The following is a 56,166-nucleotide window of genomic DNA, read 5'->3' as shown; positions in this document are numbered from 1 at the left end:
GTTGGGCCGACCGGTCAAACTCATGGCCGGAGGCATCACCGGCTGGTTGGATGAAGGGTTTGCGTTGGTGTCGTTGGCCGCACCGTGAACGCCCATGCAGCGGCACAATCCCGTCACCATGCCCCAGTTCGCCGCCAACCTCACCCTGCTGTACACCGAGCTGCCGTTCCTGGACCGCTTTGCCGCCGCCGCCGCCGATGGGTTCCGGGCCGTGGAATGCCTGTTTCCCTACGAGCACCCGCCCGAGGCCATTGCCGCCCGGCTCCAGGCCCATGGCTTGACCCAGGCGCTGTTCAACCTGCCGCCGGGCGATTGGGCGGCGGGCGAGCGGGGCATGGCCTGCCACCCCGGGCGCGAGGCCGAATTTGCCGCCAGCGTGCAAACCGCCTTGCGGTACGCCCTGGCCACCGGCTGCCAGCGGCTGCACGCCATGGCCGGGCTGGCCCCGGCGGGGGTGGACGCCGACACCCGCCAGCGCACCTACGTGGCCAACCTGAAGGCCGCCGCCCGCGTGCTGGCGCCGCACGGCATCACGCTGCTGATCGAGCCCATCAACACCCGCGACATGCCGGGCTACTTCCTGAACCGGCAGCAGCAGGCCCATGACACGGTGGCCGCCGTGGGTGAACCCAATGTGCGGGTGCAGATGGACTTCTACCACTGCCAGATCATGGAAGGGGACCTGACCCGGCGGCTGGAACAGCACCTGCCCGGGGTGGGCCACATCCAGATCGCCAGCGTGCCCGACCGCCACGAGCCCGACGCGGGCGAGGTGGCCTACGCCCACCTGTTCGCCCGCCTGGACGCGCTGGGCTACAGGGGTTTTGTGGGCTGCGAATACCGCCCGCGAGCGTCGGGCCCCGGGGGCACCTCGGCGGGGCTGGGCTGGTTTGCGCCGTGGCGGGCCAGCCAGCGGTCTGCCGACCAGCGCCCCGGCCCGTAAACCGCCAGCCCGGCCAGCAGCGAGCCCCAGAACAGGTGCAGCTGGAAGGCCGCCTCGGGCATGTCGGGCAGGCTGAGCACGGCCATCACGTTCACCACCGACAGGCCCAAGGCCGCCACCCGTCCGCCCAGGCCCAGCACCAGCAGCACGGGCAACACCAGTTCACCCGCCGTGCCCAGCACCGCCGCCACCGGCGGGGGCAGCAGGGGCACCTGGTACTCGTAGGCAAACAGCTCCAGCGTGCTGGACCAGTCGCGCAGCTTGGTCAGCCCCGACAGCCAGAACACCTGGGCCACAAACAGGCGTGCGGCCAGCGCGGCCAGGGGCTGAAGCTGGTCCAGTCCCCAGGCCAATCCACGGTAGGCATGGCCCAGCCGGTGCCAGACACGGGCCCGAGCCCGCAAGGGCGGCTCCGAGGCGCTCGAAAACATGGGAAATGGCATGGTCAATGTCCTTGCAAGGGTGGGGGGTCATCGGCCACAGGGAGCGCCGCGATGCCCGTCACCAGCCCCTGTTGCAGGGCCTGCGGCAGCCAGCTGGCAAAACCAGGGTCGGCCTGCTCCAGGGCGGCCAGCAGGCTGTTGCCGTGCAGCAGGGCCTGCACAAAGCGGGCGGTGTCCGGGGGAATGAACTGGCAGTGCACGCCGAGGGCGGGCCGCCACAGCAGCACGTGGGTGGTGCGGGGCGCGGCCCAGTGGACGGCATCAGGCCCCAGCGCCAGCAAGGCTTGCGTGCGGGTGTGCGGGGCGGCGGCGATGGCGGTGTCGGCATCCGTGTCCTTGAGGGTGTGGGCGTGCCAGAGCGCGGCCACATCCCAGTCCAGCGTCAGCACCTGGGTGGCGGCAGCCCAGGCCAGGTGCAGGGTGGCGGGGTCGTCGGTGCTCAGGCGTTGCAGGCTGGCCAGCCCGTCGGCGGGCGGGGGCACATCAGGGGCTGTTTGGGCGGTGTGCAGGGCCCATTCCAGCCGGGCCAGGTCGGGCAACCAGGGCAGCGACGCCAGCTGCGGGCTGGCGGCCATGAAGGCGGGCAGCGCGTCGCCCCACCAGGCCAGGTCGCCCCGGGTGGGCGGGTGCGCATGCCACAGCGCCCGGGCCAGCTGGCCCATGCTGTCGGCGCTGATCACCTCGGTCACCACCGGGTGGGCGGCCACCAGCACGCGTTCGGCCAGCGCATGGCCGTTGGATTGATAGGCTTTTAGGCCTCTTGCGCTTTCATCAAAAGCGCAAGCAGCTACTGAATTTATAGCATTGCATGTTTTGCGGGTGGGCACGTTGCCGGACCAAATGGCGTCCAGCAGCGCCTGCTGCTGCGCCAGCAGACCCGTTGCGCCGTGGGGAGGGACCAGCCGGGTGAGCGCGTTCATGCCAGCACCCCTTGGACACTCGCCGCGGCTTGTGTGGCCTGGGGGTCAATGTCGGCGGCGGTGTCCGCCAGGGCCTGGCGGGCGTGCGCGTCGGCGCGGGCCACCTCGTCCAGCAGCACCGCCAGGTCGGGCACGTCGGTGTCCCATTCGATCAGGGTGGGCAGCGGCTGGTGGCGGCCCCAGCGCCGCACGGCGTGGCGGTAGACGGCCCACACCGCATCGCAAACGCGGCTGCCGTGGTCGTCGATGACGATGGCGCCCGCGTGCACATGCCCGGCCAGGTGGATTTCGGCCACGGTCACGTCAGTCCCCAGCGCGTCCAGCCAGGCGGTGCAGTCGGCCAGCAGGCGCTGGGCCAGGGCAGTGTCGCTTGCCACGGCCTGCGGTGTGGGCGCGCCGTGGGCATTGAGGGCGTTGACCATGAGGTTGTTCACGTCCACCAGCAGGTGGCAGCCGCTGCGGCGGGCCAGTTGGGTGAGGAAGTCGGGCTCGCTCCAGTCGCCCTGCGGCCATTGGATGTAGGCCGAGAGGTTCTCCACGGCGATGGGGCGGCGCAGCCGCTCCTGCACGCACTGCACGTTGGCCACCATGACGTGCAGGGCCTCGTGTGTCCAGGGCACGGGCAACAGGTCGGCGGCATGGATGAGTTGGGCGCCACCCGCGGGGCCTCCGGGCGCCCCGCGGGTCACGGTCAACGGGGCGCGGGCAAAGCTGGCGTGGTCGCTCACGCGGACCGGGTCGGTGCGCTCCACCAGCGCGGCCAGCTGGTCCAGGTGCCACGGGTCCAGCCCGGCGGCCGACCCCAACGACAGCCCCACGCCGTGCAGGCTGATGGGGTAGGCCGCGCGGCCCTGGCGCAGCACCTCGGCGCTGGCCCCGCCGGGGGCAAAGAAGTTTTCGCTGTGCACCTCCAGAAAGTCCAGGGCGGGCCGTTCGGCCAGCACCTGGGCAAAGTGGGGGTGACGCCAACCCAGCCCGGCCATGGCATCAGCCCTTTTTGGCCTTGGCCTTGGCTTCGTCCATGCTCAGGCCACCGGCCTGTTTGCAACTGCCCTTGGGCACAAACTTCCAGTCGCCCGCGTCCATGTCCATCTTGGCTTGGCCTGCGCAAGAGTGGGTCCCGGCGATGTTGGCGCAGTCGTTCTGCCCGGCCTTGGCAATGCCGAAGCACTTTTCCTTTTCCTTTTCCTGGGCGTGGGCGGGTGCAGCGGCCAGGCCCATGCCGATCACGGAGGCGGCGGTGAGGGCGATGAGGGCGCGTTTGTCGAGGTTCAAAGGGGTCATGAGGTGCATCTCCTGCGAGTGGTTGAAGGGATCAACCCAGATTGCTCATTGGGCGCACCTGCGGTGCTGCATGGGGCGTTGACGGTGTCTTTCGGGTCATTTCTGCCCTTCTTCGTCGCCCATGGCACCCGCCATGGGCTCCTCAGTCAGGACAGAACTGTTCCCGAAATCCATCCGTCATCACCCCATGCCCCAATGAACAATCTGGGTTCAACCCCCGCGCTGCCAGAGGTGGCAACACGCGGTGGTTGCTCTTGAGTCGGGCGGCGGGGCCGGTTTCTTACACCCGCAAAAAAATATTTTTCGAACCCGTCGGCCAGCCCAAAATCGCGGCACCGTTTGCCTGCCACCCCATGCCCGACACCCCACCACACCCCAGCCACAGCGACCTGGCCGATCAGCTCCAGCAGCACCGCCCCATGCTGCTGAAGTTCGCCATGCGCCAGCTGCGCAACCCCACCTGGGCGGAAGACGCAGTGTCCGACACCCTGCTGGCCGCCCTGGCCAAGCCCTCGGCCTTTGAGCAACGGGCGCAGCTGCGCACCTGGCTGGTGGGCATCCTCAAACACAAGGTGCTGGACCAGATGCGCGCCCACGCCCGCGAAGCCTGCGACCCCGGCACCACCCCCGACGACCTGGCCGACCCGCTGGACGACCTGCCGCTGGACGCCCGCGGCCACTTCAGCGAGCTGCCCGCCGACTGGGGCAACCCGGAGCAGGACCTGTCCCGCCGCCAGTTGGCCGAGGTGCTGGAGCTGTGCACCGACCGCCTGCCCGCCGCCCAGGGCCGCGCCTTCATGATGCGCGAGTGGCTGGAGATGTCGGTGGACGACATCTGCAAGGAACTGGGCGTGAGCTCGACCAACCTGTACGTGCTGCTGCACCGCGCCCGCCTGCGCCTGCGCACCTGCCTGGAACTGAACTGGCTGGGCCGCCAGCAGGCCGCCTGAGCAACGCCACCCGGACTGCCCGCCATGGACCTGATGATTCCCTGCAAACGCGCCGCCGAGCTGATGGTGGCCCGAGAAGACCGCCCCCTCAGCTGGGGCGAAGGGGCCGCCCTGCGCGTGCACCTGCTGATGTGCAAGGCCTGCCCCCGCTTCGAAAAGCAGCTGCTGACCATGCGCCAGGCCATGGGGGCCTGGCGGCGCTACAGCGAACAGCCGGACGACGAGAACGAAAACAATCAAAAACAGTAGCTGCTTTCGCTTATCAATAAAGCGCTACAGCCGTTTTTGATTGCAAGTTCACCCAATCGCCCCGCCCCCCAGGCACACCTCACCGTCGTACAGCACGGCGGACTGCCCGGGGGTGACGGCCCACTGGGCTTCGTCAAAGTGCAGGCGAATGGCGGCGGGGTCGCTGCCCGCTTGCAGCCAACAGGGCGCGTCGTCCTGGCGGTAGCGGGTCTTGGCGGACAGGCGGCGGGCGGGGGTGCCGTCGGGGCCGGTGGCGTTGAAGGCAGGCGCGGTGCCCGCGGTCCAGCTCAGGTCTTGGGCGGTCAGGCCCTCGCTCAGCAGCCAGGGGTGGTCGTGGCCTTGCACCACCCACAAGGTGTTGGTCTTCACGTCCTTGCGGGCCACAAACCAGGGGGCGTGTTCACCACCGCCTTTTTGCGCACCCTTTTCCTTCACCCCGCCAATGCCCAGCCCCTGGCGCTGGCCCAGGGTGTAGAAGCTCAGGCCCACGTGTTTCCCGATGGTGTGGCCACGGTCGTTCTTGATGGGGCCGGGTGCGTGGGCGATGTAGCGGTTGAGGAAGTCGCGGAAGGGCCGTTCGCCAATGAAGCAGATGCCGGTGCTGTCCTTCTTCTTGGCGTTGGGCAGGCCAATCTCAGTGGCAATGCGGCGCACCTCGGTCTTGTGCAGTTCACCCACGGGGAACAGGGTCTGCGCCAGCTGCGCCTGCGTGAGGCGGTGCAAAAAGTAGCTCTGGTCCTTGCTGGGGTCCAGGCCCTTGAGCAGTTCAAACCGGCCATCGCCCAGGCGGGAGGTGCCCACGGGCAGCAGGGTGCCATCGGCCCCCACGCAGCGCACGCGGGCGTAATGGCCGGTGGCGATCTTGTCGGCCCCCAGGCGCATGGCGTGGTCCAGGAAAGCCTTGAACTTGATTTCGGCGTTGCACAGGATGTCGGGGTTGGGCGTGCGCCCGGCTTGGTACTCGCGCAGGAACTCGGCAAACACCCGGTCCTTGTATTCGGCGGCGAAGTTGACGTGTTCGATGTCGATGCCCACCACGTCGGCCACGCTGGCGGCGTCCAGCCAGTCCTGGCGGCTGGAGCAGTATTCGCTGTCGTCGTCGTCTTCCCAGTTCTTCATGAAGATGCCGATGACCTCGTACCCCTGCTGCTTGAGCAGGTAGGCGCTCACCGACGAATCCACGCCCCCGGAGAGGCCCACAACCACTTTTTGCTTGACAGTCATGGGGCGGGATTATCCCGCCCGGGACTCAGGCCCGCAGGAAGAACACCACCGACATGGCCAGCCCCGTGGTCATCACCAGCCCCCGCACCCAGGCCGCAGGCAGGCGGCGGGCCACCCGGGCCCCCAGCACGCCACCCAGCGTGGCGCAGGCCATCATCCACAGGGCCTGGGGCCAGGCGATGGCCCCGGCCACGGCAAACGCTGCCACCGACAGCAGCGACAACACAAAGGAGTTGAAGTTTTTGAGCGCGTTGGCGGTGTTCACCCGCGGCTCGCCGGTCAGGGTGTAGAGCGCCATCAGCAAAATGCCCAGGCCGCCGTTGAAGTACCCGCCGTACACCGACACCAGCCACAGCCCGGGGGCCCGTGCCCGCGTCCAGCCGTGCCCCCCGGCCCAGCGGGTGAGCGCGGGGCCCAGCGCAAACAGCACCGTGGCAAACAGCAGCAACCAGGGCACCAGGCCCGAGAACACCTTGGCCGGGGTCACCAGCAGCAGCAAGGCCCCCACCACACCGCCGCTGGCCGACAGCAGGGCTTCGCGGTGCAGCAGGCGGCGGTCCAGGGCGTTCAGTTCGCCACGGAACCCCCACACGCTGCCCAGGTAACCCGGGCTGACCGCCACCGCGCTGGTGGCGTTGGCCGCAATGGGCGGCACCCCGGCCCACACCAGGGCAGGAAAGGTAAGAAAGCTGCCCCCACCGGCCACCGCGTTGAGCGTGCCCGCGCCCAGCGCCGCCAGCGCCAGCACGGCCCAGGAGGCCCCGTCCATCGGGCTCATGGGTGGCCGCCTTGCCAGACCGACGCCGCCGTGTGCACCACCCCCAGCGGGTGGCGTTGGCCGCGCAGGTGGTCTTCCATGCACTGCACCACCAGCGGGCTGCGATGGCGGTGGGCGCTGGCGCGGACTTCGTCGGGCGTCATCCACACGGTGCGCACGATGCCGTGGTCCAGCGCCCGGCCCGGCACCGCGTCGGCCACGGTGCCGCAGTAGGCAAAGCGCAGGTAGGTGGTGTCTGCGCGCCGCGCCAGGTACACCCCCACCAGCGCCTGCGGGGTGAAGGGGTGGGCGGTTTCCTCCAGCACTTCGCGCACCACGCCCTGCTCGGGGCTTTCGCCGGGCTCCAGGTGGCCCGCGGGGTTGTTGAGGCGCAAGCCTTCGGGGGTGTGCTCCTCGACCAGCAGGTAGCGGCCGTCGCGTTCGATCACGGCGGCCACCGTGACGCTGGGTTTCCATCGTTCGCTCATGGGGCCGATTATGGGGAGCGCTGCCGCGCCGACCTGTCGCACCCGACGCACCGGTCACGTTTGGGGACGGTATCGGTTTCCGTTAAGCTGCGAGTCAGCTTCAGCCCCCCATTCGGGGCGTCGTATTTCAGAGGAACTGTTCATGCCGTCAGGCGCACCCGCTCAGACTGTCTCCCGCGTTCACCCCCTCCGGCTGATGACCACGGCGCTGGTCTTGGCCACCCTGATGACGGGCTGCGCCCGCATCCCGCCCAGCGCCGAACCGGCGGGGCATGTGAGTTTGGCGCTGCCCGGATCGGGCTGGACCCCGCTGGGGCCGGTGGAGTCGGTCACCGTGCCGTCGGGCGCATCAGAGGCCCCCGCGCAGCGTCAGGTGATGGGCCTGCCCAACCCCCAAGGCGGTTGGCTGGCCACCGTGGTGCTGACGGCCACCCGCGCCCAGACCTGGCAAGCCCCGGACCAGCCGCCCCGCTGTGTGCCCGCACGGGCCGAGCAGGTGGAAAACCCGGAAGCCACCGGCCCCACCCGCATCGACTGCCTGCGGGGTCGGCTGTACGCCAGCCAGCAAGGGTGGATGCAAAAGCACCACCCGGACGCGGACGCCGTGCTCCAGGCCCACCAGGCCCTGCCCCCGGCACCGTACGCCTGGGCCAGCCACACCTACACCACCGACTCGGGCATCTACATCCGCCTGGACGTGGTGATGGACCAGCGCCTGGTGGAGCCCAAGACCCGCAGCAACGCCGAGTTCCTGGTGGCCGGGCGTCCGTTCGAAGCCTGGACTCACCAGCTGGGCCGGGCCGTGCGCACCGCTTCGGGCCTGGTGGACGGGCGCCTGCTCGTCCCCCCTTTCCCTTTTCCCGTGCCCTGACGACCGGGGCCATGCACCCTGGTCACCGATTTCGAGCCCTTCATTGAGGAGACACCATGCAGCCTGCTGTGCCCGACACCGCTTCCGTGAACCCCACGGCCCCGACGCCCCAGCGCATTGGGGTGCCCAAGGAGACCTTCCCCGGCGAAAAGCGGGTAGCCACCGTCCCAGAGGTGGTGGCCAAGCTGGTCAAGCTGGGCTTTTCGGTGGCGGTGGAGTCGGGCGCGGGTGAGGCCGCCTCGTTCAGCGACGACGCCTACCGCGCCGAAGGGGCCGTGGTGGTGCCCACCGCTGCCGAGCTGTGGGCCACGGCTGACATCGTGTTCAAGGTGCGCCCGCCCAGTGCCGACGAGGTGGCGCGGGTGCGCCCGGGCCAAACACTCATCGGCTTCATCTGGCCCGCGCAGAACCCCGAGCTGATGAACCAGCTGGCCGCGGCCCAGGCCACGGTGCTGGCCATTGACGCCCTGCCCCGCACGCTGAGCCGGGCGCAGAAGATGGACGCGCTCACCTCCATGGCCGGGGTCAGCGGCTACCGCGCGGTGGTGGAAGCCGCCAACGCCTTTGGCCGTTTCTTCAATGGCCAGATCACCGCGGCGGGCAAGGTGCCCCCGGCCAAGGTGTTCATTGCCGGGGCCGGTGTGGCCGGTCTGGCGGCCATTGGCACGGCGGCCAGCCTGGGCGCCATCGTCCGTGCCAACGACACCCGCGCCGAAGTGGCCGACCAGGTGGTGTCGCTGGGCGGCGAGTTCGTGAAGGTGGACTACGAGGAAGAGGGCTCGGGCGGTGGCGGTTACGCCAAGGTGATGAGCGAGGGCTTTCAAAAAGCGCAGCGCGACATGTATGCACAACAAGCGCGGGAGGTGGATATCATCATCACCACCGCGCTGATCCCGGGCAAGCCCGCGCCCAAGCTGATCACCGCAGAGATGGTGCAGACCATGAAGCCGGGCAGCGTGATCGTGGACATGGCCGCCGAACAAGGCGGCAACTGCGAACTGACCGAGCCCGGGCAGGCCGTGATCAAACACGGCGTGACCATCATCGGTTACACCGACCTGGCCTCGCGCCTGGCACGGCAGTCGTCCACGCTGTACGGCACCAACCTGTTCCGCCTGACCGAGGAGCTGTGCAAGGCCAAGAACGGCGTGGCCGTGGTCAACATGGAGGACGATGCCATCCGGGGCCTGACGGTCATCAAGGACGGCGCGGTCACCTGGCCCGCGCCGCCCATCAAACAAGCCCCGCCTCCACCCCCCAAACCCGCGGCCGCCGTGGCCGAGAAAAAGGGCGGCCACGGGCATGGCAGCACCGGGCCCTTGCCCGCCCAGACCCTGGCCATCCTTTTTGCGGTGGCCGCGGTGGCGTTCTGGTTCATCGGGGCCTATGCCCCTGCGGCCTTCCTGGGGCACTTCACGGTGTTTGTGCTGGCATGTTTCATCGGCTACATGGTGGTGTGGAACGTGACCCCGGCGCTGCACACACCGCTGATGAGCGTGACCAACGCCATCTCCAGCATCATCGCCATCGGGGCGCTGGTGCAGATTGCACCGCCCGAAGCGGGCATGGCGGGGCGGCCCGATGACCTGATCCGCTGGCTGGCGTTTGCGGCCACCGTGCTCACCGCCGTCAACATGTTCGGCGGCTTTGCCGTGACCCGCCGCATGCTGGACATGTTCCGCAAATAAACCCACAACAAGAACAAAGGAAGACAACCATGTCCCAAAGCCTTTCCAACATGGCCTACCTGGGGGCGGCCGTCCTGTTCATCCTGAGCCTGGGCGGCCTGTCCAACCCCGAAACCTCGCGCCGGGGCAACCTCTTCGGCATGATCGGCATGGCGCTGGCCGTGCTGGCCACCGTGTTCGGCCCGCGGGTCACGCCCTCGGGCGTGGCCTGGATCGTCATGGCGCTGGTGGTGGGGGGCGGCATCGGCATGTACGCCGCCAAAGTGGTCAAGATGACCCAGATGCCCGAACTGGTGGCCCTGATGCACAGCCTGGTGGGTCTGGCCGCCTGCCTGGTGGGGTTTGCCAGCTACGTGGACACCTCGGTGCCATTTTCCGGGGCCGAGAAGGTCATCCACGAGGTGGAAATTTACGTGGGCATTTTGATCGGGGCGGTCACGTTCTCGGGCTCGCTCATTGCGTTCGGCAAGCTCAACGGCAAGATCGGTGGCAAACCGCTGCTGCTGCCGGGTCGCCACTGGCTCAACCTGGCGGCGCTGCTGGTGGTCATCGGGTTCGGGCGTGAGTTCATCCATGCGCACGACACGGCCAGCGGCATGCTGCCCCTGCTGGTGATGACGGTCATCGCGCTGCTGTTCGGCATCCACATGGTCATGGCCATTGGCGGGGCCGACATGCCGGTGGTGGTGTCCATGCTCAACAGCTACTCGGGCTGGGCGGCGGCGGCCACCGGCTTCATGCTGAACAACGACCTGCTGATCGTCACCGGTGCGCTGGTGGGTTCGTCCGGGGCCATCCTGAGCTACATCATGTGCAACGCCATGAACCGCAACTTCATCAGCGTGATCGCGGGCGGGTTCGGCTCGGGCGGCGGTGCACCCGCCAAGTCGGGTGAAGCCGCCGCGCCCCAGGGCGAGGTGGTGCCGGTGAGCGCCACCGAAACCGCCGAGATGCTGCGCGAGGCCAAGAGCGTGATCATCGTGCCCGGCTACGGCATGGCCGTGGCCCAGGCCCAGCACACGGTGTTCGAGATCACCCGCACCCTGCGCGACAAGGGCGTGAACGTGCGTTTTGCCATCCACCCGGTGGCGGGCCGCATGCCCGGCCACATGAACGTGCTGCTGGCCGAGGCCAAGGTGCCTTACGACATCGTGATGGAGATGGACGAGATCAACGCCGACTTCCCCGAGGCCGACATCGCCATGGTCATCGGTGCCAACGACATCGTGAACCCCGCCGCCCAGGACGACCCCACCAGCCCCATCGCCGGAATGCCGGTGCTGGAGGTGTGGAAGGCCCGCACCTCCATCGTGATGAAGCGCTCCATGGCCAGCGGTTACGCCGGGGTGGACAACCCGCTGTTCTACAAGGACAACAACCGCATGCTGTTTGGCGACGCCAAGAAGATGCTGGACGAGGTGCTGGGGGCCCTGAAGGCCTGACGCCGTTTCACCCCCATGGGCCCAAAACACAGGGGTGTCGCCATTTAGGGAGACACCCCTTTTTTTGGTTTTCCCTCTGTCAGATTCGCGTCAGTACACGCCAAAATGGCTGAGAATGCCGCAATAAGCGAACGGTTGTTCGTTTATGAATCAAATACAACATGGAGACTGTGCACATGAATGCATCCGCCAACCGCCCCTGGCTTTCTGCGTACCCCCCCGGCGTGCCTGCCGACATCGACGTGGCGCAATACCAGTCGCTGGCCCAGCTGATGGAGGTGAGCTTCAAGCAGTTTGCCCATCGGCCTGCGTACAGCTTCATGGGCAAGGACATGACCTACGCCCAGGTGGACAGCCTCTCCACCGCGTTGGCCAGCTATTTCCAGGGTCTGGGTCTGGTCAAGGGCGACCGCATCGCCATCATGATGCCCAACGTGCCGCAGTACCCGGTCACGGTGGCGGCCATCCTGCGGGCCGGTTTTGTGGTGGTCAACGTCAACCCGCTGTACACCCCGCGCGAGCTGGAGCACCAGCTCAAGGACTCCGGGGCCAAAGCCATCGTCATCATCGAGAACTTTGCGCACACGCTGCAAGCCTGCCTGGCCAACACGCCGGTCAAGCATGTGGTGCTGGCGTCCATGGGTGATTTGCTGGGGGCCTTGAAGGGCGGCATCGTCAACTTCGTGGTGCGCGTGGTCAAGAAGATGGTGCCGCCGTTCAACCTGCCCATGGCCGTCCGCTTCAACGAGGCGCTGGCCCAGGGCACCAAAGGCACCCTGACCCCGCCCGACATCAAGCCGGACGACGTGGCGGTGCTGCAGTACACCGGCGGCACCACGGGCGTGAGCAAGGGGGCCGTGCTGCTCAACCGCAACGTCATTGCCAACGCCCTGCAGTCCGAAGCCTGGAACGCCCCCGTGGTGGGCAACATCCCCAAGGAGGAGCAGTACACCTCGGTGTGCGCCCTGCCGCTGTATCACATCTTCGCGTTCACCGTGAACATGATGCTGACCCTGCGCATGGGCGGCAAGACCATCCTCATCCCCAACCCGCGCGACATGCCCGCCGTGCTGAAAGAGCTGAGCAAACACACCTTCCACAGCTTTCCGGCGGTCAACACCCTGTTCAACGGCCTGGCCAACCACCCGGACTTTGGCACGGTGAATTGGAAAAACCTCCGTGTGTCACTGGGCGGTGGCATGGCCGTGCAGCACGCCGTGGCCCACCTGTGGCTGGAGAAGACGGGCTGCCCCATCGTGGAGGGTTATGGCCTGTCGGAAACCAGCCCGTCAGCCACCTGCAACCCCGTCACGTCCACCGAGTTCACCGGAACCATTGGCGTGCCCCTGCCCAACACCTGGCTGCGTTGCCTGGATGACGATGGCAACGACGTGCCCCTGGGCGAACCCGGCGAAATCGCCATCAAAGGCCCGCAAGTCATGGCGGGTTACTGGCAACGCCCGGATGAAACCGCCAAGGTCATGACCGCCGACGGCTACTTCAAGACCGGCGACATCGGGGTCATGAACGACAAGGGCTTCTTCAAGATCGTGGACCGCAAGAAGGACATGGTGCTGGTCAGCGGCTTCAACGTGTACCCCAACGAAGTGGAAGACGTGGTGGCCGACTGCCCCGGCGTGCTGGAATGCGCGGTGGTGGGTGTGCCCGATGCCAAGACCGGCGAGGCGGTGAAGCTGGTGATCGTCAAAAAAGACCACTCGCTGACCGAAGACGAGGTGCGTGACTTCTGCCGCCGCCACCTCACCGGCTACAAGCAGCCCAAGATCGTGGAATTCCGCACCGAGCTGCCCAAGACCCCGGTGGGCAAGATCCTGCGCCGCGAACTGCGCGACAAGAAGTAAACATGCCCCCCGTGCGCCTGGGCCTGATGGCCGCCTTGCCCCAGGAACTGCAAGCGGTGTTGGACCAAATGCCCGACGAGCACCGCGAAACGGTGGCGGGGCGGGTGTTCTGGCCCGGGCACCTGCAGGGGTGCGAGGTGGTGGCCGTGGTTTCGGGCATTGGCAAGGTGGCCGCGGCCACCACCGCCACCGTGCTGTTGCAACGCTACGGGGTCGACGGCATCGTGTTCACCGGGGTGGCAGGCGGCTTGGGCGATGGGGTGGCCGTGGGCGACGTGGTGGTGGCGTCGTCGCTGCTGCAGCACGACATGGATGCCTCGCCGCTGTTTCCCCGCCATGTGGTGCCGGGGCATGCGGCTGACCGCTGGGCCACCCACGCGCCCTGGGCCGATGCGCTGTTGACCGCCGCCCACGAGGTGCTGGGCGCGTTGCCACAACACGTGGGGGCCGACGCCATGGCCCGCCACGGGCTGCAGCAACCCCGCGCCCACCAGGGTCTGGTGGTCAGCGGCGACCGGTTTGTGTGCACCTCGACCGAAAGCCAGGCCCTGCGCCAGGCCCTGCCCGATGCCCTGGCGGTGGAGATGGAAGGGGCCGCCGTGGCCCAGGTGTGTGCTGATTTCGGAGTGCCGTTTGCCGCGGTGCGCACCATCTCAGACCGGGCCGACGACGACGCCCACCGCGATTTCGTCACCTTTGTGCAGGACGTGGCCAGCCGCTACAGCGCCCACATGGTGTTGTCCAGCCTGCCTCGGCTGAGTCGAGTGCTTGCAAATTAATAGCAAAAATACCAATTGCATCAAGCGCAAGAGGTGATTTTTGCCATGAGCATCACTTCAGCCATCCGCGCTTGCGGAAGTACAGCATGGGCACCAGCGCCGAAGCCGCCATCAGCCCCACCACATAGGGGTAGGCCGCACGCCCCAACAGCTCCACCTCGGGAATGGTGAGGTTCATGCCGTAGACGCTGGCAATCAGCGTGGGAGGCAGCAAGGCCACGCTGGCCACCGAGAAGATCTTGATGATCTTGTTCTGGTTGATGTTGATGAAACCGACGGTGGCATCCATCAGGAAGTTGATCTTGTCGAACAGGAAGGCGGTGTGGCCGTCCAGCGAGTCCAGGTCGCGCAGGATCTGGCGCGCTTCCTCAAACTGCTCCGACCCCAGCAGCCGGGTGCGCATCATGAAGCTGACGGCGCGGCGCGTGTCCATCACGTTGCGGCGGATGCGGCTGGACATGTCCTCGTGCCGGGCAATGGCCGCCAGCACTTCACTGGCCATGGCGTCGGTCACGTCGCCGGACAGCACCTTGCGGCTGACCTGCTCTAGGTCGTCGTAAATGTCTTCCAGGGTATCGGCGCTGTACTCGGCGTCGGCGTCAAACAGCTTGAGCAGCACGTCCTTGGCGTCGTCGATCAGGCCGGGCATGCGCCGTGCACGCATGCGCAGCAGGCGAAACACCGGCACGTCTTCGTCGTGGATGGAAAACAGCACACCACGGCTCTTGAGCTCGTCGTTCTGTTCGTTCAGGATGAAGGCCACGCGCACGGTGCGGGGGTCTTCCTCGTCGTCGATCAGGAAGTCGGAGCGGATGTGCAGCTCGCCGTTGTCTTCCTGGAAGAACCGTGCCGATTCTTCAATGTCGTCGTCCATGGCATCTTCGGGGATGCTCAGGCCGAAATGCTGCTTGACCCAGCGACGTTCTTCGGGGGTGGGATCTTCCAGGTCCACCCAGATGGGCTTGAACCGGGCCAGTTCTTCCAGCGATTCGATTTCTTCCTGGAACAGCCGACCATTGGCCAGCGTGAACACATTGAGCATGACTCAACTCCGTTGCAGGTGAGGGGCCGGTCTGCACCGCCAGGCGGTTGACCGAAAAAAGGGGGGTGGGCGTCGCTTTCAACCCCCGTGCCGTCCTCTGCAACAGCTCAACGGGTGATTGAAAGCGTGCCGCTAGGGCTGCTTTCCAATCCAGTCTCCAAAAATTGAGGTGGCGGGATTATGTCACCGCCGTTCGTCCTTTTGCTCTTCGCGCAAACGTTGGCTGAGCTCGCGCCAACGGGCGTCCAGGATGGACAGGTCCGTGTGGTCGGCTCGGGCCGCCGAGCCGGGTTGGCGCATCAGGTCACGCCCGGCTTGAAGCCGGTCCACCGCCCCCGCCAGATCCAGCGCCGCCAGCCGGGCTTCGGCCTCTGCACGGATGGCACGAATGGGCTGCCCCTGGGCATTCCAGGTGCGCGACAAGACCTGCCAGGCCTGCGCGTCGTCGGGGTGGTCCACCACCCACGACTGGAGGGCGTCGCTGGCTTGTGCGGCCTGCCCCAGTTCCAACCGGGCCACATTGCCCCACAACACGCCCGACCGCTCGCCCGACTGGGCGGCTTCGTCGGCCCAGCTCGTCCAGTGGGCCTCCTTGGGCCACCCCGCGGCCTGCCCCACTTCCAAGGCCAGGCACACCCAGGCCAGCCTCGCTTGCGGGTCGGCATCCGCGGATTGCGGCGCGGTGTTCACGCGCTTCACCGCGGCGGCATGGTTCTTGAGCCGGGACGCCGCCAAGGCCGAGCTGTAGGCCAGCACCCCGGGCGCCACGTCGGTCCCGGACACCGGCTGGCCGTCCGCCCAGGCATGAAGCCGATGGGTGTCGGGCTCGGTCAGGATCCGGGCCCGTGCCGCCATCTGCGCATGCCATGTGCGGGAGGTCTGCGTCGTTGCCACGGGAGGGCGAGCACTGCGCTGGGCGCTCAGTTGGGCCTGGCGGGTGGCCATGTCGGCAATGCGCTCGGTGGACAGCGGGTGGCTGCGCAGGTAAGGGAACGATCCGTCGTCGCTGAGTCGGGCCGCTTGTTGAAGCTTGCCGAACATGGACACGAAACCCAGGCCGTCAAACCCCGCTTCGGTCATCACGCCGAACCCCACGCGGTCGGCTTCCCGCTCCATGTCGCGAGAGAAATTGAGTTGGGTTTGCATGGCGGCGGCTTGCCCGCCCACCATGGCCGCCTGGGCCACGTCCACGTTCTTGGCCTTGCTGGCGGCAATGGCGCCCAGCACCATGGCGCCGATGATCCAAGGGGTTTGCCGGTCCTGCTGCGCCACCATGCGCGAAATGTGACGCTGGGCCACGTGGGACAACTCGTGGGCCAGCACCGAGGCCAGTTCGTCGGTCGAGCCCACCGTGGCCATCAACCCCAGGTTGACGCCCAGGTAGCCCCCCGGCAACGCAAATGCATTGACGCTGCGGTCCTTGATGAGCATCAGCTTCCAGGCAAAGCGGTCGGCCATGTCGGCGTCCAGTTGGCCTTGCGTTTGGGCCGTGTGCAACAGCGGTTGCCACACGTGGCGCAGGTAGTCGGTGAGGGCCGGGTCTTCGAAGTGGTCTGGGTCGCGCAGGATTTGCTGGGCGATTCGGTCTCCCAGCTTGCGCTCAGCCACCATGTCCAATCCACCGTTGTCACCCAGGCGGGGCAACGCGATGGCCGATTCGCGTGGCGCTGGGGCACCTCCCGCCGGGATGGCCAAACACAGGGACAGCGCCCCCAGGGCGTGAATCAGCCGCGTCCGGCGAAGGGATTTCGTGGGGTTCTTCATGACATGCTGCACGTTGCGGCCGATCGTAATGGTCAGTGGGTGCCTGTGGCGATAAGATTCCCCCACACTCTCCGGGTTCCATGCGCTCCAAACCTTCCCACCGTCGACACTCGCCGCAGCATGGCTGGATTGCGGTGTGGATGCATGCCGTGGTGATTGCCGCACTGTCGGTGCTCGCCAACGTCGCAGGGGTGCAACAGCTGTGGCTGCCGTTGCTGTGGCCCGCGGCGGGCATGGGGTTTTCCTTGCTCCTCACCCGGGGGCACAAGGCCATCTGGTCCTTGAGCCTGGGGGTGATGGCCTGGTCGGCCCTGACCCACCCGGAGGCCTTGTTCATGGCCCCCGTGGTGGCCGCAGCCACCGGGGTGGGACAGTGGTTGGCCTGGAAGCGCCTGCAAGTCCGGTTTGCGGGCACCTCACAGCCGTTTGCCCGCATGATCACGGTCATTGCGTTCCTGCGGGTGCAAGGCATGCTGGCGGCACCGGTGTCGTCATTGATCCTCACCGTGGGCTGGGTCCTGTGGCAACCACAAACCCCGTGGATGCGCCTGGCCTGGATGTGGGGTGCACACTGGGTGTTGTTCCTGGCCAGCACGGTGTTGGTGGCCCCACTCACCTGGGAGTGGCTGATTGCCCGCACCCGTGGAGGGCATCAGCGGTTCTTCGACAAGGCGCTGGAGGCGTTTCGGGCGGATTGGCGCACCTTGTCGGCCATCGTGCTGCTGACCTTGACCGCCGGCGCTTTCTGGACATGGCAGCTGCCCGTGCAGGCCCGGGCAGCCATCATCTTGATGCTGCCTTTTTTGGTGTGGGACGCCACCCGTGCCGGCTCGCTCACCATCCACCTGATGACCTTGCTGACCGGGGTGCTTTCCTTGGTGGTGGCCAAATTCACCCTGCCTGCCGCGGGTGTTCCCGCTCTGGTGCGGGCCACGGAACTGAGTTGGTTGGTGCTGGCCGTGGCCGTGGGCATCATGGCCGTGCAAGTCCTTCAGGTGACCGCGCATGAGCGACGTCTGGCGCTGCGCAGGTTGGAACGTCAGGCCGACACCGATCCACTGACCAACCTCCTCAGCCTCTCGGGCCTGTACCGGAAGTTCGAAGAGATGGGTGATCGGGTGGACGACGCCTCGGACACCCAGTTCAGCCATTTCGGAGAGGGTTCTCCTACACGGAGGCCGACCTTGGTCAGCGTCCAGATGACCAATGCCGACTCCATGGAGCAACTGCTGGGCACCAAACAAAGCGACATGGTGGAACGGTCCACCAGCGGCGCCCTGACGCAAGCTGCCCCCAAAGTGTTGTGGGCCCGGGTGTCCAAGGCGCATTTTGTGGGTTTGTTGCCCGGCGGCGGCGAAGAGCTGGATGCCTTGCTCACGCAGCTGAACTTTGCGGTGCTGGAGACCCGGGCCTTGGTCGATGAAAGCGTGGGACGCCCGATCTGGACCTTGGCGGCGGTGACGATCGAGTCCGACCCCAGCCCCCCCATTGAGGTGGTGATGGCCTGCCTGCGCCAGGCCGAGCAGATGGCTCAGGACAGCCGCCAGATTCAGGTGCTGCCGGTCGATCACGAGTCGGCCCAGGCCCTCAAACTCGAAGCCGAGCAGGCGGAGCGCATCCGCCTCATCATTCAGCAAAAGAAGCTGGTCCTGTTTGCCCAGCCCATTGTGGCCAATGTGGACACCAGCGCTCTCAAGCACAAGTACGAGGTGCTGATCCGCCTGAAAGACGACGCGGGCAACATCATTCCCCCCGGGGCCTTTCTGCCCGTGGCCATGCGCGCAGGTTTGATGCAGCTGCTGGACATGGCGGTCATGGAGCAGACCTTCCAGTGGTTTGCCGCCCACCCGAAAGCGCTGGAGGCCTTGAGCCATTGCGCCATCAACCTCTCCGGTCCCACCGTGGCCAGCCCCACCGTGGCCCAACGCATTGCCGATGGGCTGCGCATGCACAAATTGCCGGCGCACAAGTTCACGTTTGAAATCACCGAAAGCCAGGCCATTGCCAACCCAGGGCAGGCCACGGACACCATCCGCGCCATTCGGGAATGTGGTTGTCGCGTGGCCATTGACGACTTTGGCACCGGGGTGGCCACGTTCGACTACCTCAAGCGGTTTGACGTGGACTACATCAAGATCGACGGCGCGTTCATCAAGAGCCTGCTCAATGACCCCGTGGACCGGGTCATTGTGGAGTCCATGGTCAAGGTGGCGCACCAACTCAAGGTGCGCACGGTGGCGGAGTTTGTCAGCAGCCCGGCACTGCACCAGGCCGTCACGGCCCTGGGCGTGGACGAAAGCCAAGGTTTTGTGTTCGGGCAACCCAAGCCGCTGCACGAATGGTTTGACGAAGACCGCTGAAGACGGTCACCGCACGATCAATGTCGCCTGGCAGGCGATGATCGGCCTCATACACTTGGTGCATGAACATGAAAATCGTTGTGTACTCCAAATCCGCCTGTCAGCAGTGTGATGCCGCCAAGATGCTGCTCACATCGCGTTCGTTGCCCTTTGAAGAAATCAAGATCGACGACGACGCCCAGCGCCAAGCGTTTTATGCCCAGTGTGGTCCGTCGGTGCGGCAAATGCCGCAAATCTTCATCAACGAGCAGCGCGTGGGCGGGCTGGCCGGTTTGCAGGCGGCCCTGACCCAACTGGGCCGGTAACCCACGTTCCAAGGTGCACCGCATGAACGCAAGCAGTACCCTTTCCCTGCCCGCTGGCGCGGGTGCCGACGACCGGGAGGTGCTCCGCCGCGAGTTGGCCCGGCGCTTGGCCAAACAGGAAATGGCCTCCAGCCTGTTTGCGTTTCTGGGATACGGTCCCCAGGCCTACATGGCCAAAGGGGCGGTTCCCGATGCAATGCTGCTCATCTGGCTGGTGACCCTGGTGGTGGCGGAAATGTTCAGTGCCACCACCTGCTATTTTCTGAAGCGCTCGTTGGACAACCCGGTCCGGCGTCAGCGCCTCACATCGTTGTTGATGGTCTGCGTGGGCATCAGCGGCAGCATCTGGGGCAGCGTCATCCTGATGCCGGGGCTGCACGACAACCCCACCACCGGGGCCTTGCAGGCCACGGCCATCGGCATCGTGGCCATTGCCTCCACCCAGGCCATGGCCACCCACCCGGGCTGCCTGGCCATGTACACCTTGGGCATTTTGTGGCCCACGGTGGTTTCGGGGTTTGCCGATGGGGGGCTGCCTGTGGCGTTCGGCGTGGCGGCCATCGGGCTTTACTTGATGTGCCAGGTCTACGGATTGACCACCCGCAAACTGGTGGTGGAGGCCATCCAGGCGGAACAGGCCATTCGCAAAGGCAAGGAAGCGGCCGAAGCCGCCAACCGGGCCAAGAGCGTGTTCTTGTCCAACATGAGCCATGAGCTGCGCACGCCGCTCAACGCCATCCTGGGGTATGCCCAGCTCTTGTCCCGGCAGGACGGGTTGACCGCCCAGCAGCGGCGCCAGATCAACGTCATGCACGCCAGCGGCGAACACCTGCTGACCTTGATCGGCGACATCCTCGACCTCAGCAAGATCGAGGCCCAGAAACTGAGTTTGGCGTTGGCTCCCCTGTCCCCTGTGGCGTTGTTCGAGCAGGTGGTGGACATCACCCGCCCGCGTGCCCTGCAAAAAGGGCTGGACCTGCGGCTGGAGTTGAGCACACCGTTTCCCGCCTGGGTTCGGGGCGACGAAAGCCGCCTGCGGCAGGTGTTGCTCAACCTGCTGGCCAACGCCATCAAGTTCACGCCGTCGGGCTCGGTGGTGTTGCGGGCGTCCTATGGTGCGGGTCACGGCCAGACCCTGGTGTGCGAAGTGACGGACACCGGCATTGGCATTCCCCGCGACCAACTGGACGCCATCTTCGAGCCCTTCACCCAGCTCACCCCCGACACCCAAGGGCGCGAGGGGGTTGGCTTGGGGCTGCCCATTTCGCGCAGCCTGGTCTCCCTGATGGGGGGCACCCTTTCAGTTTCCAGTGTCCCGGGCGAGGGCAGCACCTTCCGTCTGGCGGTTGCCTTGCCCGAAACGCCAGCCCACCGGCCCTGTGACGCCACCGATGACCGGAACATTTCCGGCTACCTGGGCGTGCGTCGGCACATCCTGGTGGTGGATGACAACCCGGTCAATGCGGTGTTGCTGCAAGACATCCTGACGCCCCTGGGGTTCGACGTGCGTATTGCATCCGGCGGGCAGGAGGCTTTGCAACTGGCCCAGGCCACTCGTCCCGACCTCATCCTGCTGGACCTGGTCATGCCGCAATGGGATGGTGTCGCCACCCTTCAGGCCTTGCGTGCCGACACCCAGCTGAGCGCGGTGCCGGTCATTGGTTTGTCGGCCTCCAATGCCGACGGGGATCGCAAGCAAGCCTTTGTGGACGCCTGCAATGCGTTCTTGAAAAAGCCGGTTCAACTGGGTGAGTTGTTGCCCACCTTGCAGCGCTTGCTGCACCTGACGTGGCAGCGAACCGCGGACGATGCACCGTCCACCGCCACCACCACCGCGACACTCCAACCCGCCGCGTTGGCAGCCCAGTCCACGGCATGGCGCGCGGCCCTGACCGAAGCGGCTCTGAGCCTGGACGGGGAAAAGATGCGCGAACTCATTGCGCAAATCGCCTCCACGGACGCGGCCTTGGCCACGGCCCTGTCGGAGATGGTGGGTCGATTCGACTACCAGGCCATCCTGGATGCGCTGGAAGCCAGCCGCACCTGACGCAGGAGAGTGCATGCCACACCACGGAAGCATCCTGGCCGTTGACGACACCGAGGCTTCCTTGCAGATCCTCAGCGACCTTTTGAGGGAAGCCGGGCACTCGGTCCGCACGGCCTTGAGCGGAAAGCTGGCGTTGTTGTCGGCCGCCCACCGGGTGCCTGACCTCATCCTTCTGGACATTCGAATGCCCGGCATGGACGGCTTCGAGGTGTGTCGACAGCTCAAGGCCCAAGCCGACACGCGGGATGTGCCGGTGATCTTCATCAGTGCCCTGTCGGACACCGATGAGAAGATCCGCAGTTTCCAGCTCGGCGCCGTGGACTACGTGACCAAACCCTTCCAGCGCGACGAGTTGTTGGCCCGGGTGTCCACCCACATCCATTTGCGGCGCATGCAGTTGCAGGTGCACACCCAGAACGAAGAGTTGCGCCAGTACCGTGCGCAGCTGGAAGACCTGGTGGCCCAGCGCACGGCGGAACTGCAAAACAGCAACCAGCGCCTGAAGCTCATGAGTTATGCCCTGGACCAGGTACGCGAAGCGGCGTACCTGATTGGCCCGGAAGGGACGTTTCATTACGTCAACCAGGAGGCCTGCCGTGCCCATGGCTACAGCGCCGAAGAGTTGGGCCAGATGCACCTGCGGGACATCGATCCGAACTTCTCCGAAGAGTTTTTTTCCGCCCACTGGCGAACGTTCACGCCGACGGACGCCAGCACCTTTGAAACCTTGCACCGTCGACGTGACGGCTCGGTGTTCCCGGTGGAAGTTCACAGCAGCATCATCCGGTTCGATGGCCGCGACCTGTCGCTGTCGCTGGCCCGGGACATCAGCGAACGCAAAGAGGCGGAACAGCGTTTGCACGACTCGTATGCCCAGTTGCAGGTGCTGAACTCCCGCCGAGAGTCGGACCGTGAAGACGAACGCAAGCGCATCGCGCACGAGCTCCATGACGAACTGGGCCAGTGTTTGACGGCCCTTCGCATTGGCATCAGCACCCTCCGTTACCGCGAAGAGCGAGACAGCGCCTGGCTGGATGGGCGGCTGGTGGCACTCACCGCCCAGGTGGACGACACCATCCGGGTGGTGCGCTCGGTCACGGTGGCGCTGCGTCCCCCGGTGCTGGGCATGGGCATTGGCCCGGCCCTGGAGTGGTTGGTGGCCCAGTTCCAGAAAACCACCGACCTGAGCTGCGAGGTGCACATTCCCTCTGACTTCTGCGGCTTGACCGAGGCCGCCTCCGTGGCGCTGTACCGCATTGTTCAGGAAGCACTGACCAATGTGGCTCGCCATTCACAGGCCCGCACGGTGCGCATTTTCGGTCAGCACAACGGCGGTGGCTGCCAGTTGAACATTGTGGACGACGGTTCCGGCATCCACGCCTGGGCGTTGGACGGTCCATCCTTGGGCTTGCTGGGCATGCGGGAGCGTGCCCAGCAACTGGGGGGCACGGTGGTGGTGGATGCGGCCCCAGGGCGGGGCACACGGGTCAGTGTCTGGATTCCCAGCCAACACGCCGACACCTGACCGGCGGAGTCCTGGGGCAAAAAATTCAAAGGTATTTTGCCGCCTAGCGCTTTATTCAAAAGCGCAAGCAGCTCTTATTTTTATAGCAGCCAGACCACAATGCCGGGTGCCTGTCAGGCCTCGCAGCCAGCGCCGCCCATGTCCGAGCCCATGCCGCGCAAGGTTTGCGTGGGCGTCTGGTCAAAGCGCGAGCGGTAGTTGTGCACCAGCGTGGACCGGTTGCGCACGCCCCAGCGGGAGGCCACTTCCAACACCGCGGCGCTGCCGCCCTGGTCTTGCAGGTCCTGGTGGATGTTTTCCATGCGGCGGGTGCGGATCAGCTCCGCCGGGGTGATGCCCAGGTGCGCCCGGAAGGCCAGTTGCAGCGCCCGCTCGGTCACGTCGACGTGGGCCGCCACCTGCCGCACCGAGAGGTTTTCGTCGGTCAGGTGGTCCAGGATGAACTGGTAGGCGCGGCGGTAGCGCAGCGGCAGGCGCATCTTGGCGGGATCACCCGCGTCGGCCTGCTTGGCCTGTTGCAAAAAGGCGGGCGTGCGGCTGACGGTGGCGTAGCTGCGCAGGGCCTGAACGGCCTGCTGGGTGTGCAGGCGGTACAGGCGCAAGGCGTCGATGTGGCGGCCTTGGTGCTGGTGCAACTTGGCCAGGCAGTATTGCAATTCCAGCGCGTAGCGGCTGCGGCGCATCTGCATTTCATTGAACGTGAGCGGGGCCAACATTTCCGACGCGGCGTGGGTGGCGTCGCGCGCCATCAGCATCAGTGCCCCTTCAATGCGGACGTGGGTTTCAACCTCGCTCAGGCGGCGCTCCCGCAGCCAGGCCAGGGCGTCGTTCACATGCGCGGCGGCACGCGGGCCCACGCAGTCTTTTTCCAGCATGCTGCGCAGGTAGCGCATGCGGGTGGCCACCCACGGGGCCCAGGTTTGCACCTGGGTCGCCGCTTCGCCCAATTGGCGGTGCAGGGTGGCGTGGTCGAGCAGGTCTGCCGCGCCGTCCTGGAACACCGTGCCCAGCGCGTGGTCGTCCATGGACTCACCGGCCCGTTCGCTGTGCAGCGTGGACAAGTCCAGGGCCAGGCAGTCGATCAGTTGCGCAAAGCGTTCGTTGGCCAAGGAAGCGGCCAGGTGGCGTGCCGCCTTGACCGAATTCAGGGCGCTGCGGCAGTCACCCGAGCGGTGCATGGACAGGGCTGCGGCGGCCATGGCCTCGATGCGGGCCTCCACCGGGGCGCGGGTGTCATCGGCCACGGTCACAAAACATTCCAGGGCACGGGCCGGGCGGTTGAGGTGCAGCAGCAGGGCACCTTGGTCCATGGTGCCGTACCAGCGCACCATGGGGCGGGAGATGGTTTCGTAGCTCTTCAACTGGCGCTGGAACAGCTCCTCGGCCTCTTCCTCCCGACCACACGCCAGCATGATCCGGCCCAGCAACTGGCCCAGTGCGGCGCGTTGGCCTGCGGCTTCGGGGGTGGAAGGCAGGCGTTCGTAACGCTCGCTGCCCATGCGCAGGGCGCTGGGAATGTCACCTTGGAGCACCAGTTGGGCGAGGTCACGGTGCAGCACGCTGGCTCTCAGGGACGTCAGGGCAAGGACAAGCATGGTGGACTCCAGGAGAAGTTGAGACCGGGAAGGTCGATGGAGCTCATCCTAGTTTTAATACTTTGTTGAGAATTCACATCCTCACAGCGAAATCCTCACAGATTCTTGCTTCGCATCGCATTCCATGGGCAAGCACCGCGCGTGCGCGGACCGGCCACGCCCCCCGGGCAAGCCATCTTCCCCGCTGGACCCGCACGACGAAAAGCCCGTGCGCCTTGTGGCGTACGGGCCTGGACAGGGACGCCCCCCGTGTGAGAGCAATGGGCGTTAACCGGCGAGCTGAGCCACCTTGGTACCGATGTCCTTGACCGTTTTGGCCACGGCTTCGTTCATGCCCTTTTGCATCTGCATCACGGCCATCTCGGTTTGGAAGCGCATGTTGATGGCGTTCATGTCGGCCATGGTTTTCATGGACTGATCGGCATCGACTTTGGCTTTGGCGGTGGCGTCGTTGCCGCCCTCCTTGTTGATGGTGGACAGGTCTGGCCCGGGGCGGCGAGGACCACCTGGACCTTGGGGAGCCTCGGGCTGGGGCGGCAGGCCAAACTGGGCACTCAACGACTGTCGGGGCGGCATGTCCGCCGAGACGGAATTGCGGGTGGCCATCCCCTGTGGCGCTGCAGGCGCGGCAGCGGGGCCGAAGTCCGATGGCTTGGCCAGCGGAGGTTGCAGGTCGGACGGTTTGACAAGCGCAGGTGCGACAGGGAGGTTGACAGCCATGTTCATGATGGACTCCAAGAATAGACTGGTGACAGTCAGGGGTGGGGGGGGGAAGGTTTCAGCGGGTTGGTGTGGAGGACAGGCCTTGCCGCCACAACGCGGCAAAGGCTTCGACAGTGGCCTTGGTCTCCCAAGCCGCACCGGTGAGCAGCGCCTGCGCCACGCGCCGGGCACCCACTTCATCGGCGAGTCGCTGCGCAGGCATGGTCAGCGACAACTCGGGCTCCTTGAGCACGTGACGCGTGATGCAGCGGGCGGTGTCGTGCAGCACATCCACCGCCAGCGTGGCCAATCCGGGCGACCAATCGGGCTCCAACTCGGCCCACAGGCGCTCCACAAACCGCTTGAAGCTGTTGGACTCGGAAATGGACACCAGCCCTCGCACCGTGTCGGCAGCCAGCTGAGACGACTGGGGCACGAAACACCGGGACACGTCGATCACCATCCGCTGCGCCGCCACGTCGAAGAACAGCGGCTGTTGCTGGGGGTCTCCCAGCATCTGGACCGTGTTGGCTGCCATCCGGAGGTAGGCGGGGGTGGTCACGTACACGTGGTCGAAGCGCCCCCGGAGAAACAGGCTGACCTCCGGGCTGTGCAGTGCACCCCGGCCTTGCATCAACTGCCCCAGCCGAAGCTGCAGCGACTGCATGCTGAAGTAGCGCAAGGTCAGCAGCGAATCGCTGCAATCGAAGGTGCCATGCACGGGCTTCCAGACGGTGTCCACACCGGCGTGAAGTTCGTCCAGGGTGTCTTCGGTCCCCCGGGCGCTGTGGCGCGGTATGGGCGGGTACAGGATGCTGTGAGGCTTGAGCAGCAAGGAGCTGCGCTCGGCACTCGGTCGGTGGGGAGCAGGCATGAGGTTCGCCTCCATTTCATGGGGTTACGCAGGTATCAGTGAGCATCCGGTTTGAGGGCGGTTGGTGCACGTCGCAAGCGAAGCGTCATCAGGACTCGCGAAGTCAGCCGCCCTCAATGGCCAGAGGGTTTGAGCCACACCGTCAGGTCCCGGGCCACGCTGTGCAGCGCCAGTTGGGGCTTGACTTGTTCGAAAAACACCGCCACCAGCATCACCAACATCAGCATGGCCACCGCCCCTTTGATGGGTTGGCCCAGGTTGTTGGGTTCGAGCTTGTCGGCCGTCTTGGCGATGAGGCCAATGCCCAGGTCGATGAGCAGCAGCACCATCACCACCGCGCTGGCGATCTTGACCACCACCTGCATGTAGCTGGACACCTGGACTTGCAGGAACCGCTCCAGCAGCTGCGACCACTCAGGCATGAGCTTGCCCAGCGGCCACCAATGGAACGACTCGAACAACAACCCCACCAGCGCGAGCATGCCGCCCAGCAGGTAAAAGCCACAGATGGCCAGTTGCGACAGCAGGTTGCCCACCGGCGTGCTCTGTTCGCCACTGAGCGGGTTGGTCTGTTGAACGTTGTTGTAGCCCGCCTGGTTGTCGATCAGCACCCCCACCCCTTCGGCCACCCAAAAGACCGTGGCGATGGCGTAGCCCAGCAGCAAACCGATCAGGCCCTCCTTGGCAATCATGGCCAGCAGCGTGAGCGTGCCCACGTTGTCCACCAGATGCAGGGGCTGCCCCGCGGTGATGAACAGGCCAATGGTCAAGGCCACGCCATTGCGCACCACGCCTTGCAGCACCTGATCGTTGCTCACGGGCAGCACCAGCAGGGCCACGTAGCCCCGCAAGCTGCACAAGGCCAGCAGCGTCAGCAGGCTTTTGGCCGATTCACCCAGGTTGATGATTGCCTCGGCACCGGCAAAAGGGTCGCCTGAGAGGGCCATGTTCAAGCCTCCTGCTGGGCCGCGGCGGCGGCGCTGCGCTGGGCGGCCAGCAGACGTGCGACGGACGCGTCTTCCGCTTCTTCGTCCTGCTGATCGTCTTGCTCCGCCTGGGCGGTGGCCAGGGCCTGTTCCAACCGCTGCTGACAGGCTTGCAACTGCTGCTCTCCCCGCTGGTATGCGCGAAGCGCCGCGTCGGACTGCTGTTGTGCGATGCCCACCTGTTGCTCGGCATGGCGAACGCGCTTGCCCGCTTCTGCGGTCATCTGCTCGGCCTCGGACAACAAGTGCTGCAGGGTCACCAAGTCGTTGGGACGAAAGCTCTGCTCCCCCCCCACCAAGGCCATCAGTCGTGCACGCTTCTCGTCCTCCACCGCCTGGGAATGGGCCTGCTCGCCAAGGACGCTGGCGAGCCCATCCATCTGCTCCTTCAACTTTCGGCGGCTGAGGTTGAGGGCTTCGTCCAGTTGCTCAAGTCGACGTTTCTTGAGCTTGACGAGCATGCGCAAGCTTTGGAGGTTGTTCATCACGGGTTCCATGGGAGCGACCCCCGTGCAACGGCCCGGGAGCGAACTGCCCGCCATCGTGGTGCCACCACGTCACGCGCATCACCCCCATGCGAAGCCATGTGAACGAGCGCGAAGCGACCGGACGACACACGCCCGAAACACCCTATGCACCGGGTCGTTTGCTTCGGACGCCCGGAGAGGGGTTCGCTTGCCCCACATCTCCCTGCTGAGGGCTCTGGACACTGCTGGACACCCCAACTGAAGGAGTTTTTTCATGTCCATGTCCACCACTTTGAACCGTCCAGATCTGGACTCACCGTCCTTTGCCATGCCTCCGCCGGATCCCAACAATCCGTTGGGAAGCGTGCCCGGCAAGCTGGGCGACATCTTGCGCAACGGCGGTCCGCTGGACAGCGGCATCCAGCGGCACATGGCTGGCAAGCACATCCTTGAAAACGCTGACCAGTACACCGACAGCCCCGTGCAATGGGAGGAAGCGCCCAAGACCAATGAATATGACCTGTGGAACAAAGAAAGCGGTGTGGCCGACAAACCCAAGGACCCACGCCTGAAGAAGGACAAGTCCACGGACACCCCGAACACTCTTGAAGAACACTTCAAGGCGGAAGACAAGCAAAACAGCAAACAGGCCGACGGCGGTGACAAGCCCTACAACCGCGACAAGTACTACGACAAGAACAAGGGCCACCTCGATGGCGGGCAGGCCACAGACTGGTTGAACCAGAAGGCCTACGAGACCAAGGCCCGAGAACAGGCCAAGGAGGCCGGGAACGACTCGGGCAAGTCCTCGTTCACCGAAACCAGCGTCAAACGCACCGGCCTGAGCGCCGACACCGCATACGGCAACTACACGCCCAACCTGAAAGAGAGCGCGTTGTCGGACGTCGAGATCGAGCGCAAAGCTTGGCACAAAGGACACGAAGACGTGAACCGCCTGAACGGCGGCGCGGGTTACACGCAAACCAATGCCGGTGTGTGGACGCTCGATGAAAAGGCCAAAAACGCGGGCACCGGATCGGTGGGCGCAGGTGCCCGGGGAGAAATTGCCAACGTCATCGACCTGCCAGGCAGTGGCGAGCTCACGCTCAAAGCCAACGGCATGGCTGGATTTGAAGCCAGCGGTGGCGGCAAGGCCAAGTTCAAAGCGACGGAAACCACCCTCAATGGCGGAGGCGAGGTGCGGGTGGGTGCGGCGGGCGAATTCGGCGGAACCTACCGACCGGCGACCTTCGAACCCAAGATTTTTGGGGCCCCCATCAACCTGTCGCCAGAAGTCAATTGGGCCGGGCGCGTGTTCAACGGGGCTGAGGCGGGCGCGAGCGCCAAGGCCGGTTGGCGGCTGGTGCCCGATCCCACCACCGGAAAGATGTCCCCCGAAGCCAGCATCGAGGCCAAGGGCTCCGCATTTGCCGGCGGCAAAGCCGAGGGCGAAGCCACCGTGGGCCTGGGGGGCGTGGGCAACGTGGGCGGCAGCGTGGCGGGGCTCTACGGCATTGGGGCCGAGGGCAAGGCCAAGATCGGTCTGGCCAAGGACGAGTCTGGCAAAACCAAACTGAAGTTCGAACTCAAGGGCGCACTGGCCTTGGGCTTGGGCTTGGGGGCCGGGATCAAGGGTGAGATCAACGTGGATGGGCTCATCCGTTTCGCCACCAATTTGGCCAAGGCCAATCGGGCGTTCATCAACAAGGTGAGCCATGGTGCGCAAACCGCCATCAATACCGTGAAGCACGGGCTTTCCACGGCTGTGAACGCGACCCAGGCTGCGGCCCACAAGGTGAAGGACTTCGCTGTGGACACGGCAAACAAGGTCAAGAACGGCGTGGAGACGGCGGTCGGAGCCGCCAAGACGGCCCTGGGGTCGGCGATGAACGCCGTCAAGAACGGTGTGACGGACGTGGTTGACGGGGCCAAGCACGTTGCAAAAACCGTCGTCGACAAGGCCAAGGACGTTGCCGAAAAGGTGGTGGACAAGGTCAAAGACGTCGCCGAAAAGGTGGGCGATGGCATCAAGGAAGGTGCCAAGAAAGTGGGCAACTTCTTCAAGGGCCTGTTCCATTGATGGGCTGAGCCTGAGGTTCCGATGGGTTGAACCTCAGGCCATCCAGCGCCACCCCGTGGGGCCATGAGCCCCCATGCCCCGTCCTCAATCGTTCTTGATGGGTTTGGTCCAGTTGAGCATGGCTTCGCGTTGCCGTGTGGCGCTCAGGGCGCCCTCCAGCGTGGCCATCACCGGCTTGAGGGACTCGGACACCGCCCCGTCCCCTTGGGCGGCATGGCGTTTCAAGTCGGCCAGCACCTGGGTCAGGGTTTGGGCCTGGATGGCTTGACCCGAAGGCAGGGCCTGCAGGGTGTGCAGAGCGCCCTGCAGGGCCCGCTGGTCGGCACCCACCGGCGCACCCAGGGCCCGTTCGGCCTGGCGAGCCAGGTCGGGCAAGGCCCCTTGAGCCTGTTTGGCGGTGTGCAACAGGCGCAGTTGCTGATTGCCGCGCCATTGGTCGAGAGAGGCGGCCAGGTCGAACGACGCTCCCTTGAGCGCGGCTTTGGAGGCCTGCCAGACAAAGTCGTTGGTGGCGCTTTGCGCAAACTGATGCAGCAGGTAGGCGTGCGAGTTGTGGGCTTCCCCGGGGCGGGCCGAAGAGGCCCCGTTGCGCAGCAATTGCGCCACCAGGGGGCCTGTGCCCGTGGAGAACACCGCGGCGAGGGTGTTGGACATCACCGCATGGGCCACGTTCAACACCCGGTCACGCACATCCCCGGCAGAGGGCATGAGGCCTTGGCCGCGCCAAGGGCCAGCCACAAAGTGCTTGGCCAAGGCGCCGGTCTCCATCAACGTCTCTCCGACCCGACGCGGCAGGTGGCCGATGTCGGCCAACGAAGCGGGGGGCAGATCCGGTTGGGGCAGCTTGGGGGTGAACAGGTTCAGCCGTTGCTGGCCGCCCAGCAGGTTGTCCACATCGGCAAAGGCGGGGGCCTTGAGCAGGCCCAGCCCCACCTTGGTGAGGCCACCGGCCGTGCCGGACGCCAGCACGGTGGCGGCACCCACGGTGCCGCCTTGCAGCATGGCTTTCGCAGGCATCAGGTACCGACGCAGGGCGTTGGCCACCCCGGTGACCGCAGGTTGGGCCAGCAGGCCCCAGCTGCGGGCCTGCAAGACGTCTTGGACGGACGCCAAGGTGCGGCGTTTTTGCTCCACCCCATGCTTCAACTCCTGCAACGTGGGTTGTTGAACCTGGGTGGACGCGGGCGCGTGCTCGGACAAGGGTTCCCAATACTCTTTCTTGCCATCCACCACCCGCAGCTGAACCGGGGCAGGGTCGGGCACCAAAGCCTTCAAGTCCACAGGTTTGAATTGCGGCACGTTGGACAGCTTCGCACGCCGGTCCATGGCGGTCAGCAGGGTGGAGTCCATGGCCAAGGCCGTGGCGCCCCCCACCGCCCCACCGATCACGGCGGGGTCGTAGGCGTTGTTGAGTTCCCCCAGGTTGACACGGTTGCCCTGGGAGTCGTGGCCGCTCAGTCGAGGGCCCAGAGCAGTGGAAATGGCCCCCGCCACCGGTGAGCGGGAAGCGGAGGACAAGAACTGGCGCACGCCGTCATACAACGCAGGCAACACGGCCGCGCCCAACTGCATTTGGCGATGGCCCTCCACGGAATACCCGCCGGTGCCAAACGCCTTTTCTCGCGCCGCCAGCACGCCTGCGGCCCAGTCGATGTACTGGCCCTCCAGCGCCTGCTGCGCCTCTCGCTGCGGCCCGGGCGGGGCCAGGAACTCCATGGCTTGCAACGCCGCCCCCATGCGCTCTTTGGGGGTAGCCCGTGGCAGATCGACCGGAGGCAGCCCCGCCGCGTTGGCGAGCCGGGCGATGTCAATCACGACCTCGTGCGGGGCAAAGGACGACACAGCGCTGACAAACCGCTCCGACGGCATGGCGCGTTCTTCGCGGGACAGCAGCGCCGCCCCGGCGCGGGGGGCCATGTCCAACGCGGACAGCGACAAAGACCCTAGGTCCAGCCGACCGAGCACATGGTGGGCCAAGGTGCTGGAGCGCAAGGGTGGTTCAGCGGGCGGTGGACCGACCGAAGGCGTCAGCGGACCGTGCGGCAGCGATTGGGTGCGAGAAACCGGCATCATGACGCGTCCTTTCGGGGTCAGTTGCTCAGGCCTTGCGTCTGTCCAAGGCGCGGATCGTCCAACATCAGGGCGTGGACGATGGCCATGCCCACCCCGTTCACGAGGTCCAGGGCCGTGGCGGCATCCACAGGGTCGTTGATCCAGGCCAGCGATGTCAGCTGCAGCAAGCCCTCGGGCGAGGTGGTGAGAAACCACCCCAATTCACCCAGCACGATGGACTGCACCGCCAGCAGACGCTGCACATCCGACCCGGCAAGCTCCTGGGCCGACATGGGCAGCAGGGCTTCGGGGCGCACCGCAGGGGGGTCACCTTCCTGCAGGTGAACGCGACACGCCAACCCCGCCGGCCCGGTGAACAGGTGCGGCGCGATCAGGGCGTCTCCGTCCTGCGGAGAGAGTCCCAGCTGCAAGGCCAGCTGCGACATGAAATCGGCTTGCGCAATCGTCAGAGAACCCGACAGGGCGCTGTTCACCAGCGGACGGCGTGCATGCGCGGCAGTGGGCAGAGAAGTGGACATCATCATGTTGGTTCTGGATGGTCGTACCTGATGCCCGGCATGGTCCGCGCCAGTCGCCTGTCAAGACGCCCTCCAAACGCAGCGGTCGATGGGCATGCGAAGTTTTTGCGCCCCGTGTGCCATGCGGGAAACCCCTTGGCCTCACGGTTCGCTTTGCCGAAGACGCCTTCGCATTCGTTGGGCGCAACAACACCCGTGCCTCAACACTGCATGCACCGACATGCCGCCCGCGGCCAACCTCGCCTTTCCCCCAAGGAATGCACATGCCCCCTTCTTCTGCTGGCTCGCAGGGAGCCGAACACACCATGGTGGTGCAAGCCTGCCGACGTGATGCGGCACTGCTGCTGGGAGCCGATGCTTCGGTCGCCCAGCAATTCGGCGACAGTGGCATGGTGCTGATGGGCGACACCCCGCTGTCGCTTCAACCCCTGCACAGTGACCCGTCCGGACCGTGGATCGCGTTCACGCAAGCGAAGCGGCCCGCGGATGTGTCCGAAGACGCTTGGTGCGAAGCGCTGTTGCGGGCCACCCGCCATTGTTTGACGGTCACCCACGCCGCTTATGGCCTGACCGACCTGGGTGATGCGGTGCTCACATTGCGCACACCCGCCGGGCACGGCCATGCCGACTTGCTGGCCGCAGAAATGGCGGGCTTGCTGAACCTGCGCCAAGCCTTGTTGAATGGCATCAGCGCTTCGGGAACGCTTCGCCACACCCAACCACCCGCGGTCGTGACCGCAGCACCGGAGAACACAACCGAGTCGCCGAGCAGCAATGCACAGGAATTCGAGGCACCCGACGAGGTCCTGGCCTTGGTGCATTCCGCCTTGTTGCGCCTGGGCTTGCCCGCACCTCAGGCGCAGGCTGCGGTGCGCACCGGAGAACTCAGTCTGGAGGGCGTGAACCTCGGTCTGGCCTGCGGTGGAGACACCCCCACGCTGGTGGTCGTGGCCGATCTGGGGGCGCACGCTCTGGACACCGCGGACAAGCGCAAACAGGCGTTGCAAGCCAATGCGGGATTGATGGCCGCCGCCGGTGTGGCTGTTGCACGGGAACACGGCCTGGCGCATTTGATGGCGCGGTGTGATTTGACCGGACACCGTGCCGAGGTGTTGGCGAGTTGGCTCCGTCACTTCGCGCGGTTGGCGAAGTCCACGGCCAACCATGGCCCGGCGGCAACCCCTCACTGAATCGGAGTGTTGAACCATGACCCTTTCCAACATCTCTACCCAGCGCGTGGCCTCCCAGCGCATGGCCATTGAAGGTGCGCCAACCAGTCCCAGTGCGGCCACAGCGCCCCAACGCAGCCTCGACCCAGCTGATGGGATCCCGTCGCGCACCCCTTCGGCACGGTCGCAAGTGGACGACTCGGCCAATCAGCGTGCAAGGGTGTCGCTGCCCCATTCGCCCAGTGCGGTCTTGCGCGAGGACGACCGGGCGGCCATGCTGTCGGGAGACCGGTCCGAGCGCTCAGACAGTGCCCACTTTTCTGACATATCGGTGGCCATGGGGCGGACTGATTCCATCCTGGCGTCACTGTCGCGTCAAACCCCGAGCACTTCCAGGCCGCAATTGGCCCGCGAGTTGACGCTCACGGACCTGTTTGACCTGTCTTCGCGCAACGCCGCCATCACCGCATCCGTCCCGGATCGCCCTCGGTCCGAGGGGCAGCACTCCGGAGCCATCCGACTTGCCGTCCTGGACGAATCCGCCCCTCAGCGCAGCTGGCGTTCCGTGGCCAGTGCCATTGCACAAAGCGCCAAGAACCTGCCCTGGGCCAGTGTGGCCAGTGAGGCGACGTTGACGCTACGCTCGGTGTTGCCGCAAGTGGACATGCAAGCTGCCAAGCGCACGCTGGGGGCCATTGCCGGGCATGCTGCCCACCAAGCGGTGGCGGTGGGCATCCCCACGTTTGCTCGGGAGATGCTGGCGGCAGGGGTGATGCAAGCCCTGCACGCGGCCCCACCTGCGGTGGCGATGGGGTTGCAGGCCTCGGTGGGGGTGGCCAACCTGGCCATGCAGGTGATGCGCGAGGCCAGGGAGCGGCGCAACCCCGATGAAGCCGCGCGGGCCTACCACTCTCTGAGCCCCGAGCAGTGGGCGGCCCAGCCACCCGAACAGCAGGCGCGCATGCGCGAACACACCGCCAAGGTGTCTCGGGCCATCACGGTGAGCCAGGTGGCCTCCTCGATCACAAACTTTGCGCTGATGGCCTCCGCCTTTCAGGAGGAGGGACACCGTCCCGGCGCACGGGCCGATGCGCTCAAGCCTTTGGCCACCGAAATCAAGACGGGGGTGTACACCGCCATGCGCGATGCGGCCCAGGCCAGTTTCAGCATGGTGGGGTTTGAAGGTGACCAGATGCACGGCATCGCCGGTGCGCCACAAGCGGCTGCCGCAGCGACCTATGCGGGCGTGAACGTGGGCACCTCGTTGCTTTCGGACGCCATGATGGCGTCGCTTGTCCCCAATCGCTCGCAAGCCACCAACACGTTACTGGGCCGTCCCGCGGAACCCGGCACGCCCCCCATGAGCAATGCACAGGCATGGGGAACGGTCGCACAGGCCGCGGCGGTGAGCGCCTTCACCAACGTGGTGTCTGAAGCCACAGATTGGTTCCAGCGCACCCACTTCCATTTGAGTCAGAACGCGGTTCCGCCGCAGCAGCAATGGCAGCCCCGCATCACGGGGGACGATCTGGGGCGTGTCGCCGACCAGGGCGTGGCGCGTGCAGCCTTGGTCAATGGCATCAACTCCGCACTGGCCGCTACGGGGCGAGCCATGACGCAACTCGAAGTACCACCCGCCGTGCAGACCTTCGTTGGCAATGCGGGACTGGCGGCCATGTCGGCGCTGACGGACTCGCCCATCACCGGCATTTTTCAAGCACAAGCCGCGGTGCGAGCGGCCTCCCGGCCCACTGCTCCGGCCACTCCCGACGTGGAAAATCCCGCCGCGGGGGGGCATTCGGATCACCTGGGCCACAGCGGCCGATCCACCACACCGTCACAGGTGGCCGATTTGCCGTCCCGGGATCCGTCCATGCGCTTTTCCTGATGACGGTTGACCCCTCCCTGTGAGCTTGGGATGTGGTCAGTCCAGACCCGCCGTCAGGTGGGTCAGGGCTTGGCGCACCAGGTCGATGCGCTTGAGTTCATACGAGTTGCTGTAGCTGAGCAAGCGCCCGGGTTGTTTGCGGTCTGGGCGTGTGACCTCATGGGCGGCGTGGCGCTCCAGCAGGTTCTGGCCCTTTTTGTTGACGGGTGCCATGGCGTCGGGGCGCAGGCGTTGCCAGCCCGTGAAGCCTGCGTCTCTTTTGGCCTGTGCCGCACGTCGGCGACTGCTGCTGACCTGGATGTAGTGCTTCAGCTCGTCTTTGGATGTGGCGTGTTTGAACAGCGAGGGCGGCAAATTCCGTGGCGCGTCCAAATGGTTGACCCCGGCAGCCATGCGCCCCGTGAGCAGCCCGAACAGGGCCCGCTCATGCAAGGACTGGATGGCCGGATCGGTGGCCATTTTTTGGGCTGCGGCAATCGCAAAGATGTGGCAGCCCTCGGCACTTTTTTGCACGCCGGTGTCGGTCATGCCCAGGTGCAGCCGCACGGGCTTGGCACCGTCAGGCTGTCGGGCTTGCAGCGCCTCGGTCAGGGTGCGGAGTGTCGCTTGCCATGCCTGGCGCTTGCGCAACACGTCAAATGGCCCCCACCCCACACTGTCCACCAGCAGCAGGGACACGTCGTTTGTGTGGGCGCTGAAGCGCAGGCTGATGGCCGTGCCATGGTCTCCATCGGTGAGCACGCCTTGCCAGGCCTGCCCACTGCCCAAGCTGTCTTGCAGACGTTGTGCCAAGGACGATGCCAACAACTCGTCCTTGGGGGCCCCCAGCTCAAGCAGGTGGCGTTCCAGTTGAAGGCCCGGGTGCGCTGCGTTGACCCCCGCCAGCAGCTCGGGCAGGAACTGGGCATCCGCGGTGTCGGGGGTTCTGCCTTCGTCCAGGGCTTGCTCCAGGTCTTCGAGGTAGTCCATCAACTCGGGGTGATGCTCGGCGGCCACCTCTGGCCTGAAGGTGGTCGCCGACTGTGACGTGCTGGCACCCGGCAAGGTGGCACGCGGGGCCAAGGCCGTTGCGGGCGAAGCCCGCAGTGCCAAGCCCTCTGGCGCTGCGTCTGCACTGAGACGCCGACGCTGCGCCGGGGGCTGTACCTCGGCAGCGTCCGTGCGCCACGGGGTGGGCCGCGCCGCGTCTGTCGGACTCGGTGGAGACGAGGAACGCAAGGGAAACATGGTCGGGCATCTTGCGCGGGAAGCAGGCGGCTCAACCCTCCCCTTGCGAAGCCCTTGCCATCGGTGCGAAGCGTTGGCGGTTCGGACCGCTGTACGTCATTTCGTGCCCTTGCGGTGGCTGTTCAAGGAATGGCGAACCATGGCGGGTGCTCGTCACACCTCGGTCTCCACTGTTTTGACTTCAAGGGATCCCATGATTTCATCCACACCCGCACCCGCCCTGTCCACGCCCCCCCATCTTGAAGGCGGGGCAGTTTCTTCCGGATCGCATGAAACCGCCAGCCCCCCCGCGGCGGTGGACACGCACCCGCTGCACGGACGGCGTGCTGACGCGGCGGGCGGTTCGCCCGTTTCAGACTCCCTGCCGCCTCGCGGTGCCACGCCCGCGGTGTCTGCATCGTCGACGGACGCCAGCGGCATCACGGGTAGCCTTTGGCGGGCGGCCAGCAGTGCGAGCGCTGCGGTGCTTGGCGGACTCCAAGGTGCCCGGACGGTGGCCACGTCCACGGCACAGAACCTGTGGTCGCTCAGTGACCTGCGCACCATGCTGCAACCCCATGCCGACGACCCGGCGTTTTTGCTGCAGCTGCGCGGGCGCGACCCCGAAGCGCCTGCCGATTACACCTTTGCGCAATGCCGACAGCAGTTGCAAGACCTGCGCGCACTGGTGCAGGGCGGACATGGCATGGAGCCGCGGTTTCAAAAGACGGTGCTTCAAGACATTCAGACCATCGAACAGGCTCTGAATCCGCTGGAACACGGCACCTCCAGCGCCGGGCGCGCGGCAAAGGCGCTGGCCAACATGGTCAACCTGTGGCCCATGTTGGTGCCCAGCAAACTGCTGGCCAATCAGGCCAAAACCTTTGCCTACACGGTGGCGGCGGCCAGCAAGGCGGTGGTGAGCGTGGGGGGGGCAACGTTGCGGCCCACCGCCGACGGCTTGCCCTTCCCCTTGGCCGGCGGTGAACTGGGCCGACAGGCCGACGAGGTGCATTTCTATCCCGCCCTGCTCAATGCCATCTTCCTGTCCATCGAGATGTCGAAGAAGTACGGTTCCCCGGGCGTGCAACAGCACGCCCTGGCGGTTGAGCACAACAAGTTGGCCCATGCCGGTTTTGCCTTGGCAGCGGGAACCGCCCTGATTGCCCCTTTTGTGTGGAACAACGTCAAGAGCGGTGCCAACAAGGTGGTGGAGGCGGGTGTGCGCGCGGCGGCAAGCGGACTGGAGCGGGCGGGACTTGCCGGGCGTGCAGACACCATGCGACGCAGCATCACCCCCGGCGAAGTGGGCGAGGCGGTAAAGGCTGAGCTGTCGGGCCTGTGGCAACAGCTGGAGACCGGTCGCCTGGCCTTGCAGCAAGCTCGTTTGGACTTTTCCGATCCGGCATCGGGTCGCGAACTCACGCGCACGCTCAATTCGCAGTGCACCCACCTGCTGGAGTCGATTGCGCTGTGCACCGAACGCCTGGACAAGGCCTTTGGCATCAGCGCAGCCCAGGAGGCCGCAGGGACCGTGGTGCCACGGGATTCGGCCTCCAACCCCGACTTTGCATCCAAACTGGCTTTGACGATGTTTGCCACGGCCATCACCGCCTCCACGGTGTACCTGATCCAGCCCGACCCCATTGGCACGGTGGACCTGGCCGCCGACAGCGCCGTGGTCACGGCGGTGATGATGCAAAGCGCCTTGAACAAGCAGGCCACCCGCCAAGATGCCATGGAGCGGTTCAAGGGCATGGCTGCCACCAGCATGGTCATGGCGCTGGCGCTGTCGGCGGACAAGGTGTCCAAGAGGATGACCCCTCATGGTCTCGTCGAGGCCGACGCCACCGCCCCCTACTACGCGGCCCTGGTCATGACCATGATGGCCATGACCCTGCCCGGCCCCATTGCCCGCGGCGCGGAACTGGCCCTCAATTGGGGCGGGCGGCAAGTGGGCAAAGGTTTGCAACAGATTCGCAGCCTGGTCAGCGGGCCAGGGGGAGAGTCCCTGGGCACCGTGGAGCCTCGTTCCATTCAGGAGTTGCAGCAGCGTGTGGCAGAACTCCAGACCTTTCACACCCAGGAGCGCCCCAGCGAACAGCAAGCTGCGCTGGACAACCTGGTGGCGGACAGCCTGCGTCAAACGCTGGCCGAAGCGGGCAAAACCGCGAGCGGTCGAACACCTCCACGCCCATCCAGCGTGGTCATTGAGGACATCACCGAGTCCCAGGCGGCCCACGCCTGATTGTGCTCAAGGACGGTTGATGCTGGCCGATGAATGCAAGGGGAACGCCCTGGCATTCATCGGGCGTGGCGACACCGCTCCACAGAAAAGTCAAACAATATGGTCTTTCCTGCTTTGTTCGCCTGAATTGAATGCTACAAATTTGATAAATTGAATGACCTGCTCATGGTGAAGTGAGCTGGTCCGAATGGAAGGGTTTACTGAGGAGGGGTGGAAAAACAAATCCAGCTACCATATTTTCAGCAAGCAATGTCATTCATTAATTTATATCCCCCTTCATAAAAACAATTAATACACCGAAATCGGAAAAATTTCGATTGAATCATTGAAAGATTACTGATTCATTACACACAGCCAGAGGGGTCAGAGTTTCCTGAATTACCCTCGTCGGAATTGGACTACATTGAATCAGATTTTCCTTATTTTTGGAAATTCAAGCCCCGCATCCGTTCAGTCCAAACCAGCACCCGTGATCAGGCCGTTGCAAGAGGCGTCTGCCTCCGATAGATCGGTGCACTGGCTTCGCGCGTCGATCTCCGGCACGAGTATTTTTCCCATGACCAAGGGGTTCATGGAGGTGGGCAAGCACAGCTTCACCAACGCACGATCAGGGTTGATGCCATGTGGGCGGGAATGCATGCAAAGTCTGAATACCCAGTGCATTTCTGAATTGGAGAAAGTTCAGCCTCAGAACTTACTCGCTTGACATAATGCGCCTCATTGGGCAGTATCATTTCCATAAAAATAGACCCAAGAAAGACAAAAGGGGAGGACGCAATCGCATCGCCAGACTTTTGAAAGCAGGAGGCCAAAGTGAAAGTCATGACCTTATTTGCACGGCAAACAAAAGGGGCCGCCGTGTGCAGAGACCTGCAAGCCCAAGGCGTTGAGGTCCTCGCCATGCCATCCATCGGCACCCTGTTGCACAAACTCAAACAAGGGGACACCCAGGCCGTTGTCCTGGAAGACAACGCCACGCACCTGGCGGACTGGCTGTCCATGCTGCAGATGAAGGCGGGACACCAAGTGCCCGTGATCGTGGTGGGAGACGGTCAAGGGGTCGGCATGGCCGAGGCCCTGGCGTACGGCGCCACCGATTACGCAGAACACAACGGCAGCGTGTGCCAACTGCTGGCACGCTTGCGCGCCCGAGTGGGGTTGGCCCCCGTGCACTCCAACCAACGGGTGGACATCGGTCCGTTTTCGCTGGACCCCGCAACGTCCGCGGTCTTTCACGAGGGCGTGGAAGTCAGCCTCACCTCCCGTGAGTTCTCGCTGGCCTGGGTGTTGTTCACCAACGTGGGGCGGGTGGTGGGCATGTCGAGTTTGGCGGCCCGGGTCTGGGGCCGATCGAGCGAGGTGTGCAAACGCACGCTGGAACAACACATCTACCGTTTGCGTCGCAAGCTGTCGGTCAACGACATGGATTCCCGGATCCGCATCCAAACCGTCTACAGCGTGGGCTACCGCCTCGACCTGCGCAAGGAAAACCGCCCGGATTGGTCGATGTCCGACTTCGGTGTGGACGCGGCGGCGGCCGCGGATGCGCTCTTTGCATCCCGCATGGCACCCTCCGTGGCGCCGCCGCCACCGCCCAAGGCAGTGCCCATCCTGCCGGGACATCTCTGGTAAAGCCTGGCCCGGGTTCGGCATGGCCGGTTCTCTGGGTGCTCAAGCCCGTATCCAGAAGTAGTCACCCGCGCAGATGCCCACAAACATCTCGTCGGTGGCGTTGGAAATGTTGTCGCGCCAGTAGCGACCGTGTTCGACGTAGTGGGTCATGGTTTCAGCCAGCCAAGCCCCCGTGATCGAATCGCCCATGGGCACACGCACGATGAGGACGATGCCCCCGGTGTCCGCATTCACGCCAAGCTGGGCCTGGTCCTGGGCATAAACGCTCAGGTTGGCCTCCAGCAGCAGGCGAAAGATGCGCATCGTGCGCCCGGCCGTCACGATGCCGTAGTGGAAGTTGAGGTACATCGCCCCGGGGTCGTTCTGGAAGTTCGCCAGGTGCACCTCAAAGCCTTCGACCTCGATGCTGCCTCGTTGCAGCACACTGTCGGCATCGGGCAGGTCAATGACCTGACACAGTTCGCGCACCAGCGATTGATAACGTTCGAAGCTCATGGTGTGGCCGGAGGAACGGACGCCAACGTCAGCTGGCACGACAACTCGATGCGGTCGCACGCCTGCTGAATTTGCTCGGGCGTGCGGGGCCGATCGGCGTGGAGCAGCTTCAGCGGCAACAACAGGTTGAGGTTTTGCTGGGCCTCGTCGGGCAAGGTGCGGACCGGTCCCTGGCCGCCCCCCGGGGCTCGGTCAAGCAACAGCTGTTTGACGTGAGCCAACGTGGACAGGGGGCCGGGTGCCAGTTGGTGTTCGTGCACCGCCAGCAGGTAGGCTCGAACGGCTGCCAGTTGCAAACGCGTGGCCTGCGTTGGCACCCCGGGTGCACTGGGCGCTGCCGGGCGTTGGGCCAACATCTGGTTCACCAGGGCAAGCGCCAAGGCGTCGTGATGGACGGGAGCGCTCGCCACCTCGCCAGGCAACAGGGCTTGGGCTTGCAGCCCCGCCAAGGGCTGCGCGTCGGCGAAACCGGTTGCATCTTGCCCCGCAGGGCGTTCGCGCAGCCCCAGCTTCCACTGCATGGCCCGGTAGGGGGCCTGGGCTTCCCCGTCTCGCATGGGGTCGTTGGTGTCGTCGTGGGTGTGCGATCCCTCCATGTCCAAGCTGGCCGAAAGGGCCTGGTCTTGCCAGGCCGAAGACTCCGCCGATGGCCCCATGTTGGACAGGGCATCGTGGCTTGCGTCGTGCTCCAGCTCCAAAGACTGTGCGCCTGGAGGCCGAGGTGGCCGTCGCCGCAAGGGTGGCGGCCGCCGCGCAGCAGGCGGCGCAGGTGCCCGCCCCAGCCGGAACACGTAGCCCCCAAACTGCCCGCGGTGCACCGAGCCGCCCTGCCCCCCCGACTTTTGGGTGTGCAACAGGGCCTCGTGCCGCCGAACGTCGGCGGCAGCCTGGGACGACGAAGTGGGGCGAATCCGGGTGTTCACAGGAACATGGCCGCCAACAGGTTCTCGGCGAAACGCAGCAGGGTGGAACCGGCCCACGGCGCACAAATGGCCACCACCACGGTCACGGACAGCAGCTTGATGCCCTGGGAAATGCTGGAGTCCTGCAAGGACGTCACCGCCTGCACAAAGGAGATCAGCAGGCCCACGATGGCCGACACCGCCACCGCAGGCAGCGACAGCAGGAGGCACATCATGAGCGCTTCAGAGGTGAGTCGGATGACGTTTTCGTAATGCATGGTCGGTCAGCGGTAGGTGAGCACCAGGCCATGGATGAGCTTGGACCACCCATCCAGCACCACAAACAACAACAACTTGAACGGAATGGCCACGTTGGTCGGCGTGACCTGTGACAAGCCCATGGCCAGCAGCACGTTGGCGATGACCAGGTCGATCACGATGAACGCGAGGTACAGCAAAAAGCCGATGCGAAAGGCCGCCGTCAACTCGGTCAGCAGGAACGCGGGGGCGAGCACCAGCAGGTCGTCCTTCTTCAGCTTGGCGGCACGCTCGGGGGGCCAGATGGCCATGGCCGACTTCAGGAAGAACGCCTTTTCAGCCGAATCGGCATGTTTTTCGAGGAAGCGGCGCAAGGGCTCGCGCGCGGCATCGGCGGCTCCGATGATCTGCTGCGCGTTGGACTGTGCCGAGCCGGGGGATGTGATGCGCATTTGCTCCGAGGCTTCCATCAACACCGGGGCCATGACGTAACACGACACGATCATGGCCACGCCGTTGAGCACCATGTTGGGCGGCACCTGTTGCACGCCAATGGCGTTGCGCAGCAAGCCCAGCACCACGGCGATCTTGGTGTACGACGTCACCACCATGGCCGCAAACGGCAGCACCGCCATCGCGGCCAGCACCAGAAACAACGAGACTGGATCGGCACTGGGCAGCGGCATCATGACGCCACCCCCATTTGAACGATGCGCACGCCCAGCTGTTCTCCCACGGCCACCAGTTGGCCGATCCCCAGGGTCTGCCCGTGACACACCAACCGCACGGAAGCGTCCAGCACCCCCACATCCAGCTCGATCACCGAGCCCACCCCCAGACTGGCCAGCTCGCCCAGGCTGACGCGGGCGCTGTCGATCTCGAACGCCACCGGCACCTGCAGGCGGTCCAGGTCCGGCGGCTGCCGCGCCCATTCGGCAGCGGGGGGGGCATCGTCTTCGATGATGCGGGGTTCCGCGACCACGCTGGCGCGGGGTTGGTGGAGGTCGATGTCTGCGGTGGCTTGCATGATGATTCCCGTTCCAAACTTCAATGTCGCCTGCCAATGTGTGTCCGAGCGATGGGCCACACCGTTCAACACCACATCCCCCACCGACAGCGCCTGCAATCGGTGGCGGGGCAGGGTCCGCTCAAACAGCGTGATGCGCATGGGCACGCGCAGCGTGCGAAGCTCACCCAACTCCGGCGTCACGGCGTGGGCCAGCACGCTCCCCATGTGGGCTGCCAACCGGGGTTCCAGCCGCAGCAGGTTCACCTCGGCATCTGGGTGCCCGACACAAGGCAGGTGAATGCGGGTGGTGGGGTTGGCCGTGTTTCGGCTGACGGAGCGCACCTGCGCCCCTGGCCACAGCGCGGACAAGCGATGCAGAAGCGGGGCCAGCAAGGCATGGGTCACCTCGCACGCCAAGGCGGGATCGTCCAAGCCTGCGGCCAACTGCAACGCGGGCCAAGGTGCGGGATCCATCGCCAGCTGAGCCTCACCGTGGGCGCACGCCAGCGCCAACACCAGCTGTTCGCGGCTTGCGTGTCCGGGGTACACCTGGACACCTTCCAGACCGACGCACTGCGCCAACCAGCGGGGCCAACGACGGTCAAATCCCACCCGCGTGGCCCGCGCAACCTCAGGGGGCACCGACGGCAGGTGGCGTGCCACGCTGTCAACCTGCACAGCACGGGCAGCAGTCGATGCGGATGGGCCGTTCATGTCACCTCGATGTCAATTCCATGGGGCAGCTGGGGCAAACGCTCCAGCTGTTCAAGCAACTTGTGCCGATGGGTGGAGACTAAGTGGTGGGAATGCGGCGACTGGGTGATGAAGCGAAGCGACAACCAGTGTTGCGAAAGACTCAGGCGCAGGTCGGTTTCGGGCAGCACCGCGGGATCCATGGGCAGGGTGACGGTCCAGTTCACGAACGACGGCGCGGCGCGTGCGCACAAGGCCGCAATGGTCTGGGCCATCTGCTCGGGCCAGGGATCCTGGGTCACGTCCACGCCCCCCCCGGCAGTCACCCGGGCGGCCTCCGCAGGGGCGTCGGTGTGTTGCGCCGCCGCGGAGGTGTGAAGCGTGCGCGCCGCCACCGGGTCCAAGCCCAGGCCGTCTTCGCCCGCCACAAGGTCGGGCACGGTCGGCCACTCGGGCACGGCCTCAGCATCCATCAACCGGGCCGCTTGGAGGCCCTGCGTGTGCGCGGAGACGGTGCCCTGCCCCTCGGGCCGGTGAACCGAGCCGGAGGCAGACAGCGATGAGGGCGGCGATGACAGCGGGAGCGGCGGCGTGTCTCCGCGGCGGGACGTCCCCGACAAGGTGCGACGAAACCGATCGGCCGATTGAAGCGCCGCAACCTGCGCCGCGCCGCGGGGGGCCTGTTGCAGCTGGGCAATTTCCGCCGCGGTCAGGACGCGGAGCGGGCGACGGCCTTCGGTGCGTGTCATGGTGTGCGGCGCCTGTCGGATCAGCCCGTCACACGCCCGATGGGCCGCAGTTCAATCAGGCTGCCCAGTTCCTGGAAGGAGTACACGCGCAGCCAGTCCAGGCGGGCCTCGATCATCTTGCGCACATAACGCCGGATATCCATGGACGTGACCAGCGCCACCCCTTTCGCAGGATCGCCCGCGATGGCGGCAATGCGGTCGGTCAGTGCCATGGCGTTTTCCGGGGGCATGGCCAGGTAATTGCCTGCGGGCGTGGGTTTGATGCACTGGCGAATGGCCTGCTCGATGCCGGGGTCCAACAGAATGGCCCCCAGCTGGCCACTGCCCGCCGAGGCCTCAAATGCCAGGTAGCGCCCCAGGTCGCCGCGCACGTACTCGGTGAGCAGCAGCATGTCCTTTTCCTTGGGGCCCCAGGCAATGAGGCTCTCGAAAATGCTGCGGATGTTGCGGATGGGCACCTGCTCCTCCAGCAGCCGTCGCATCACCTCGGCAATGCGTTGCAGCGGCAGGATTTTTTGCACCTCGGCCACCAGGCCCGGGTACTCGGCCACCACGCGGTCGATCACCCACTGCACCTCCTGCACCCCCATGAACATGTGGGCATGGCGGCGCAGCACGTCAAACACCTGGGCGGCGATCACGTGCTCCAGGTCCAGACAGGCCTGACCCCGCTGGGCGTCGGGCACAGCGGCCGGTGGCAACCACAGGGACTCGGCCATGCCCAGGATGGCCCCGTGCCGTTCGGCGCCGCTGGCCAAGGGGGATTGGGGGTCGGTCACCAGCAGCATGCGCCCGGGCACCTCGTGGCGGCTGGTGGGCACGTCGTTCAGCAGCACGTCAAAGCTGTGCCCCTCCAAGTCGCCCGACACCCACATGGCCGCCCCGGGAAAGGGCAGGCCCAAATGCGCTTGCAGCTTGCTGCGCTCCGATTCCAGGGCCACGTCCAGCCGGTCGGCCTCCAGCAGGTCGCCCAGTGGGCGCGACATGCGGATGGCCAGCGGCTTGGCAAAGTGCGGCGGCTGCAGCAGGATGGCCGGGGCATCGCCCTTGCCCCCTTCGCGCTGCAAGGCGCTGATGGGTTTGGAGATGACGTTGGCCTCTTCCTTGCGGCGGGCACGGCCCAGCATGTGCGCGGTGGCGGCCAAGGCCACGGCCAAGGCAATGAACTGCACCACCGGGAAGCCGGGCACCAGGGCAAACGCCAGGGTCAGGGTGGCGGCGAGGTACATGGCCCGCGGGGTGCGTGTCAGCTGGGCGCTGATTTCCTGCCCCAGGGAACGGGGCTTCTTTTCGTGTTCGTCGGCCACGCGGGTGATGAGCACACCCGCGGCCACGCAGATGAACAGCGAAGGGATCTGCGACACCATGGCGTCACCGATGGACAGCACGGCAAACCGGGTGGAGGCCTCGCCCGCCGTCATGCCGTGGTACAGCACGCCCACCACGATCCCGGCCAGGATGTTGACCAGGGTGATGATGAGCCCGGCAATGGCATCGCCTTTCACGAACTTCATGGCCCCGTCCATGCCCCCGTGCATCTGGCTTTCCATGGCCAGCAAGGAGCGTTTGCGGCGGGCTTCGTCACCCGTCATGAGACCGGCACGCAAGTCGGCGTCGATGCTCATCTGCTTGCCGGGCATGGCGTCCAGGGTGAACCGTGCACCCACTTCGGCCACGCGCTCCGACCCCTTGGAGATCACGATGAACTGCACCACCGAAATGATGATGAACACCACGATGCCCACCACCAGGTTGCCCCCCACCACCAGGTTGCCGAAGCTTTCGATCACGTGACCGGCATCGGCATGCAGCAAGATGGCCTTGGTGGACGCGATGTTGAGCGACAGCCGGAACAGCGTGGTGAACAACAGCAGCGACGGAAAGGTGGACAGCGACACCGCGTTGGGGATGAACAGCGTGGTCATCAGCAACAGCACGCTGGCGGCGATGTTGATGGCCAGCAGAGAGTCGATCAGCGCCGTGGGCAGCGGCAGGATCATCAGGGCAACGATGGCCACGATGAGGCCCGCCATCGTGAGGTCGTTGCCCAGGGTGGGGCTGAGGCGAATGGCCATGCGGGTCTCCAGCTGAAGGCAATGGGTGTTCGGGGAACGCTCCCCAGGGAATGAGGTCAATCTAGGGTCCGGGGCCCGACCCTGCTGCACCCAGGCGAAGCCCCATCCCGGGAAGCGAAGCCACGCCGTGTGTCGCCCCTGACGGGCCTCAGGCCTTGCCGGTCAGCACCGGCTTCCAGTGGCGGGCCAGGTCATCCTGGATGTCCATCAGCGCCCGCCGTTGCTGGGTTTTGCCGGCCTGGCAAAACGCCAGGTCGAAGCGGGGGCCGATGCGTTCACGCGCCTGTTGGGCCTGCTCGCGCAGCCGCGCCGCATCGGCGGGGCCGATGTCGTCCACACGCGCAATGGGCAGCACCGGCCTGGGGGGATACCCCAGCATGGGCTCCGGCAAACGGTCCTGGTACAGCAGCGAGGCCCCGATCACCGCCTCCGCCAGCGGCTGTCGGGCCTTGCTCGGGGCGGCCATGGCCGACATCCACACATCCGGGTCGGGCACCTTGGACCAGATCTGCAGCATCGCCTGGCTCACCTGGTACACCGCGTCGCTGGCCCCCGAAAAGACGGCCGCATGCAGCACTTCGCGCCCCACCGCCTTCTCCAGCTCGGCGGCGGCCTGCGTCCAGGTCTTGCCATCGGGCAGACGGGACAGGTCGTACACGCCCAGCTTGGTGGCCCAGTGCCCAGGCAGCTGATCGGCCAGGTGCTCGGTGATGCCCTCGTCGATCTTGACGGCGTCCGGGCTTTTCTCAATGGCCCGCAGGAAGTTCGGGTGGGTGTGGCAGTGGATGAACTCGTGGTTGACCACATGCTGTGGATCGGCCAGCGAGGTGTAGGCCGCGATGTGCATTTGCTCGGGCTGCATCCGGTGGTTGCGGCCCAACTGCCCGTAGTTCCCCGCAATGTGGGCCAGGTTCCAGCTGATTTCCGGGGTCACCCGGTCGCAGGCGGCATGGGCGGGAAAGTGGTCGCCATAGGCGGCTTGCACTTGCGCACGACCCTGGTCCAGGGTGTGCTGGGTGGTTCGGGCGCCAAACGTGGCCGCCCCGATGGTGGTGGCCACCGGGTGAAAGAGGTAGTCGGTGGGGTTGCGCACGGCACGGTAGCCCGCAGACACCGCCACCGCGCCCACCCACAGTTTGGCCATGGCGGCCAAGGCATGGGCCGCATACCCGCCCGCCACCACCGCGCCCGAGGCCAGGCGGCCCATGAAGTCCGTGGCCGCTTCTGGCGGGGGCGGGGGTGCCCCCACGCCTTCACGGGCGGGCGCACTGGGACGCCGCTGGCGCAATTCACCCAGCGCCGCACGCGGAGGCAAGCCCCCATCCGCCGACGCAGCGCTGCGTGGGGCCAGGGCCGGGTCGCCTGCCGGAGGCGTTTGACGCGCTGGTTCGTTGGTCACGCGGCCCGCCCCCTCCGCGGGGTCGGCATGGGGAGCCATGCCGCGGGCAGAGGAGGTGGCCGAACCGGAGGGAATGGCGGTGAGCGAGGTCATGGTGAAGCGCTTGATTCGGTGGACAGTGATTTCAAGTAGCCCACCCAGCGCAGCACTGCGGCCACCGACTCGAAGAGTTCTTCGGGCACCGGGTCGTCCAGGTTGAGCTTGTGCAGGGCACGGGCCAGGGGCGGGTTGCCCACGATGGGCACGCCCGACTGCTCGGCAATGGCGCGGATGCGCATGGCCTGCGCGTCCATGCCCTTGGCCACGATGATGGGCAGCGCCGTCTCGCCCGGCTCGTAGCGCAAGGCCACCGCGTAGTGCGTGGGGTTGGTCACCACCACGGAGGCCCCGGGCACGCGTTTTTCGGGCGGGCTGCTGGCGATTTCATGGGCCAACTGCTTGCGCTGGCCCTTGAGCTGCGGATCGCCTTCGCTTTCCTTGTGCTCGCGCTTGACGTCGTCCTTGGACATCTTCTGATCGCGCTTGAACAGCCACAGCTGCAGGCCGAAATCCACCGGGCCCACCACGATGAACACCACACTGCCCGCGGCCAGCAGCTTGATGATGGTTTTCCACGCCATCATGCCCACGCCCAGCGGGTCGAAGTACGTGGCCCCCACCAGCAGGGGCACCATGCCCTTGATCATCACCCACAGCACCGCGGCCAGCGCGATGGCTTTGACCACCATCTTCAGGAAGTCGATGAACGAGCGCACCGAGAACAGCTTTTTCAAGCCTTCGGCGGGGTTGAGCTTGTCGAACTTGGGGCTCACGGGGTCGAACGAGATGTTCACCCCCACTTGAGCAAACGCGGCCAAGGCCCCCAGCGCCACCGAGGCCAGCACCACGGGGGCCACCGTGCCCACGGCGCTTTTGAGGGTGTCGGCCATCAACGCCAGCAAGGTGTCGTTGTCGTGGACCTGCAGCCCTTGCAGCAAGGCCTGCTCCAGGGTTTGCGAGATGCGGTCGAACATGGTCTCGGCCATCACCATCAGCACCACCATCAGGCCCACCACACTCACCGCCGCATTCACGTCCTGGCTTTTGGGGCTTTGCCCCTTCTTGCGGGCGTCGTCGAGCTTCTTCTTGGTGGGCTCTTCGGTCTTTTCACCGGACATGGTGTGGCCCCGTCAAAGCTGCCGCCCCACGATCAGCATGTCGCGCCCCATGCCCTCGGCCCAAACCACGCCGGGCAGCGCCCCCCAAGGGCCGAAGCCGCATTGGGCAAACAAGCGGCGACTGCCCATGTTGTCGTGCCAGATGAAGGCCATGAGCCGGTCGATGCCCCAGTGCGGTGCTTCCCGAAAGGCGTGCTCCAGCAGGGTCCGGCCCACACCCTGGCGCTGCCAGCCGCTGGCCACGTAGACAGCCACCTCGGCTGCATAACTGCATGCGGGCCGGTCCGAGAAGCCCAGCAGGCTCAGCCAGCCCACGGCCTTGCCCTCGGTGTGGGCCACCCACAAGGGGCGGCTGTTCTGTCGGTGGGCGTTGATCCAGCCCACCATGAGTTCGGGTGTGAGGCGCTGGAGCCGACTGCTGGCCAACAAACGCCCCCCGATGCGGGTGTTGGCATCCGCATGGGTAGGCGCTCCCGGTGGGAGCGATTCGTTGTAGATGCGGGCCACGATGGAGGCATCGAAGGGCGTGGCCTGCCGCACGTTCAACGCGGTGTTGGCGGGCAAGTCCGCCCAGGGAATGGGGGCGATGTCGGTGGAGGTGTTCAGCATGGTGGAGGAACCTGTGTGGGTGATGTGCTGAACCTCAATCTACGCACACCCCCCAGCTGCCGCAGGCCGCACACGAAGCCGACGTTGATGCGGCGAAACACGCTGACGGCGTGGCCATGCCCCGCACATGCCGCCCGCGGCCAACGGCCAACGACCTTTCGTTTTCGGGCTGGCTGCTTCGCCCCCAGGGCCTTGGTGCACAGGGGGCTGGGCATGCTCGTCCACCGTGTCCATCCAATCGCTCCCCTCCGCACGAAGCCACGCCAGCACACCGGGGGTGCTGCCGTCCGCGCTGCCCCGTGCTCACCCGGACCCGGTCGCACCGTTGGCCTTGACCCGCGCCCCGCAACGCCCGCTGGACGCGGGCGGTGAACTGGCCCCGGTGCGCGTGCGTTTGCCACCGCCTTTGACGCTCGATGCACCGAGCCCTCCCGCGGCGTCTGCCGAAGGCGATGCCGCCAAACCCCTGGCCATCAAGGCCCAGGTGGAGGACGTGCTGGCCCAGTTGCCCAAGTGGCGGCAGCAACAACCCGCCCTGGCGCAGCAGATGGAGGAGCTTGCCCCCGTCTTCCACCACGCGCTGCTGGCCCGCGACGTGTACGCCGACCAACCCTCCGCGACCCTGTTGCCCGAGGGGTACACACGTTTGTCCGGCCACGAACTGGCGGCGCTCAACCTGAGCGACAAAGACCTGGCGGACCCCAGCACCGGCTACTTTGCCGCCGTGTACAAAACGCCCGACGACCGGTATGTGCTGGCCAACCGCGGCACCACCAGCGGCGACATGGCCGCCAAGGACTGGAAAACCAACCTCCAGCAAGGTGCAGGCCACCGCGCCCGCCAGTACGACCAGGCCATCCGCACGGCGCTCAAGATCACCGAGGCGGTGCCGGGGCAGGTGGCGTTTGTGGGGCACTCCAAGGGCGGCGGCCTGGCCCAGGCCCAGGCGCTGGCCACCCACAGCAAGGCGGTGGTGTTCAATGCCGCCGCAGTTCACCCCAAAACCCTGGAGCGCCATGGCGCACACAACCAGCATGCCAACGGCCTGATTCGCGCCTACAACGTCAGCGGCGAGGTGTTGAGCCGCTTGCAGGACAAGACCCCGCCCTTTGTGCCGTCGGTTCAAGGGGGGCGTTACGTGCTGTCTGCCGTGAAATCCCCCGACGCCAAACCCGAGGGCCTGGACTGGAAGGGCGAGATGGGGCGCCTGAGTGCGCTCAAACACACGGTGGACCTGCACAGCATGGACAGCGTGATCGAGTCGCTGGGCTGGCAGTTCAACAACCTCAAGCGCGACGCCCAGGCCAGCCCCGCTGCCGCGCTGGCGGGGGCTGACCGCTCCAGCACTCCAAAACCTCAAGAAAAAACAGCCTCCACCGCTTTATAAAAAAGCGTAAGCAGCTATCAATTAAATAGCATTACGCCAGCCAACAAAGATCCGCTGGCCACCTGCGCCAGCGTGCCCGCCACCACAAGCGAAGGCGGATGCGCTTCGCTTGCACCCGCACCGCTTCGGGTGACGCACCCGCCACCAGGGTCAACTGCCCGAGCATGGGAGCCTCTACCAACCCATTCCCCGCATGATGAACAGCAAAGAAGCCTGTCCACGGTTCTTGCCCCCGTCCACCCGGACGAGCCGCAGCTGCTGGCACGCGTGGCTGCCTCGCAGCCCGGCAGTTTGGCGGATGGCCCGGCGCTGACGGATGCCGACGGCACCTGCTTGCTCTCGGTGCGGGAGAAGGTGCGCCACGATTAACAACGGCGCTGCTCCGCACGGCCGGGATCCTGGCCTTCACAAAAATTTCCAGGGAAGGAAACGTGTTCAAGGACAGTCTTGCATTCAGCCGAACCGACATCTTCACGCCGGTGAACGGCGCGTCGGGCGGCGACGTGGGCCACGGGGATTCGCACCGCAGCCCGGCGCCCGCACCCACGCCGTCGGAGGCGAAGGGACTGAACCCGGAGCTGGTGCGTCGCTTTCACGCGCTGATCGAGGAAGTGACTGGCGAGCTGATGCGGGATCCCGACCAGGACCACGAGAGCTGTCGTGCGGACGCGATCGCGCTGCTGATCTCGACCTGCGAGCACGTCGAGAGCTCCCCCGAGCCCGGAGAGAGCCCGCTGAAATACCTGCTGCTCGAAGAGCAGCGCAAGGCAGTTGTTGCGCAGGGAAACAAGATCGGGACACCCGACGACTCGTTCACCTTCTTGAGAGCATGAGGAGATTGGCATGTCGATCAATGGCATGAGGTTCCCGCCGAGCATCGCAACGTTCCAGCCGGTGCCCACCGCGGGCGAAGCCGCGAGGGCGAAGAGCCAGGCGCCCACCCCGGGTGCGCGCGACGCGCTGCAGGGCGATTTGCCCCACAGGCCCCCGCGCGACCACGAGGGTGCGATCCCGCCCCGGGTGGCGCTGGCGATGTTGGCGTCCATCCAGGCCACCACGGGGGGTAAGCCGACCACGCCTGAGGCGATTGCCGCCAAGGTGCGCCAACAAGTGGGGGCCGGCGAGGTGCTGCTGCGCAGGCCGCACAGCGCCGCTGCCCTGCAAGCCGCGCTGCTGACCGCAGCGCGGGGCTTGACGGCGCTGGACAAGGAGTCCCAGCGCCCGATGGCCAAGTGATCACGCCTGGGCGTCGGGCCGCCGGTGATGCCGTTGAGGTGCCGCTCAACAGCCTTCGGTCGTGCCCGGGCCGACGGCCGGGGGCACGTCAGGCGCCAAGATGCCGTAGCTGGGTTGGTTGAGCAGTTGATCGAAGGCCTGCAGCACCTGGCCCGCGACCTCGATGCTCGTCGCCGCCGCGACCGGTTTTCCCATCGAGCGGGCCACGCCGACCAGCTCGATGAACAGCGACTGTTCGGGCCAGTCGGCGGCGCGGCGCCGCGCTTCGTCGAGGAAGTCGCCACGCAGGTTGGGCGGCACGCTGCTGTAGGCCACCTGGCTCACGTCTTCGTTTTCCAACCTTTTGCGCACGATGTCCTCAGCGCCGCGGGTCAAGGACAAGAGAGCGTCGTAACGGGACAAGCCCTTCAGCGCATGGTCGGCCACCTCGGCCAGCCAGCCTGCCTGCACCGCGTCGAACTGCCACCGCGTGTCGTTGGCCACGGAACCGCAGTACGAGTCTTCGCGCAGATGGGCGACGGTGCGCATCCAGCCGTCCATGATCACGTCGTCGTTGCGCAGACGGGCGTCGCTGCCGATGGCCTCGGCCCAGGCATGGTCCATGAAGGCGCGCACTGCCTCGGCCTGTGCGGTGGTCAGTGGCGAGACGTCAATGCCGGGTGTCTGCGGTGTGCCGCTGAACGATGGCGGCTGAGTCTCGCTCATGGGCTGAAGGGACAGCGGCTTGTCGTCCAGCACAAGCTGGCCAGTGACGCCGAACCGCCGGGCCACGGCGTGGTCAGCGCCAGGCCACAGGGCGGTATCGCGGCGCCAGGCGTGAAGCGCAGCCAGGCCATGGTCGTCGACGAGTGCTTGACTTCGGGAAGGCGCTCGCATCTTCGCGCAAACTGCAATGGATGAGCGCAGCCGCGCTACTGTTGGCCCTCTCTCTGTTGACAAAAGATCATCATGGGACAGTGCCTCTCGGCCGCATCACTCCACCGCCGCACGCATTCCGACGCCCCCACGAGCGGTGGCGACACCCGGCCGGAAGAGAGGCCAAACCAGCCTGCACGTGCGGTGGTGCAACCCCCTGCAGGCTTGTCCGCGCGCGCAAACCAGGCTTCGGATCCAAGGCCTGGCGGCTTCATGTCGCCGCGGGCCGTCTTGCGGTGGCCAAATGGCGAGGCATCGCAGGGTCGGCTGGAAGTCGGCACGTCGGGCGGGCTTCACTTCCTGGTAGACGGGGTCCACGGTCCGCTCGCACGCCGCTGCGAGAAATCGGACCGCCTGGAACGCCGCCTGGTCGCCCCTGGGCCGATCCCTGTCAGCCGGGTGCCTGCGGGTGCGCACCAAGCGCCGGCGCATGTCGAGCCCGCGTTGTTGCGCACCGTGTCTGGAGTCCGTCCCGAAGACCTCCAGGTACTGGCCGGCGCCGCCGGCACGCTGGACCACGGCGTCCCCATCCGGGAGAAGTGGCGGCTGTCCAAGGTCATTCAAGGCGCATTGCGTCACCTCGAGGCGGCCTGCACCGATCAGGTCGCGGTGCGGCGTGCTCGCGAGGCGCTGGAACGGCCCTTCACCCTTGTCAAGCTGGCTCACATGTCGCCGCACGCCTATCTGTGCAGCACCGTTGACGTGGAATCGGGGGGAGAGGTCGATCTTGCCGGCAGGCTCGCGCACTTGGAGGATGGGGCACACCTGCTGCTGAGGGTCACCCAGCAGGGCGAGCACGGCGGACACGCCTTGGCGATTTCCGCCACCCGGCTTTCACGGGCCGAGGTCCGGGTGAGCGTTTTCAATCCGAGCGGCTGGGAGGATCCCCACGACGCGGCGATCGGAAAGATCATGCGATTGGAAGATGCCTGCGAAGCATTGACGGCACTGCGCCACAGCGTCGTCAGCCTGCCCGTCGAGATGAGGGGCGAAGCCGACGAGGCTTGGCGCGACCCGTGGGTGGGCATGCCACTGGCAACCTGGCTGGGCGCCGCAGGCACGACCCCGGACTGGAATCCCTCCGCGCAGCGGATGACGCCACAGAAACACTCGGACTGCAGCATCGAAGTGGAGTTCGCATGGTTGGCCAGCGTCCTGCCCGAAGCCGACTACAAGCTGGCCAAGGCGAACGTGCTGAGTACCTTCCTGCACGCCAGCACGCCAAACGATGGCGACGGCCAGGTGCAGCAGCGCTTGCGGGAGCGTGTCACCTCAAGCCTGAGCGGGTACGCGATGGCGGCCGCAGTGAACGGTGGACATTCCCCGCGCCCGCTCGGCAGCGATGATCCCAGCGGGTGAGCCTGCGAACGGCCATGGCCGTGAAGGCGCTTCGCTTCCTTCAATGGAACTTCGCGAAGGCGACTTGATGGGGACGCGTCCCGCCGAAACTGGCTCCGCCGCGCACGGTCTCGCAGTGTCGGCAGCCGAGTCGCCCCCCGCGACACGGTCAACCCTCGTGTTTATCAAGAAGCCCAAACATGCACAGATTCCCGGCCATCCAGATCGGAGCCCACACCTCACCCAACTTCGAACGCGACGTCGTTGAAGCGCTGAACACCATCGAGTCCGCGCCAAGCGGACGGCGTCTTTTGCAGAGCATCGAGGGTCTGGCGACTCGCGAGAAGAAGGTCACCATCTCGGAAGCACAAGGTGGCCAGGCTCCGGTGGCGAGGCCCCGCCTCACCGCGTCGCAGATCGAGAAACAGCTGAGCAGCCATCCGACTCAGGAAGAGTTCAACCGGGTCCTCGCGAAGAACGCGTCGGGCAGCGGGATGCTGAAGAAGCTGGGGACGGCGTCGGAGATACCGTGGAACAAGCAAACGGCAGAACCGAACCTGGACAGCCAAGGCAGGCCCATTGTCGGCGCCAATCCCGAGCACGCGTTCATCACCCTGGCTCATGAACTCGTGCATGCCAAGCATCACCTGGCCGGAACGTTGAAGCACGACGTGGCCGTGACAGCAGATCCCTCGTGCGCGCGCACCGAGTCGGGCAAAGAGGAGTTGCGAGCCGTGGGGCTGGGCAAGTACGCGCGCAGCGGTGAACCGAACGAGAACGCGATCCGGTCGGAGCTCAACATGCCCCTGCGGAACACCTATTCTCGAGCCGGCAACTGGTGAACGCGCACACGGGGCCACGCTGGCCAGGCACTCCTGCAGCGGGCCTCGGCCAGACGGTTCGTGTCGGGCTCCACCGCGAACGAACACGTTGGGCCGCAGTGAGAGCCCTTTACACGTAGTGGGCCCCGTACTTTTCGATGAACGCCATCATGTTTTCGTTGACGTTGCAGTTCTTCTCGTTGTGCTTGAGCTTGAGCTTGTTCATGATGCTCAACTCCTGTACTCCCTGGCCTGTCCAGGGGTCAACGGCGGCTCCTTTCGGGAACATCTCGCAAGGGTCGATCACCGCGTAGTTGTGGCTCAACGCGCTGTTGCTGAATATCTTGAAGTCGTCGATGCCCAACTTGTGCTTCAAGTGAAGTCCAACCTCAAGGGCTTGCATGTCGCAGTTTGAGAACCCCTGCTGACGGCACATCTGCAACGCCCGCCCGAGTTGTTCGGGTGTCATCTCGATCGGGGAGACGAGCCCTCCCATGCCGTCACCGTTGATGGCTTGCTGGAGTTCAGCAAGCTGCATCAAGGTGCCCGAAGGAAACACGCTTTTTGCAGCATCGGTGTATTGCTGCGCACGTGCGAGCGTCATCACGGACTGGGTGAACCGCCCCGGGTTTTGAGGAGGCTCCAACTCTTGAGAAGATGGAGCCATGAACAAGTCACCGAAGTTCTCCCCAGAAGTCCGCGAGCGCGCTGTGCGCATGGTGCAGGAGCACCGAGCCGACTA

General features: G+C 65.8%; 51 protein-coding genes and 1 pseudogene (1 of these 52 only partly in view). 23 read left to right on the top strand and 29 right to left on the bottom strand.

All coding sequences use genetic code 11. The annotated features are described in order from the left end of the window. Both ACYVB7_RS18205 and otnI read left to right on the top strand, forming a co-directional pair. Positions 1-88, top strand: the 3' end of a protein-coding gene (locus ACYVB7_RS18205; RefSeq protein ID WP_460510098.1) for a rhodanese-like domain-containing protein. Its footprint begins 314 nt before the window's first position; the window shows 88 of its 402 coding nt (coding positions 315-402); the start codon falls outside the window, past its left edge; it ends in the stop codon at positions 86-88. Between the two features lie 30 nt (positions 89-118). After that, positions 119-943 (top strand): 2-oxo-tetronate isomerase, encoded by an 825-nt coding sequence (otnI, locus tag ACYVB7_RS18200; RefSeq protein WP_460510096.1) that lies wholly within the window; start codon positions 119-121, stop codon positions 941-943. Positions 944-1,026: 83 nt separating this feature from the next. Here the strand turns inward: otnI and ACYVB7_RS18195 are convergent. The 4 genes and pseudogenes from ACYVB7_RS18195 to ACYVB7_RS18180 form a co-directional block, all read right to left on the bottom strand. Next, positions 1,027-1,374, bottom strand: a pseudogene (locus ACYVB7_RS18195) (DoxX family membrane protein); the annotation flags it as partial. Positions 1,375-1,388: 14 nt separating this feature from the next. Further along, positions 1,389-2,306, bottom strand: a complete 918-nt coding sequence (locus ACYVB7_RS18190) for an HvfC/BufC family peptide modification chaperone (RefSeq protein WP_460510094.1) — start codon at positions 2,304-2,306, stop codon at positions 1,389-1,391. Further along, on the bottom strand, positions 2,303-3,289 hold the full coding sequence (locus ACYVB7_RS18185; protein WP_460510092.1) for an MbnB/TglH/ChrH family RiPP precursor modification enzyme: 987 nt from the start codon (positions 3,287-3,289) through the stop codon (positions 2,303-2,305). The genes ACYVB7_RS18190 and ACYVB7_RS18185 overlap by 4 nt, the downstream gene beginning before the upstream one ends. A gap of 4 nt (positions 3,290-3,293) precedes the next feature. After that, on the bottom strand, positions 3,294-3,590 hold the full coding sequence (locus ACYVB7_RS18180; RefSeq protein WP_460510090.1) for a BufA1 family periplasmic bufferin-type metallophore: 297 nt from the start codon (positions 3,588-3,590) through the stop codon (positions 3,294-3,296). 353 nt (positions 3,591-3,943) lie between these two features. On the opposite strand from ACYVB7_RS18180, the gene ACYVB7_RS18175 reads away from it, so the two are divergent. After that, the gene (locus tag ACYVB7_RS18175; protein ID WP_460510088.1) at positions 3,944-4,540 is read left to right on the top strand and encodes a sigma-70 family RNA polymerase sigma factor; all 597 of its coding nucleotides are present in this window, start codon (positions 3,944-3,946) and stop codon (positions 4,538-4,540) included. Positions 4,541-4,564: 24 nt separating this feature from the next. After that, positions 4,565-4,789 (top strand): zf-HC2 domain-containing protein, encoded by a 225-nt coding sequence (locus ACYVB7_RS18170; RefSeq protein ID WP_460510086.1) that lies wholly within the window; start codon positions 4,565-4,567, stop codon positions 4,787-4,789. A 48-nt stretch (positions 4,790-4,837) separates the two neighbouring features. Here ACYVB7_RS18170 and mnmA read toward each other — a convergent pair whose 3' ends face one another. The 3 genes from mnmA to ACYVB7_RS18155 are packed head-to-tail and all read right to left on the bottom strand — an operon-like array spanning position 4,838 to position 7,258. Continuing rightward, positions 4,838-6,013: an MnmA/TRMU family protein gene (gene mnmA, locus ACYVB7_RS18165; RefSeq protein ID WP_460510084.1), complete on the bottom strand. Its 1,176-nt coding sequence runs from the start codon at positions 6,011-6,013 to the stop codon at positions 4,838-4,840. Between the two features lie 25 nt (positions 6,014-6,038). After that, entirely contained in the window at positions 6,039-6,791 is a 753-nt protein-coding gene (locus ACYVB7_RS18160; protein WP_460510082.1) for a sulfite exporter TauE/SafE family protein, read from the bottom strand. Then, positions 6,788-7,258, bottom strand: coding sequence for an NUDIX hydrolase (locus tag ACYVB7_RS18155; RefSeq protein WP_460510080.1), 471 nt, complete (start codon positions 7,256-7,258; stop codon positions 6,788-6,790). The genes ACYVB7_RS18160 and ACYVB7_RS18155 overlap by 4 nt, the downstream gene beginning before the upstream one ends. A 196-nt stretch (positions 7,259-7,454) precedes the next feature. Between ACYVB7_RS18155 and ACYVB7_RS18150 the strand changes: the two genes are divergently transcribed. From ACYVB7_RS18150 to ACYVB7_RS18130, 5 genes are all read left to right on the top strand, one after another. Further along, positions 7,455-8,129, top strand: a complete 675-nt coding sequence (locus ACYVB7_RS18150) for a hypothetical protein (RefSeq protein ID WP_460510078.1) — start codon at positions 7,455-7,457, stop codon at positions 8,127-8,129. A 56-nt stretch (positions 8,130-8,185) separates the two neighbouring features. Further along, on the top strand, positions 8,186-9,817 hold the full coding sequence (locus ACYVB7_RS18145; RefSeq protein WP_460510076.1) for an NAD(P) transhydrogenase subunit alpha: 1,632 nt from the start codon (positions 8,186-8,188) through the stop codon (positions 9,815-9,817). A 29-nt stretch (positions 9,818-9,846) separates the two neighbouring features. Continuing rightward, on the top strand, positions 9,847-11,259 hold the full coding sequence (gene pntB / locus ACYVB7_RS18140; RefSeq protein WP_460510074.1) for an NAD(P)(+) transhydrogenase (Re/Si-specific) subunit beta: 1,413 nt from the start codon (positions 9,847-9,849) through the stop codon (positions 11,257-11,259). 176 nt (positions 11,260-11,435) lie between these two features. Further along, on the top strand, positions 11,436-13,121 hold the full coding sequence (locus ACYVB7_RS18135; RefSeq protein WP_460510072.1) for an acyl-CoA synthetase family protein: 1,686 nt from the start codon (positions 11,436-11,438) through the stop codon (positions 13,119-13,121). A gap of 2 nt (positions 13,122-13,123) precedes the next feature. After that, positions 13,124-13,900, top strand: a complete 777-nt coding sequence (locus tag ACYVB7_RS18130) for a 5'-methylthioadenosine/S-adenosylhomocysteine nucleosidase (RefSeq protein WP_460510070.1) — start codon at positions 13,124-13,126, stop codon at positions 13,898-13,900. 52 nt (positions 13,901-13,952) lie between these two features. Here the strand turns inward: ACYVB7_RS18130 and corA are convergent, their stop codons facing one another. Together corA and ACYVB7_RS18120 are read right to left on the bottom strand one after the other, a co-directional pair. Further along, complete coding sequence (gene corA, locus ACYVB7_RS18125) at positions 13,953-14,942, bottom strand: magnesium and cobalt transport protein CorA (RefSeq protein WP_460510068.1); 990 nt, start codon at positions 14,940-14,942, stop codon at positions 13,953-13,955. A 183-nt stretch (positions 14,943-15,125) separates the two neighbouring features. After that, positions 15,126-16,706, bottom strand: a complete 1,581-nt coding sequence (locus ACYVB7_RS18120; RefSeq protein WP_460510066.1) for a M48 family metalloprotease — start codon at positions 16,704-16,706, stop codon at positions 15,126-15,128. 80 nt (positions 16,707-16,786) lie between these two features. On the opposite strand from ACYVB7_RS18120, the gene ACYVB7_RS18115 reads away from it, so the two are divergent. The 4 genes from ACYVB7_RS18115 to ACYVB7_RS18100 all read left to right on the top strand — a co-directional run bounded on the left by ACYVB7_RS18115 (position 16,787) and on the right by ACYVB7_RS18100 (position 22,943). After that, the gene (locus ACYVB7_RS18115; RefSeq protein ID WP_460510064.1) at positions 16,787-19,066 is read left to right on the top strand and encodes a sensor domain-containing phosphodiesterase; all 2,280 of its coding nucleotides are present in this window, start codon (positions 16,787-16,789) and stop codon (positions 19,064-19,066) included. 68 nt (positions 19,067-19,134) lie between these two features. Beyond that, positions 19,135-19,371 carry a glutaredoxin family protein gene (locus ACYVB7_RS18110; RefSeq protein ID WP_460510062.1) on the top strand — a complete coding sequence of 79 codons (237 nt, stop codon included), beginning with the start codon at positions 19,135-19,137 and terminating at the stop codon, positions 19,369-19,371. A gap of 22 nt (positions 19,372-19,393) precedes the next feature. Further along, complete coding sequence (locus ACYVB7_RS18105; protein ID WP_460510060.1) at positions 19,394-21,418, top strand: ATP-binding protein; 2,025 nt, start codon at positions 19,394-19,396, stop codon at positions 21,416-21,418. A 13-nt stretch (positions 21,419-21,431) separates the two neighbouring features. Then, positions 21,432-22,943 carry a hybrid sensor histidine kinase/response regulator gene (locus tag ACYVB7_RS18100; RefSeq protein ID WP_460510059.1) on the top strand — a complete coding sequence of 504 codons (1,512 nt, stop codon included), beginning with the start codon at positions 21,432-21,434 and terminating at the stop codon, positions 22,941-22,943. Positions 22,944-23,056: 113 nt separating this feature from the next. Here ACYVB7_RS18100 and ACYVB7_RS18095 read toward each other — a convergent pair whose 3' ends face one another. From ACYVB7_RS18095 to ACYVB7_RS18075, 5 genes are all read right to left on the bottom strand, one after another. After that, positions 23,057-24,538 carry a helix-turn-helix transcriptional regulator gene (locus tag ACYVB7_RS18095; RefSeq protein ID WP_460510057.1) on the bottom strand — a complete coding sequence of 494 codons (1,482 nt, stop codon included), beginning with the start codon at positions 24,536-24,538 and terminating at the stop codon, positions 23,057-23,059. Between the two features lie 267 nt (positions 24,539-24,805). Next, a complete protein-coding gene (locus ACYVB7_RS18090; RefSeq protein WP_460510055.1) occupies positions 24,806-25,264 on the bottom strand; it encodes a hypothetical protein in 459 nt (152 codons plus the stop codon). 52 nt (positions 25,265-25,316) lie between these two features. Next, a complete protein-coding gene (locus ACYVB7_RS18085) occupies positions 25,317-26,114 on the bottom strand; it encodes a hypothetical protein (protein ID WP_460510053.1) in 798 nt (265 codons plus the stop codon). Between the two features lie 113 nt (positions 26,115-26,227). Next, positions 26,228-27,061 (bottom strand): EscT/YscT/HrcT family type III secretion system export apparatus protein, encoded by an 834-nt coding sequence (sctT, locus tag ACYVB7_RS18080; protein WP_460510051.1) that lies wholly within the window; start codon positions 27,059-27,061, stop codon positions 26,228-26,230. Between the two features lie 2 nt (positions 27,062-27,063). Next, positions 27,064-27,585 (bottom strand): type III secretion protein, encoded by a 522-nt coding sequence (locus ACYVB7_RS18075; RefSeq protein ID WP_460510049.1) that lies wholly within the window; start codon positions 27,583-27,585, stop codon positions 27,064-27,066. Between the two features lie 256 nt (positions 27,586-27,841). Between ACYVB7_RS18075 and ACYVB7_RS18070 the strand changes: the two genes are divergently transcribed. Continuing rightward, entirely contained in the window at positions 27,842-29,647 is a 1,806-nt protein-coding gene (locus ACYVB7_RS18070; protein ID WP_460510047.1) for a phage tail family protein, read from the top strand. A gap of 84 nt (positions 29,648-29,731) precedes the next feature. Here the strand turns inward: ACYVB7_RS18070 and xopF2 are convergent, their stop codons facing one another. Then, the gene (gene xopF2 / locus ACYVB7_RS18065; protein WP_460510045.1) at positions 29,732-31,720 is read right to left on the bottom strand and encodes a type III secretion system effector XopF2; all 1,989 of its coding nucleotides are present in this window, start codon (positions 31,718-31,720) and stop codon (positions 29,732-29,734) included. Between the two features lie 17 nt (positions 31,721-31,737). Beyond that, a complete protein-coding gene (locus ACYVB7_RS18060) occupies positions 31,738-32,241 on the bottom strand; it encodes a hypothetical protein (RefSeq protein ID WP_460510043.1) in 504 nt (167 codons plus the stop codon). Between the two features lie 260 nt (positions 32,242-32,501). Here ACYVB7_RS18060 and ACYVB7_RS18055 point away from each other — a divergent pair, with 260 nt between their 5' ends. Next, positions 32,502-33,428 carry a hypothetical protein gene (locus tag ACYVB7_RS18055; RefSeq protein ID WP_460510041.1) on the top strand — a complete coding sequence of 309 codons (927 nt, stop codon included), beginning with the start codon at positions 32,502-32,504 and terminating at the stop codon, positions 33,426-33,428. A 16-nt stretch (positions 33,429-33,444) separates the two neighbouring features. Then, the gene (locus ACYVB7_RS18050; RefSeq protein ID WP_460510039.1) at positions 33,445-35,295 is read left to right on the top strand and encodes a hypothetical protein; all 1,851 of its coding nucleotides are present in this window, start codon (positions 33,445-33,447) and stop codon (positions 35,293-35,295) included. Positions 35,296-35,331: 36 nt separating this feature from the next. Here the strand turns inward: ACYVB7_RS18050 and ACYVB7_RS18045 are convergent, their stop codons facing one another. After that, positions 35,332-36,522 (bottom strand): YopJ family acetyltransferase, encoded by a 1,191-nt coding sequence (locus ACYVB7_RS18045; RefSeq protein ID WP_460510037.1) that lies wholly within the window; start codon positions 36,520-36,522, stop codon positions 35,332-35,334. A 193-nt stretch (positions 36,523-36,715) separates the two neighbouring features. On the opposite strand from ACYVB7_RS18045, the gene xopX reads away from it, so the two are divergent. Then, positions 36,716-38,749, top strand: coding sequence for a XopX family type III secretion system effector (gene xopX, locus ACYVB7_RS18040; RefSeq protein ID WP_460510035.1), 2,034 nt, complete (start codon positions 36,716-36,718; stop codon positions 38,747-38,749). 900 nt (positions 38,750-39,649) lie between these two features. After that, entirely contained in the window at positions 39,650-40,381 is a 732-nt protein-coding gene (locus ACYVB7_RS18035; RefSeq protein WP_460510033.1) for a winged helix-turn-helix domain-containing protein, read from the top strand. 39 nt (positions 40,382-40,420) lie between these two features. On the opposite strand, the gene ACYVB7_RS18030 is transcribed toward ACYVB7_RS18035, so the two are convergent. From ACYVB7_RS18030 to ACYVB7_RS17985, 10 genes are all read right to left on the bottom strand, one after another. Further along, complete coding sequence (locus ACYVB7_RS18030) at positions 40,421-40,876, bottom strand: type III secretion system chaperone family protein (protein ID WP_460510031.1); 456 nt, start codon at positions 40,874-40,876, stop codon at positions 40,421-40,423. Further along, a complete protein-coding gene (locus ACYVB7_RS18025) occupies positions 40,873-41,799 on the bottom strand; it encodes a hypothetical protein (protein ID WP_460510029.1) in 927 nt (308 codons plus the stop codon). Before ACYVB7_RS18025 ends, ACYVB7_RS18030 begins: the two co-directional genes overlap by 4 nt. Continuing rightward, entirely contained in the window at positions 41,796-42,056 is a 261-nt protein-coding gene (gene sctS, locus ACYVB7_RS18020; RefSeq protein ID WP_068175125.1) for a type III secretion system export apparatus subunit SctS, read from the bottom strand. The genes ACYVB7_RS18025 and sctS overlap by 4 nt, the downstream gene beginning before the upstream one ends. Before the next feature lie 6 nt (positions 42,057-42,062). Continuing rightward, positions 42,063-42,671, bottom strand: coding sequence for a type III secretion system export apparatus subunit SctR (gene sctR, locus ACYVB7_RS18015; protein WP_460510209.1), 609 nt, complete (start codon positions 42,669-42,671; stop codon positions 42,063-42,065). A 50-nt stretch (positions 42,672-42,721) separates the two neighbouring features. Further along, entirely contained in the window at positions 42,722-43,759 is a 1,038-nt protein-coding gene (gene sctQ, locus ACYVB7_RS18010; RefSeq protein WP_460510026.1) for a type III secretion system cytoplasmic ring protein SctQ, read from the bottom strand. Continuing rightward, positions 43,756-44,487, bottom strand: a complete 732-nt coding sequence (locus tag ACYVB7_RS18005; RefSeq protein ID WP_460510024.1) for a type III secretion HpaP family protein — start codon at positions 44,485-44,487, stop codon at positions 43,756-43,758. Before ACYVB7_RS18005 ends, sctQ begins: the two co-directional genes overlap by 4 nt. A gap of 20 nt (positions 44,488-44,507) precedes the next feature. Beyond that, positions 44,508-46,562, bottom strand: a complete 2,055-nt coding sequence (gene sctV, locus ACYVB7_RS18000; protein WP_460510022.1) for a type III secretion system export apparatus subunit SctV — start codon at positions 46,560-46,562, stop codon at positions 44,508-44,510. A gap of 148 nt (positions 46,563-46,710) precedes the next feature. Beyond that, the gene (locus ACYVB7_RS17995) at positions 46,711-48,054 is read right to left on the bottom strand and encodes a hypothetical protein (protein ID WP_460510020.1); all 1,344 of its coding nucleotides are present in this window, start codon (positions 48,052-48,054) and stop codon (positions 46,711-46,713) included. Next, a complete protein-coding gene (sctU, locus tag ACYVB7_RS17990) occupies positions 48,051-49,118 on the bottom strand; it encodes an EscU/YscU/HrcU family type III secretion system export apparatus switch protein (RefSeq protein ID WP_460510018.1) in 1,068 nt (355 codons plus the stop codon). The genes ACYVB7_RS17995 and sctU overlap by 4 nt, the downstream gene beginning before the upstream one ends. Before the next feature lie 12 nt (positions 49,119-49,130). Beyond that, a complete protein-coding gene (locus tag ACYVB7_RS17985; RefSeq protein ID WP_460510016.1) occupies positions 49,131-49,727 on the bottom strand; it encodes a GNAT family N-acetyltransferase in 597 nt (198 codons plus the stop codon). 226 nt (positions 49,728-49,953) lie between these two features. Between ACYVB7_RS17985 and ACYVB7_RS17980 the strand changes: the two genes are divergently transcribed. The 3 genes from ACYVB7_RS17980 to ACYVB7_RS17970 all read left to right on the top strand — a co-directional run bounded on the left by ACYVB7_RS17980 (position 49,954) and on the right by ACYVB7_RS17970 (position 52,350). After that, entirely contained in the window at positions 49,954-51,114 is a 1,161-nt protein-coding gene (locus ACYVB7_RS17980; RefSeq protein WP_460510014.1) for an alpha/beta hydrolase family protein, read from the top strand. Between the two features lie 431 nt (positions 51,115-51,545). Further along, entirely contained in the window at positions 51,546-51,947 is a 402-nt protein-coding gene (locus ACYVB7_RS17975) for a hypothetical protein (RefSeq protein ID WP_460510012.1), read from the top strand. Positions 51,948-51,972: 25 nt separating this feature from the next. Continuing rightward, entirely contained in the window at positions 51,973-52,350 is a 378-nt protein-coding gene (locus ACYVB7_RS17970; protein WP_460510010.1) for a hypothetical protein, read from the top strand. Positions 52,351-52,395: 45 nt separating this feature from the next. On the opposite strand, the gene ACYVB7_RS17965 is transcribed toward ACYVB7_RS17970, so the two are convergent. Then, positions 52,396-53,121, bottom strand: a complete 726-nt coding sequence (locus ACYVB7_RS17965; protein ID WP_460510008.1) for a hypothetical protein — start codon at positions 53,119-53,121, stop codon at positions 52,396-52,398. Positions 53,122-53,478: 357 nt separating this feature from the next. On the opposite strand from ACYVB7_RS17965, the gene ACYVB7_RS17960 reads away from it, so the two are divergent. Both ACYVB7_RS17960 and xopG read left to right on the top strand, forming a co-directional pair. Beyond that, the gene (locus ACYVB7_RS17960; protein ID WP_460510006.1) at positions 53,479-54,624 is read left to right on the top strand and encodes a hypothetical protein; all 1,146 of its coding nucleotides are present in this window, start codon (positions 53,479-53,481) and stop codon (positions 54,622-54,624) included. Between the two features lie 179 nt (positions 54,625-54,803). Beyond that, on the top strand, positions 54,804-55,445 hold the full coding sequence (gene xopG / locus ACYVB7_RS17955; RefSeq protein WP_460510004.1) for a type III secretion system effector protein: 642 nt from the start codon (positions 54,804-54,806) through the stop codon (positions 55,443-55,445). A 109-nt stretch (positions 55,446-55,554) separates the two neighbouring features. On the opposite strand, the gene ACYVB7_RS17950 is transcribed toward xopG, so the two are convergent. Next, positions 55,555-56,091, bottom strand: a complete 537-nt coding sequence (locus ACYVB7_RS17950) for a hypothetical protein (protein WP_460510002.1) — start codon at positions 56,089-56,091, stop codon at positions 55,555-55,557. Positions 56,092-56,166 lie beyond the last annotated feature (75 nt).

The organism is Hydrogenophaga soli (genome assembly GCF_054777695.1).
This window is presented reverse-complemented; position numbering and strand designations above follow the sequence as displayed.

Excerpts from the sequence above, each read along its gene's own strand:
- ACYVB7_RS18090 (WP_460510055.1), bottom strand. The coding sequence starts at position 25,264 with ATGAACATGGCTGTCAACCTCCCTGTCGCACCTGCGCTTGTCAAACCG.
- xopG (WP_460510004.1), top strand. The coding sequence starts at position 54,804 with ATGCACAGATTCCCGGCCATCCAGATCGGAGCCCACACCTCACCCAAC.
- ACYVB7_RS18105 (WP_460510060.1), top strand. The coding sequence starts at position 19,394 with ATGAACGCAAGCAGTACCCTTTCCCTGCCCGCTGGCGCGGGTGCCGAC.
- xopX (WP_460510035.1), top strand. The coding sequence starts at position 36,716 with ATGATTTCATCCACACCCGCACCCGCCCTGTCCACGCCCCCCCATCTT.
- ACYVB7_RS18030 (WP_460510031.1), bottom strand. The coding sequence starts at position 40,876 with ATGAGCTTCGAACGTTATCAATCGCTGGTGCGCGAACTGTGTCAGGTC.
- ACYVB7_RS18060 (WP_460510043.1), bottom strand. The coding sequence starts at position 32,241 with ATGATGTCCACTTCTCTGCCCACTGCCGCGCATGCACGCCGTCCGCTG.
- mnmA (WP_460510084.1), bottom strand. The coding sequence starts at position 6,013 with ATGACTGTCAAGCAAAAAGTGGTTGTGGGCCTCTCCGGGGGCGTGGAT.
- ACYVB7_RS18145 (WP_460510076.1), top strand. The coding sequence starts at position 8,186 with ATGCAGCCTGCTGTGCCCGACACCGCTTCCGTGAACCCCACGGCCCCG.
- ACYVB7_RS18180 (WP_460510090.1), bottom strand. The coding sequence starts at position 3,590 with ATGACCCCTTTGAACCTCGACAAACGCGCCCTCATCGCCCTCACCGCC.
- ACYVB7_RS17950 (WP_460510002.1), bottom strand. The coding sequence starts at position 56,091 with ATGGCTCCATCTTCTCAAGAGTTGGAGCCTCCTCAAAACCCGGGGCGG.
- ACYVB7_RS18190 (WP_460510094.1), bottom strand. The coding sequence starts at position 2,306 with ATGAACGCGCTCACCCGGCTGGTCCCTCCCCACGGCGCAACGGGTCTG.
- ACYVB7_RS17970 (WP_460510010.1), top strand. The coding sequence starts at position 51,973 with ATGAGGTTCCCGCCGAGCATCGCAACGTTCCAGCCGGTGCCCACCGCG.
- ACYVB7_RS18120 (WP_460510066.1), bottom strand. The coding sequence starts at position 16,706 with ATGAAGAACCCCACGAAATCCCTTCGCCGGACGCGGCTGATTCACGCC.
- ACYVB7_RS18035 (WP_460510033.1), top strand. The coding sequence starts at position 39,650 with ATGCCATCCATCGGCACCCTGTTGCACAAACTCAAACAAGGGGACACC.
- ACYVB7_RS18160 (WP_460510082.1), bottom strand. The coding sequence starts at position 6,791 with ATGAGCCCGATGGACGGGGCCTCCTGGGCCGTGCTGGCGCTGGCGGCG.
- sctT (WP_460510051.1), bottom strand. The coding sequence starts at position 27,061 with ATGGCCCTCTCAGGCGACCCTTTTGCCGGTGCCGAGGCAATCATCAAC.
- sctR (WP_460510209.1), bottom strand. The coding sequence starts at position 42,671 with ATGGCGGTGCTGCCGTTTGCGGCCATGGTGGTGACGTCGTACACCAAG.
- ACYVB7_RS18100 (WP_460510059.1), top strand. The coding sequence starts at position 21,432 with ATGCCACACCACGGAAGCATCCTGGCCGTTGACGACACCGAGGCTTCC.
- ACYVB7_RS18075 (WP_460510049.1), bottom strand. The coding sequence starts at position 27,585 with ATGAACAACCTCCAAAGCTTGCGCATGCTCGTCAAGCTCAAGAAACGT.
- ACYVB7_RS18130 (WP_460510070.1), top strand. The coding sequence starts at position 13,124 with ATGCCCCCCGTGCGCCTGGGCCTGATGGCCGCCTTGCCCCAGGAACTG.
- ACYVB7_RS18170 (WP_460510086.1), top strand. The coding sequence starts at position 4,565 with ATGGACCTGATGATTCCCTGCAAACGCGCCGCCGAGCTGATGGTGGCC.
- sctS (WP_068175125.1), bottom strand. The coding sequence starts at position 42,056 with ATGCATTACGAAAACGTCATCCGACTCACCTCTGAAGCGCTCATGATG.
- ACYVB7_RS18095 (WP_460510057.1), bottom strand. The coding sequence starts at position 24,538 with ATGCTTGTCCTTGCCCTGACGTCCCTGAGAGCCAGCGTGCTGCACCGT.
- ACYVB7_RS18175 (WP_460510088.1), top strand. The coding sequence starts at position 3,944 with ATGCCCGACACCCCACCACACCCCAGCCACAGCGACCTGGCCGATCAG.
- corA (WP_460510068.1), bottom strand. The coding sequence starts at position 14,942 with ATGCTCAATGTGTTCACGCTGGCCAATGGTCGGCTGTTCCAGGAAGAA.
- ACYVB7_RS17985 (WP_460510016.1), bottom strand. The coding sequence starts at position 49,727 with ATGCTGAACACCTCCACCGACATCGCCCCCATTCCCTGGGCGGACTTG.
- ACYVB7_RS18150 (WP_460510078.1), top strand. The coding sequence starts at position 7,455 with ATGACCACGGCGCTGGTCTTGGCCACCCTGATGACGGGCTGCGCCCGC.
- ACYVB7_RS17960 (WP_460510006.1), top strand. The coding sequence starts at position 53,479 with ATGTCGCCGCGGGCCGTCTTGCGGTGGCCAAATGGCGAGGCATCGCAG.
- xopF2 (WP_460510045.1), bottom strand. The coding sequence starts at position 31,720 with ATGATGCCGGTTTCTCGCACCCAATCGCTGCCGCACGGTCCGCTGACG.
- pntB (WP_460510074.1), top strand. The coding sequence starts at position 9,847 with ATGTCCCAAAGCCTTTCCAACATGGCCTACCTGGGGGCGGCCGTCCTG.
- ACYVB7_RS18110 (WP_460510062.1), top strand. The coding sequence starts at position 19,135 with ATGAAAATCGTTGTGTACTCCAAATCCGCCTGTCAGCAGTGTGATGCC.
- ACYVB7_RS18085 (WP_460510053.1), bottom strand. The coding sequence starts at position 26,114 with ATGCCTGCTCCCCACCGACCGAGTGCCGAGCGCAGCTCCTTGCTGCTC.
- sctU (WP_460510018.1), bottom strand. The coding sequence starts at position 49,118 with ATGTCCGGTGAAAAGACCGAAGAGCCCACCAAGAAGAAGCTCGACGAC.
- ACYVB7_RS18045 (WP_460510037.1), bottom strand. The coding sequence starts at position 36,522 with ATGTTTCCCTTGCGTTCCTCGTCTCCACCGAGTCCGACAGACGCGGCG.
- ACYVB7_RS18115 (WP_460510064.1), top strand. The coding sequence starts at position 16,787 with ATGCGCTCCAAACCTTCCCACCGTCGACACTCGCCGCAGCATGGCTGG.
- sctQ (WP_460510026.1), bottom strand. The coding sequence starts at position 43,759 with ATGAACGGCCCATCCGCATCGACTGCTGCCCGTGCTGTGCAGGTTGAC.
- ACYVB7_RS18050 (WP_460510039.1), top strand. The coding sequence starts at position 33,445 with ATGACCCTTTCCAACATCTCTACCCAGCGCGTGGCCTCCCAGCGCATG.
- ACYVB7_RS17995 (WP_460510020.1), bottom strand. The coding sequence starts at position 48,054 with ATGACCTCGCTCACCGCCATTCCCTCCGGTTCGGCCACCTCCTCTGCC.
- ACYVB7_RS18155 (WP_460510080.1), bottom strand. The coding sequence starts at position 7,258 with ATGAGCGAACGATGGAAACCCAGCGTCACGGTGGCCGCCGTGATCGAA.
- otnI (WP_460510096.1), top strand. The coding sequence starts at position 119 with ATGCCCCAGTTCGCCGCCAACCTCACCCTGCTGTACACCGAGCTGCCG.
- sctV (WP_460510022.1), bottom strand. The coding sequence starts at position 46,562 with ATGGCCATTCGCCTCAGCCCCACCCTGGGCAACGACCTCACGATGGCG.
- ACYVB7_RS18055 (WP_460510041.1), top strand. The coding sequence starts at position 32,502 with ATGCCCCCTTCTTCTGCTGGCTCGCAGGGAGCCGAACACACCATGGTG.
- ACYVB7_RS18185 (WP_460510092.1), bottom strand. The coding sequence starts at position 3,289 with ATGGCCGGGCTGGGTTGGCGTCACCCCCACTTTGCCCAGGTGCTGGCC.
- ACYVB7_RS18005 (WP_460510024.1), bottom strand. The coding sequence starts at position 44,487 with ATGACACGCACCGAAGGCCGTCGCCCGCTCCGCGTCCTGACCGCGGCG.
- ACYVB7_RS18070 (WP_460510047.1), top strand. The coding sequence starts at position 27,842 with ATGTCCATGTCCACCACTTTGAACCGTCCAGATCTGGACTCACCGTCC.
- ACYVB7_RS18135 (WP_460510072.1), top strand. The coding sequence starts at position 11,436 with ATGAATGCATCCGCCAACCGCCCCTGGCTTTCTGCGTACCCCCCCGGC.